Here is a 55957-nt window from a genome sequence, read left to right as displayed (position 1 = left end):
CATCGTCTTCCAACCTGGTGACGCATCTGCGCCGGTTTTGATCAGTGCGGAGTCAGCTGACGAGCGCGCCCGCTTCGTGATCCGCTTTCCACGGGTGATTTGAACACCGCTTCCGCAACCGTGAGTTGCGACCTCGGGGTCGCGATCGCCGCGCGATCGCCACCGCGGAGACTTCCAAAAACCCGCCACGAGGGCGCGGTCTTTCGAAAATCGTTCCAGTGGTCGCGAGTCGGGCTCACTCCTACTTACTTGGTCTGACTTCCTTGCAGGACGTGCTGTGCACGACCGGTGTACTTGCTCATTTCGACTTTTCCGGCTTGGTCTTCTTGTTTCTGTCGGTCGTGTAGAAGTGACCTAAGCCAGCCATCGAAATCATGGGATTTTCGCGCTTCGATGCCGTGGTTCGGTCCTCCTCAAACCTTTTCCTCCACGTGCGCGCAGATCAGCGAGCACGGCGTCGATGCCGTTCTTGTCGATGGTGCGCATTTGGTCGAGACCTTGGGCTTCAATTCCATGGTTTTTCGGAGGCGACCCAGAAAGCGGCGGCTCGTGCAGGTTCGGCAACCAGCGACGACGGGTCTTGTTGTTCGGCGTGAAATTGTTTTGTCGCAAGCACGCCTCCGGTGACGGCGAACCCGCCATTGCAGGCCTCTATTCTGGCATCACATGCCCAGACTATTGGACGATATCGGCCTTCGAACTGCAACGCAGTGGCACGGTTTCGAAAGGTTGGTGACGCCGGGCGGCCCCGTGCGGCACGCCTGCCGGGAACGCCGGCACCAAAGGGGGCGCTTTATACCGGAGCCTGCCGGCAAAGCGCCGGACAAGGGTTTAGCGTTCGACCGCGGCCGAATGCTGGCAAGCCAGGCGGCGAAACGGTCCTGGTCGATGTCGCCGACAAGTTCAGCATCGTCACACCGCCGCTTGCATCACCTCCGCGATAGGAGTATCCGTAGGCGCAGGAACAATCGAGCCAGCACCCAGGCGGTGCGCTTGTTGCCGTCGATGAAGGGATGGTTGCGCGCCACGCCGAAGGGCATAGGCGGCCAGATCGAACACGTCGGCTCGCCGTAGGCCTGCGAGCTGCTGCGGCTTTGCCAAGCGCCGATGCGAGCAGTCCGGCATCGCGAATGCCCGATCCGCCGCCATGCTGCGCCAATTGTTCGTCGTGGATGGCGAGCGCGACGGATTCGCTGATCCAGCGGAAGCGCGCGCTCACTTCGCTAATTCGCGCAGGATGTTGCGGTCCTCGCATGATCTCGCGCCAGAATCCATCTGCTCGGCGAAGTCTTCGTCATAGGCTTCAAAGCGCGATGCCATCCGGCGTACGCGACGAACAGCTTGTCGCCCTGCTTCACGTTCAGCAGTTCCAGCAATCTCCTTGGGCAGCACCACACCACTGGAATTGCCGATGGCGCGCGGATGGGAGGCGTCGATGACGGTCATGGCGGACTCCTGTCATAACTTTCGTGGCTAGCCTACGCGCAGTCACACGCCGAGCCGAATGCCTGACCCGGCTGAACTCAACCTGCCGCGGTGGCGCGTTCCAGCTCAGTCAGGACCGCTAGCGCCGCATCGCGATGATCACCGCACACCTCTCGGTTGCCGGACGCAGGCTGGCGCAGACCTTCGGTCGCTCTGGCCGGCCGAACAGGGCGCAGCGCAAGTCCGGCAGCAGGTTCATGCAAGCGACGCCTGCAGGCTTGCCGTGCGGATGGCCGGGCATCGGCGTCGAAATCGAGGGTGCGATGCAACAGGCGGCGCACGCGGCACGCCAATGCCAGCCCCCACGACCATCGGCTGCAGCGGCTCGGCCACCGTATTCGGCGGCGGTCGGCTCGAACAACTCGACCGAGATCACGGCATTCATCGGAATCGGGCCGTAGATGCGGGTAGTCGTCGCCGCTGGCCTCGCTCCATTCATAACGCAACCAGGGTTCGAGCCGGGTCGTCGAGCGTGAGCCGCACAGATTGGAGCGACCTTGCAGATGGCGCTGAATCACGCCGGGAATCTGCGCCCGCGTTGCGCAATGAATGAAGCCCTCGGTCGCCAGCGACGGCGCCCGGTATTCCTCGGTCGCCTGCGCGTCGGCCCAGTCGCTGCGCGCGGCAAAGTGGAACAGGATCGACGGCCGTTCGTTCATCCGCGCGACTCGCGATGCAGCTGCATACACCGGATCGGTTTCGGGCGGGTGCCATGCCAGAGTTCGAAGGCCGCGGCCGCCTGCTCGACCAGCATGCCCAGTCCATCGAGCGCGTAGGCACAACCCGTCGTCTCGCCCACGCCAGGAAACCCGTGGCGCCTTGCCGCAACTCAGGTCGTAGGCCAGCGTGCGCGGATTCGCGATCGCGAACGGCAAGTCGACGGTTCGCCATGCTGGCCGGCGGCAGGCATTGAACACGCATCGAAATCGCCGGCGCGCCGCAAGTCATCGAGGTACCAGGTCTGACGCGCGCCGGATCACCGATCCAGTCGCACAACTGGTCGGCGCGTTCGGGGTGCGATTGGTGATCGTGATCTGGCGACGCCGGCATGAGCAGGGCCGGCAACACGCCCCTGCCGCGCCGCCGCCGGCACCGAGCAGCAACGCGCCGACCGCGCAGGTCGATGCGATGACGCTCGCCGAGATCGCGGATCAGGCCTTCACCGTCGGTGTTGTCGGCGTACCAGTGATCGCCGCGCCAGGCCAACGTGTTCGCGACGCCAAGCCGCCCGCGCCCGCGCGTTGTGCGCGTGCCGCGGCAAACGCCTCGGCCTTCAGCGGCAGGGTGATAGGCGCCGACGCCGCCCTCCGCCGCGAAGCGCGACAGCGTGGCCGCCAAAGGTACCGGGGGCCGCATCGATGGCGTCGTAGCGGAGCGCGATCGCGAGCTGGTGCGCGAAGGCGCGATGGATCTGTGGCGACTTTGTGTAAAAAAATGCCCGACCGGATGGCCGAATACCGCGTAGCGGGCCAGCGTGACATCGAGATCATCGACCAGCTTGGTGCTGAACATGGGCCGCTCCATCCGGAAGATGGACGGAGCATGGACCCGGCGATGGCAGGCTGCGAAGTCAGGGATGGTCGGCTGCGATCCGGTAACCGCCCGCGACCGGCCGCCTGGCGGCATAGAGCGCGCCGTCGGCGCGATGCAGCCAGGCATCCGCGCCTTCATCGACCGCATTCGCAAGGGCGATGCCGATGCTGGTGCCGACGGCGATGTCGACATCCAGATACGTCACGGCCGGGCCCATGGCGGCAAGAATGGCATCGGCCACGAACGGCATCGGCTGGATTGCGCACATCTTCGAGCAGCACGACGAACTCGTCGTCGGCCAGGCGCGCCACCGTGTCCGTGGTGGCGCGCACCGACGCCTTGAGACGGCGCGCGAACTCCATTAGCACGGCATCGCGCCGCCAGCATGGCCATGACGGTCGTTGATGGCCTTGAACTTGTCGAGGGTCGAGATAGAGCAGCGCCCGTCCGGCCCCGAAGCCGCTGCGCACGCGCCGACGACATCGCGATCACGTCGTACAGGCGGTAGCGGTTCTCGCGAGCTTGGTCAGTGCGTCGAACTCGGCCATGACGCGCAGCTGGTCTTCGGCTCAGCTTCAACTCGGTTCTGATCGAGGATCATCCCGAACACACCGACGACCGCGCCGTCGTCACGCTTCGGCTGATAGCTGCCGCGCAGGAAACGCGGACCCTCGGGCCGCTCCTGGCGCAGTTCGAACTGGGTGCGATGCCCGTCCAGCGCGCGCGAGATGCGGCTCGATCTGCACATCGCTGCGCCGAGCACTTCCGCGACGTGCTGTCCGGTGATACTCCGACAACGGCCGACCGGTGGCGCTCATAGGCCGCATTGTTGGAAGCGATAGACATGATCGCGATCGATGATCGACACCGCGGCGGGGATATTGTCGGCGATCAGCTGCAAAGCGTCGTTCGGCCGTGCGCGCGTTGATCTCGGGCCTGCTTCTGCGCAGTGATGCTCGAACGTCAATGCGAACACGCCCCGTACCCGATCGTCGCCATTGATCGGGCACGTGGTGGGTGCGGAAGTGATAGAAGCCGTCGCGCACACGCCGGCTGCCCTCGAACGAGACGATCTCGCCGCCAGCGCCCCGTGCCAGGGGCGCCTGGATTTCCATACAGCCTGCGCTGCTGCGAATCTCGGCAAAGCCGCGTCCGACCAGCAGCTCCGCGTCGACGCCGAAACGCCGGACCGACATCGGCATTCGCGAAACGAACGTTCTCGTCTTCGCCGTCGAGGTAGAGGACAAGCGCGGGCATCGCATCAGTGATCTCGCGGATGAAATCGCGACTGCGCGCCACCTGACCTCGCTCTCGCTGAGCGCGCGTTGCTGACGCAACGATTCCACCCGCGCGTCGATCAGACGCTCGACGACGGTCGCGAGATGTCGCAACGAGTCGCGCTGTCCACCATCCAGTTCCCTAGCCCGGATATTTCATCACGCGCAGCGACCGGCGGAATTTTGTCGTTGAACGGTCGCGGGCGCGGAAATTTCCAAGATTTCCTCCTACATCTTGTGTTTTTCCGGATTTCGGACGTGATTCCCCCAACCCCCGTTGTTTATGGCGTGCCGGGGTCAGCACTGTTTTGGGGTTATCCGCTGGGCGCGAGACGTTGTGCCGCGAGCGCGAAGCGCGTGCGGTAGACAAGCGCTTGGCAGCAGGAAACGGATACGGCGCACGCTGTGAATGATCACTGCGCCAATCTTGAACAGCTTGAGCCGGATCGTCGTGCACTGGGCTTTGGCCAGTTCGGTGCCGGCGAGCGCGTGACTACGGATGTTCTGCATCAACGTGTAGGCGAGTGATGCGAGCAACAGTCGGAACTGGTTGGGCCACCACGCACTGCAGCTGGTGCGGTCGGCGAACAGACCGAGCTGTTGTTCCTTGATGCGGTTTTCCATCTCGCCTCGCTGACAGTAAATCGCGTCATAGATCGCCGCGGGTTCATCCTGTCGGTTGGTGACGACATAGCGCGGGTTCGATCCTTGCTCGCCGTGCTCGGTACGAACGATGACCCGGCGCTTGCGCGTCCAGGTCTTCGCGGCATAGTGAATCTCGGCGAAGTCGCGATGCTTGAGCTTGTCCTTCTCGAAGCGCGCTTCAGCCGCGTCGATCGCAGGCTGCGCCAGAGCCGCCAAACGATTGTTGCGCGCCAGCCCGATCACGTAATCGACGCCATGGCGCTCGCACCACAGCAGCAGTCGGCGTCGGCAAAATCCCGAGTCGGCGCGGACCGTGATGCGCGCTTCAGGCCATGCCGCGCGCAGCTTCCGCACCAAGAGCTTCACAACCGCCGCCGCGTGATGCGCGCCGTCGATGTTCGCTGGGCGCAGATAGCTCACCAGCAATTCCTCGCCGCAGAACACGTACAGCGGCAGGAAGCAGTAGTTGTCGTAGTAGCCGTGGAAGAAGCGGCCTTCCTGGCGGCCATGCACCCGATCGTCCGTTGCATCGAGATCCAGAATCAACTCGCTCGGTGCCGACGCCTGTCGTGCGATGAATTGATCGATCAGCACTTCGTGCAGGCCGACGGCCACCGCGCGATCCATCGCGTTCTCGAACCGGCACAAGGTCGGCGATGAACTCGCCGCATGTCGCTGCGACATGGCGGTCTTCAACGCCAGGTCATGGCGCAAATGATCGTGGTCGTTCAGGTCTTCGTAGCCCATCGCGATCGCAAACACGCGCTGCGTCAACTGCGCCAGGCGCGTGTGCCGCACCCGACCATCCGCACGATCATCTGGAAGACACTTCGCCGCTGCGGCCAGCAATCCAAAGCGCCGCTCCGTCTGCCGAAGCAGCAACGCACCGCCGCCATCCGAACTGATCTCGCCACCCGAAAATTCCGCCGAGACCTGTGCCCGGCCGACCCGCCCAAACAGCTCAAGTTGCTCGGTACACTCTGTCATGACGGCGTGCTCCGCGGATTTGGTCTCGACAACTCAATCCTAAACGGTTGCACGCCGTCACTGTTTTCTCTTCATGAAATATTCGGGCTAGGCTTGCGGTCGATCACGCACAAGGCGCCGAGCGCGTGGCCTGCGGCAGTCACCAGAGGCATGCCGGCGTAGAAGCGGATATGCGGTGCGCCGTTGACCAGGCGGTTGTCGCGGAATCGCGCGTCCGCGTGCGCATCACTGACCAGCAACGGTTGGGTGTCGAGGATGGTGTAGGTGCAGAAGGCATCCCCGCGCGGGGTTTCAGGGTCGTCGAGACCGACACTGGCCTTGAACCACTGGCGGTCCTGATCGATCAGCGAGATCGCCGCCATCGGCACGCCGCAGATCGACGCCGCGAGCGCCACCACGGCATCGAACACCGCTTCGTGCTCGCTGTCGAGCAATTGTGTTTCAGCCAGCGCAACGAGGCGCTCGGCCTCGTCCGCTGGCAATGGAAATGCGACCACGCCACCCCCCGGTGAACAGGCAGGCCGCGAGTTTATTCGGCCTCACCCGGCCTGACATCTACGTGCCGTGAAGACCACTCAGGCCGCCAACCCGTAACTCCTCAAGAGGGCCGCCGGGTCGGGTTCCCGGCCACGAAAAGCGACGAAACTGTCGAGCGCCGGGCGTGAGCCGCCGACGGCCAGCACCTCGCCGCGGAAGGCGCGACCGGTCTCAGCATTGGTGATGCCTTCGGCCTCGAAGCGCGCGAACGCGTCCGCCGACAGCACTTCCGCCCAGAGATAGCTGTAGTAACCGGCCGAGTAGCCGCCGGAGAAGATGTGCGTGAAGGCATTCGCGAATCGTTGCCAGGCCGGCGGCTGGATCACCGAGACTTCGCCGCGCACCTCGGCCAGCAACTCGTGCACACGGGCACCACGCGCCGGATCGAATTCGAGATGGAGCCGGAAATCGAACAACGCGAATTCCAGCTGGCGGACCAGGAACAGGCCGGCCTGGAAGTGCTTGGCCGCGAGCATGCGCTGGAACAGGGCCTCGGGCAGCGCTTCGCCGCTGCGCCAGTGCGTGGCGATCAGATCGAGCGTCTCGCGATGCCAGCCGAAGTTCTCCATGAACTGGCTCGGCAACTCGACCGCGTCCCATTCCACACCCTCGATGCCGGACAGGCTCGGGTAATCGATCTCGGTCAGCAGATGATGCAAGCCGTGGCCGAACTCGTGGAACAGCGTGAGCACGTCGTCGTGGGTGAGCAAGGACGGCAATTCGGCCGTGGGCGGCGCGAAGTTGCAGGTGAGATAGGCCATCGGCCGTTGCAATGCCGCGATGCGCTTGCGTGAACGCGCCACGTCCATCCAGGCGCCGCCGCGCTTGCCACTGCGCGCGAACAGATCGAGATAGACGACCGCAAACGCCGTACCCTGGGCATCGATCAGGTCGAAGCAGCGGGCGTCCTGTGCCACAGGTCGACGCCCCTGACGCTCGACCAGACGCACCCCGAACACGCGCTCGGTCAATGCATACAGACCGGCCATCACCCGTTCCAGCGGGAAGAACGGCTTGAGTTCCTCTTCGCTCAAGGCGTAGCGCTCGATGCGCAATTTCTCGCTGGCGTAACTCACGTCCCAGGGTTCAAGCGACGCGATGCCGAAACGGGTACGGGCGAATGCCGCGAGTTCGGTGATCTCGCGCGTCGCGACCGGTTTCGCGCGGGCGGCCAGATCGTGCAGGAAATGCAGCACACGCTCTGGTGTCTCCGCCATCTTGGTTGCCAGCGACTCTTCCGCTGCATTGGCGAAGCCGACCAGCTGCGCGGCTTCGTGACGCAATGCGAGGATCCGCTCGATCCGCGGCCCATTGTCGAAACGACCGGCGTTCGGACCCTGATCCGAAGCACGCGTCTGATACGCGGTGTAGACGAGTTCGCGCAGGGCACGATCATCGGCATGCATCATCACGGCTTGATAGACCGGAGGTTGCAGCGTGATGCGCACGCCATCGACCTCGGCCTCGCGTGCCGCCTGCCTCAGCTGCGCCAGCGCGGACTCGGGCAAGCCGCGCAGGCATGCGTCGGTCTCGGGCAGGTCCAGCGTCCAGGCTTCGGTGGCGTCCAGCACGGCCTGTTCGAACTCGGTCGTCAGGCGCGACAGTTCGGTGGCGATCGCGCGGAAGCGCTGCTGCTGGTCGGGCGGCAAGTCGACACCGGCGAGTCGAAAATCGAGCAGCGCGTCGTCGACCAGCTTGCGCGCGGCCATGGGCAATGCATCGAAGTCGGCGCGCGCGCGGATGGCGCGCACCGCCGCGCACAGTCCGGCGTGTTGGCCGATATCGGTGCCGAAATCGGTCAGCAGTTCGATCGCGTCGCCATAGACCGCACGCAATTCCGGCGTGTCGCAGACGTTGTGCAAATGCCCGACCGGCGCGAAGCAGCGGTTCATTGCGTCCTCGCATTCCTCCCAGGCCAGCATCAGGGCGGCGAAGCGATGCTGCGCCGGATCGGCGACCAGCTGCTCGATGCACGCGCGGTAGTCGGCGATGCGTGCCTGCACGGCCGGCAGCACGTGTTCCGGGCGGATCTCGGAATAGGCGACGAATTCGTCGTCGCGCAACAGGGGGTTGGAAACGTTCATGGTTCTTCCTGGCCAAAACGAACCGGCCCCGCGCTGGGCGGGGCCGGAGAGTCGCTCACTTCATCGACGAGAATGCCCTTCGAGCGTAGGCGCCTGCGTCTTTCTTCTGCTGCCTTAGCTGCGCGACCTCGGATTTCTTCAGCCGATCGGAAACCAATGAGGTACCCGGCTTCTTCTGCGGTAAGCGCGCTTGGCTCGATGCCGAACTGCTGGCGGATTTCATCTCCGAACCTCTTCTCGATTTCGTGCAATAGCTTTGCGTTGCAAGCGAGGCTACCAGAGCGGGATGCATCGACCAATGTGACTACGCCGATGACCTTTCCGCCGTTCATTTGAATGTAAGAAGCCAGGTCGGCGATCGTTCCACCCATCGTCACGACGTCGTCGACAATCACGTCAGGCGCCGCCCGAAATGACGTCACCTTCAAACTCTGCCGGTGCGATCAGACGTTCCATCGCATCCGCACCGGTGTGATACCACGATTGGCCTGAACAATTTCGTCGTCGAGCAATGCGGAGCGGTACTCGGCCAGAAAAGCCGACAGAACGATCGGTATCGCGTTGTCTCCCGCCGACTCTTCCGCGTGTGGGGCAACGAAAATGGTTGTTTCGTCAAACAGATCAGCGAGTGCCTTCAGTGGTTCTGCGAGATCCCTGACCAACTGGATTGCGGCATCGATATTTCCTGCCTTTGCATCGGCATACGCCGGATGCGACTTGATCGCTCGATCCTCTCGAAATATCGACAGCGGCGGCTGTATGAGCGCGGGTATCGCGAGGCTTCGATAACGCGTCTTTGCTGTACCCATCACCCGTTCACCCGATCAAAGTCAGTCGGCTGTGCGGACAGAATAGCGATTGTCCGCGACGCTTGCCGTAGCATTCACGCATGAGCAGCGCCTCGCCCGACCGCTACCGATTTGTCGAGCTGTTCGGCCACGTGCCGTGGTTCTCGACCCTGCCCGAACAGGCACGGGTGTTGCTGGCCGCGGGCTGCGAATGGCATCGCGTGGCCGGCGGCGAGCCCCTGTTCTTCGAGGGCGAGGCCTCCGACGCGGTGTATCTGCTGGTCAACGGCAGCCTCGCCGCGTTCCAGCGCGACAGCCACGGCGGTGCACATCTGGTTGGTCACATCATGGCCGGCGAGAGTGTCGGCGAACTCGGCGTGCTGATCTCGCGGCCGCGCTCCGCCACCGTGCGTGCGCTGCGCGATTCCGAGTTGGTGCGACTGCCGGCGACCCACCTCGACGTGCTCGCCGAGACCTTTCCGCAAGCCTTGCTGGGCTTGGCGCGACTGGCCCTTCGGCGCCATGGCGAACTGCAGACGCATGCTGCCGCGCCGCGCGCGCTGGCGGTGCTGCCGCAATCGCCAGGGTCGATCTCGACCTGTTCGCGAATCGCCTCGCCGAGGATCTGGCGCGCTTCGGCTCGGTGCGGACCCTGAGGGCCGATGAAGCCGGTCAAGCCGCCGGGCATTACCACGCGATCGAGGCCGCTTCCAGATTCGTGCTGTATGTCGCCGACGGGAGCGACAATGCCTGGCGACAACAGTGCCGGCGCCAGGCCGATGCACTGTTGTTCGTCGTCCGCGCTTCGGACGCACCGAGCTCGGATGCCGCCTGGCCCGATGCTGCGGACGAAGCGGTCGCGCGCCGCCAATACCTGATCGTGCAGCACCTGTCGAAGCCGCGATTCGGCGCGGCGCGGCGCTGGCACGCGTTCTGTCCGCGCGCCTCGATCCACCATGTGCGTGACGCCCGCGACAATGCCCGCGTGGCACGCCTGATCGGCGGCCAGAGCCTGGCGCTGGTGCTGTCCGGCGGCGGTGCGCGCGGCTTCGCGCACATCGGCGTGGTCAGCGCTGCGCGAAGCGGGCATGGAGATCGACAGCGTCGGCGGTACCTCGATCGGCGCGATCATCGGTGCCGGCGTGGCCGCCGAGTGGTCGATCGAGGAGATGACCGAGCGGTTCCGGCACGCGTTCTACGACACCAATCCCTTGTCCGACTACACGCTGCCCCTGGTCTCGATCGTGTCGGGCCGCAAGGTGTCGCGGCTGCTGCGCGAGACCTATGGCGAGCGCGACATCGAAGACCTGCCGCTGCCGTTCTTCTGTGTTTCCGCGAACCTGACCAAGGGCGATGCGCATGTGCACCGCGATGGCACGTTGTGGCAGTCCCTGCGTGCGTCGGTCGCGATTCCCGGCCTGCTGCCACCCGTGTTCCGCGGCGGTCAGGTGTTCGTCGACGGCGGCGTCGTCAACAACCTGCCGGTGGATCTGATGCGCGCCCAGCACCGCGGCGAGGTGATTGCCGTCGACATCGGTGGCGACTACGCCCTGTCTGCACTCGACGACGAATACGAATTGCCGCCCGGCTGGAAGCTGTGGATGCAGGATCGTGCCGGTTATCGTCGACCGCGGTTGCGCGAGATCCTGCTGCGTGCCGGAATGATCAATTCCGGGGCGCAAGCCGCGAGTGCCCGCGCACAATCGACCCTGCTGATCAAGCCGCCATTGGCCGACATTGGTCTGCTCGAATGGCAGAGTTTCTTCCACGCCATCGATCGCGGCTACCAGCACACCTTGCGCATCGTCGGTGGTCCGAAAGACGCGCTCGCCGATGAGACCCCGGTGTTCTGATCAGGTGTTCTGATCAGTCGAAACCGTCCGCAAACAGTGGCGCGATGCCGGCGGCCTCCGTCAGCACCGCGATGTTCATCTTCAGGATGCCGCCGCCCATTTGCTGTGCGCGGGTGACGTTGCCGGGCAGGTCGGTGGTGCGGTGATAGTGCTGGTAACCCTCGGGTCGCGTGGTGGCGTTGTAGCTGTAGTCGTTCTCGATGGTCAGCAGCGCCGGCGCGCCGCGCGAAATCAGCGGTGCATGGTCGGAACAGCAATAGCTTGTGTCGCTGATCAGACGCAGTTCCGGCGCATAGGTCGCGGCCGCTGCAGTGAAGACCGGGAACAGGGTCGACAGGCCGCTCGATGTCTCCAGCAGCACGTCGAGATCGGCATCGCCGGAATAGCCGATCATGTCCATGATGATCGCAAGCTCGATGTTCGCCATCGTCCCGCTGGCCTGCAGCGACTGCGCGTAGGCCGTGCCGCCATAAAGGCCCTGTTCCTCGCCGGCGAAGCAGACGAAGACCATCGTCCGCTGCGGCGGATAGGCGCTGAACACGCGCGCCGCTTCGAGCACGCCGGCGCATCCGGAGGCGTTGTCTTCGGCGCCCGGACTCTGGCTCGGGTCGTTGATGTTCTGCTGGCGCGAATCGTAATGCCCGCCGACAATCACGAGTTCTTCCGGATGACGACTGCCGGGCAGGCGTGCGATCACGTTCTCGACCTGCGTGGCGGTGCCGCCGAGGGTGAAGGTCTGTGTCGTGACCTGCAGACCCAGCGCGCCGAACTGTCCGATCAGCCAGTCGCGTGCCTGGTCGATGCCGGGATTCGGCGATTGCCCGTAGGACGAGCGATCGAATCCGGCCAGTGTCGTCAGCGCGTCGAACCAGCGCTGGGTGTCGAGTGCATCGACGCGCAATTGCACGTCCGGATCGGGCGCGGCCTTGGCCATCGCCATCAGGCCGCGCGCACGCAGATCCTTCGTAATCGTCGAGTTCGGCTGCAGCGGTCGCCACTCGGAAATGTCGGGCGACTTGTAGGGCAACCAGGTCGCCGGCGTGCGCACCAGGGCGAAGCGTCCGGTATCTGCGATCGCCGGCAACACCGGCCCTTCATCGACACCACAGGCGCGCGTCTGCAGGGCCAGGTCGTCGGGCCGGATCCAGCCGAGATCGGAGAGCACGCGTTCGCCCGCGAGCAGCCCCGGCAATCGCGACGGTGGCGCCGCGACCAGCAGGCGATTCTCCAGTTCGACCCACCAGCCGCCCGCATGCTCGATCTGGCGCGTGTAGCGGTCGAGCTCGAACTGCGGATGCCGATCCAGCGCGACCAGCGCCGCCGGCATCGGCATCGCCGTCGTCAGGCCCATCTGCAACCCAAGCGCGAGCGCGGAGAACATGGTCGGGATCCGAGGGGGTGGACGCACAGTCTAGACCCGGCAACGACAGGACGCGCGGCCGGGTCGGTCACGCTATCGTCCGCGTCGCCGGAACGGAGCGGAACAATGGAACAGCAGTCACATTGGCAGCAGGTGTACGCGACGAAAGCGACGGACGCGGTGAGTTGGTACCGGCCGCATCTCGATCGATCGCTGGCCTTCATCGATGCGCTGGGACTCGACCGCGATGCACCGATCCTCGATGTCGGCGCCGGCGCCTCGACGCTGGTCGACGACCTGCTTGCTCGCGGCTTCCGCGAGCTCACGCTGAACGATCTCGCCGACACCGCGCTTGCGCTTGCGCGGCAACGACTCGCATCGTCGCCACTCGCGTTGAACGTGCGCTATCGCGTCGGCGACATCACCACGCTCGATCTTCCCGATGCCCATGTCGCGCTCTGGCACGACCGCGCCGTGTTCCACTTCCTGACCGAGCCGGCGCAGCGCGCCGCGTATGTCGCGCAGGCCGCGCACACGCTGCGCCCAGGCGGCCATCTGCTGATCGCGACCTTCGCCGCCGACGGCCCCGAACGCTGCAGCGGCCTGCCCGTACAACGCTACGACGCCGACACCCTCGCTGCCGAATTCGCGCCGCACTTCACCCGCATCGGCGATGCCCGCGAGCAGCATCCGACACCGTTCGGCACGACGCAGTCGTTCCAGTACGTGTTGCTGCAGCGCGGGTGCTGACGTCCTGGATCCAGGGCACCGCGCGATCATTGCCTCACCGCTTCAGCTTGCGCTCGAAGAAGTCGACGATGGCGTTGTTGGCGTGTTTCTTCATCCAGGGTGCGGCGATGCCGTGCTTGCCACCGGGGTAGGTCATCAATTCGAAAGGTTTGCCGCGCTGCTGCAATGCGCTCATCAGCTTGGTGCTGTTGGTGAAGAGCACGTTGTCGTCGGCCATGCCGTGGATCAACAGCAGGTCGGAGCGCATGCCATCGAGGTGCGCGAACACGCTGCTCTGGGCGTAGCCGTCGGCGTTGTCCTTCGGCTGATCCATGTAGCGCTCGGTGTAGTGCGTGTCGTACAGCGCCCAGTCCGTGACCGGCGCGCCAGCGACCACGGCCGCGAAATCATCCGAGGCCTGGCCGAGCACCTGCAGCGCCATGTAGCCGCCGTAACTCCAGCCGTAGAAGCCGATCTTGTCGCCGTCGATCCAGGGCTGCGTGCGCAGCCACTTCACGCCCTCGCGCTGGTCGACCACTTCGACCGAACCCATCTTGCGGAACAGGGCCTCCTCGAACGCCTTGCCGCGCCGGTGCATGCCGCGATTGTCGAGCTGGAACACGACGAAACCCTTGCGCGTCAGCACCTGGATGAACCCTTCAGTCCAGCTCTGCGTCACGTACTGCCCATGCGGACCGCCGTAGATGTAGACAATGGCCGGGTATTTCTTTGCCGCATCGAAATGCGCCGGCTTGAACACGCGATAGAGCAGCTTCTGCTGCTCGGCACCGGTGATCTCGCCGAACTCCGGCACCGAGTGTTCGGCGGCGTAGGGCCAGTACGGGTGGCCTTCCTTGAGTTCGTTCGCTTCCAGCACCGCGAGCTCGGCGCCGCTGGCATCGAACAGGCGCACACGCGGTGGCGTCGACGGATCGGAATGGGTCGCGACGAACACGTTGGCTTGTTTCGGGAAGCTGGCATTGTGCGTGCCGGCCTCGTGGGTGATCTGCTGCACTTCCTTTACCGGCAAGGACAGCGGTGTCATGTACACCTGCTTCTGCGTCGGATCGGGACCACCGGAGGCGAAGAACACGCGATCATCGTGCTCGTCCACCGCGAGCAGGCTGTCGACCACCCAGGCTTCCGGCGTCAGCGCATGTTTCGGCGTGCCGTCGCGGCCGTGCAAGTAGAGACGCTTGAAGCCGTCGCGTTCGCTGGCCCAGATGAAATCGCCGCTGTCGAGGAACTGCAGGTCGTCGTGCAGGTTGACCCAGGTGTCACTGGTTTCGCTCAGCAGGGTCGAGATCGCTCCGTCCGTGGCCGACCATGCGCGCAAATCGAGGCGACGCTGGTTGCGCGTCTGGATCTGGAAGCTGAGGGCGCTGCTGTCGGCGACCCAGTCGGCACGCGCGAGGTAGACGTCCGCGTCGCTGCCCAGATCCACCCAGCGGACCTTCGCGGCCGCGGGCAACAGTGCCGCACCCGCGCCGGTGTCGGCCACGGCGGCGGCAGCGGTGTCGCTCATGCGGATGACCCCGAGCGTCACCGTCGCATTCGGCTGACCGGCGGCCGGGTAGCGTTGCTCGACCACCGTGGTGTCCTCGGCATTGATCTCGAAGCGCCGCTGCACCGGCACCGGCGACTCGTCGACCCGCGCAAACGCGATCATCGAATCATCCGGCGACCACCAGTGACCCTCGAAGCGTCCCATCTCCTCCTGCGCGATGAATTCGGCGACGCCATTGCTGATCAGGCCGCCCCCATCCCGGGTCAGCTGGATCGAACGATCGGTGGCCAGTTCGATCGCCCACAGGTTCTGGTTGCGCACGAAGCTGACGTAGCCACCCTTCGGCGACACCCGGGCATCGGTCGCGAAACCGAGTTCCTTGCTGGTGAGCTTGCGCACGCGACTCGCCTGCTGCGTCTCGTCGGCCGCCAGGTCGTACAGGAACAACTCACCGTTCAAGGGGAACAGCAGCTTTACGCCATCCGGCGAGAATCCATAGTCGATGATGCCCTTGAGGCTGGCAGTGCGAGCGCGCTCACGGCGTGCCTTCTCCGCATCCGACAGCTGTTCGTCGTCCGGCATCAGCACCTTCGAATCGACCAGCAATCGGGTCTGCTTCGATGCGATGTCGTATTCCCAGAGGTCGAGCTGGAACTGGTCCGTGTCCTTGCCGCGCAGGAAAGTCACGCGCTTGCCGTCGGGCGACACCTTCAGGTTTTGCGGCGTCTTCCCGGCCAGCGCCGGTGCGTCGAAGAGGCGTTCGATCGTCAATTCTTCGGCATGCAGGTTCGTCATTGGCCACACCATCGCACAGGCCAGCACGGCCGCGGTGAATACGTTACGCATCGGATCGCTCCCCAGGGACGGCGTGTTCTAGCACCGTGCACGCGAAGGCGGAAGCGACGCACCGCGATCCTGGGACGAAGTGGCTACTTCCCGATGCAGAAGCTCGAAAAGATCACCCCGAGCAGATCGTCGGAAGTGAATTCGCCGGTGATGCCGGACAGCGCCTGCTGGGCGAGGCGCAATTCCTCGGCGACGAGTTCGCCGGCGCGATCGTGAACGAGGCGCAGACGTGCGTTGGCCAGCGCATCGCGCACCCGTTGCAGCGCGGCGACATGGCGGGCGCGGGCACTGAAGCTGCCTTCGGTGCCGTCGCCGAAACCGGCGTGGCGGCGGATCGCGGCCCGCAACGCTTCAAGTCCGGCGCCGGTCGTCGCCGACACGTGCAGATGATCGGTCGCGTCGGGCGATGTTCCGCCGCTGCGATCGGCGAGGTCGGACTTGTTGTGCACGACCAGTATGGCCGCTCCTGCGGGCACTTCCGCACGCAATGCATCGATGCGGGATTCGTCATCGGGCGCGAGCACCAGCAGGGCGAGATCGGCACGGGCGAGTTCGCTGCGGGCACGGCGGATGCCTTCGGACTCGATCACATCCGGCGATTCGCGCAGACCGGCGGTATCGACCAGGGTGATCTCGATGCCGTCGATGTTCACCGCTTCGCGCAGCAGGTCGCGGGTGGTCCCGGCGATGTCGGTCACGATGGCGCGGTCGCTGCCTGCCAGTGCGTTCAGCAGACTCGACTTGCCGGCGTTCGGGGCGCCGATGATCACGGCATGCAGGCCATCGCGCAGGCGCTGGCCGCGTTCGGCGTCGCGCAACAAGGTATCGAGCGATCCGGCGATCGTGTCGAGTTTCGCGAGAATCTGGCCGTCGGCGAGAAAGTCGATTTCCTCCTCCGGAAAATCGATCGCGGCCTCGACATGCAGGCGTGCATCGATCAGCGATTTCAGCAGCACCTGCACGCGCGCCGAGAACTCGCCTTGCAGTGATCGCAACGCGGCGCGTGCCTGCGCCTCGGACTGCGCGGCGATCAGGTCGGCGATGGCTTCGGCCTGGGCGAGATCGATCTTGCCGTTGAGGAACGCGCGCTCGGAGAATTCGCCGGCACGGGCCGGGCGTGCCCCCAGTTCGATGCAGCGCGCCAGCAGCCGCGCCAGTACCACCGGCGCGCCGTGGATCTGCAATTCGACGACGTCTTCGCCAGTGAAGGAATGCGGCCCGGGAAACCACAGCACCAGGCCACGGTCGATCAAGTCCGACTCGGCATCGCGCAGCTTGGCGTAATGCGCGTGTCGCGGTTGCACGTCGACGCCGCACAAGCGGCGGGCGATGCCTGCGGCGTCGGCACCGGACAGGCGCACGATGCCGATGCCACCCGCGCCGGGTGCGGTGGCGACCGCCGCGATGGTGTCGCGCGGCGTCATCGCATCACGCGGCCTTCTTTTCGCCGGCCTCGATGCGTCGGGTGATGATCCACTGTTGCAGCAGGCCGAGCGCGCCGTTGATGGTCCAGTACAGCACCAGGCCCGACGGGAAGAAGGCCATGGTGATCGAGAACACCAGCGGCATGTACTGCAGCACCTTCTGCTGGATCGGATCCATGCCGGCCGGCGACGGCGACATCTTCTGGGTGATCCACATGATCGCGGCATTGGCGACCGGCAACACGAAATACGGGTCACGCGCGGACAGATTGGTCAGCCAGCCGATGAAAGGCGCGTGGCGCAATTCCACCGATTCCAGCAGCACCCAGTACAGGGCGATGAACACCGGGAACTGCAGCAGCAGCGGGAAGCAGCCGCCGACCGGGTTGATCTTCTCCTTCGAGTACAGCTCCATCATCGCCTGATTGAACTTCTGGCGATCCTCGCCGTAACGCTGCTTCAGCGCCTCGATGCGTGGCTGCACCTTGCGCATCTTGGCCATCGACCGGTACTGTGTTTCCGACAGCGGATACAGCAGCAACTTCACCAGCAGCGTCGTGAGGATGATCGCGAAACCCCAGTTCTGCACCAGCTTGTGGAGCGCATTGAGCAGCCAGAACACCGGCTTCGCGAAGATCGTGACCTTGCCGTAATCGATGGTCAGGCCCAGTCCCGGGGCAACGGCATCGAGCTTTTCCTGCTGCTTCGGGCCGACGTACAGACGCGACGTGCGCGTGGCGCTGGCGCCGGGCGCGACCTTGAAGGCCGGTCCCATCTGGCGGATCAGATAGCGCGGCGCGCCCTGGTCGGTGATGACCGCGGTGCTGTAGGCCTGGGCTTCGCTGGCCTCGGGAATCCAGGCGGCGAAGAAATAGTGCTGCTGCTGCGCTGCCCAGCCACCGGTGATGGTGCGGTTCAAGGGTTCTTCGACGAAATCGTCGAAGCCGAGCTTCTCGAACTTTTCTTCCGGGCTGTACCAGGCCGCACCGACGAAGCTGTATTGCTCCGGATTGGTGAACGAGAACTTGCGGTTCACGATCGGCGAGGTGCGGGTGAGCTGCGTGTAGGCGCTGGCCGACCACTCCGCGGCGGCACCGTTGTCGACCTTGGTCGCGACATCGATCGTGTAGTCGCCGCGCTTAAGGGTGTAGGTCTTGGTGACGGTGACGCCATCACGGGTCCAGCTCAGCGGGATGTCGACGCGATCCTGACCTTCGCCGAGACGGAACTCGTCTTGCGTCGCGGTGTAGACCGCACGGTGATCGGGTGCGGCCGATGCGCTCGACACCAGGCCGGACTGCGCGACGAAGAAGTGCTCGCCACTGCCGTCGAACAGCTGCACGGTCGGCGTCTGCTCGCCGGCGTTGACCGGATAGTGGCGCAGGTTGGCCTTGCTGACGGTGCCGCCGCGGGTATCGATCTCGAGTTCCAGCACATCGCTGACCACTCGGATGATGCGACCGGCCGGCACCGGTTCAGTCGCCGTGGTGTCGACGGCGCCGGCCGTATCGCCGCCGGCAACGACCGGCGCACCATCGGCCGAGGGCAGGTCGGCAGGACGATCGCCGGACGGACGTTCGACATCGACGGCGTCGGCGATCGCCGGCAAGGGCTGGGCACGGTGGTAATCGTTCTGCCAGGCGTTCCACAGCAGGAAGCCGAGGGCCGCCAGCGCGATCCAGAGAAAACTGCGCGCGTTGTTCATTGGGGGATTCGCTACGAAGGGAAGAAGGATCAGGGCGCGTCGGTCGCAGCCCGAGAAAGGTCGGCGATTGTGCCGGGCGCGGGCGCCGGCTTCAACGCGGCGAGGCGATCGAACAGTTTTTCCACGTCGGCGCGGATGGCCTGGGCATCGGCCTGAGCGATCTCGCCACGTCCGACGACGATGAAGGCGAACGCAGGCAGGCTGGCGCTACGCAGCCGAAAGGCTTCGCGCACGATGCGCTTGATGCGATTGCGGCTGCTGGCCAGAGGCACCGCCCGCTTGGGTACGGTGATGCCGAGTCTGGCCGAACCATCAGCGACGACCAGACCCCGGAAAAGCTTCGAGCCGGCACTGAGGCCGGCTCGAAAGGCGAGATCGAACTCATGCTTGGCCAGGATGCGCGCAGTTCGCGGGAATCCCGCGGCGGACATTCCGACCGGCCTGATTACGGGATCAGGCGAACCCGGCCCTTGGCGCGGCGGGCGTTCAGGATCTTGCGGCCGCCCTTGGTCGCCATGCGGGCGCGGAATCCGTGATCACGGGCTCGCTTGAGATTGCTCGGTTGGAACGTGCGTTTGGTCGCCATGACAACACCGCTGAAAGGGTTTGGAAAAAAGGGCGCGAATCTTATGCAGATCGCGGGCTTGCGTCAAGGTCCATGATGAGCGGCGGCTGTCCGGGAGGCAGAGCCGGCGCTGGTACACTGGCTGGCCCGACGCGGTCAGCGTCGTTTTTCGCGCGCGGCATCAATGCTATCACTCTGGGAACGCCTGCTGGACCGCCTCGAGTCCGAGTACAGCGAGCAGGACATTCTGACCTGGCTGAAACCGCTGCAGGTCGGGGGTGGCAACGGCGTATTGCGCCTGCTGGCGCCGAACGGATTCGTGCTGGACGTCGTGCGAGAGCGTTTCCTGTCGCGCATCGAAGTGGTGGCGCAACATCTCGCCGGTGCCGATCTGCAAGTCCGGCTCGAAGTCGGTTCCAGTCCGCGCGCGATGGAGCCGGTTCGGACCCAGCTCCCGAACAATGGCACCGCGGCGGTGCCGTTCGACCCCGAATTCGAGACCAACCTTGATCCGCATTACACCTTCGACAACTTCGTCGAAGGCAAGTCGAACCAGCTCGGTCGCGCCGCGGCTTACCAAGTCGCGTTGAACCCGGGTCGACGCGAATCGAACCCGTTGCTGCTTTATGGCGGCACCGGCCTCGGCAAGACCCATCTGATGTACGCCGCCGGCAACTTGATGCGCCGCAACAACCCCGGCTTCCGCGTGCTGTACCAGCGCTCGGAGCAGTTCGTGAGCGCGATGATCAAGGCGCTGCAGAGCAAGAACATCGACGAGTTCAAGAACCGCTACCGCTCGGTCGACGCACTGTTGATCGACGACATCCAGTTCTTTGCCGGCAAGGACCGCACCCAGGAAGAGTTCTTCCACACCTTCAATGCGCTGTTCGAGTCGAACCAGCAGATCATCCTGACCTGCGACCGCTACCCCAAGGAAGTGGAGAATCTGGAGCCTCGCCTGACCTCGCGTCTGGGTTGGGGTCTGCCGGTGGCGATCGAGCCGCCGGATTTCGAAACCCGTGCCGCCATCCTGTTGCGCAAGGCCGAGCTGAAGGGCATCGTGCTGTCGGAAGACGTGGCCTTCATGGTCGCGCGGCGCATGCGTTCCCATGTCCGTGACCTCGAGGGCGCACTCAACACGCTGGTCGCACGCGCGCATTTCACCGGCCGCGCCATCACCATCGAATTCGCCCAGGAAGCGCTGCGTGACTTGCTGACCGTGCAGGAACGTACGCTCAGCATTCCCAACATCCAGAAACTGACCGCGGACTATTACCAGTTGCGGGTGGCCGATCTGCTCTCGAAGCGACGTACGCGGCAATTGGCCCGCGCGCGCCAGACGGCGATGGCGCTGACCAAGGAATTGACCTCGCATTCCCTGCCGGAAATCGGTGATGCCTTCGGCGGTCGCGACCACACCACGGTGCTGCATGCGTGCCGTCTGATCGCCGAATTGCGCGAGACCGACGGCAAGACCCGGGAAGACTGGGACAAACTGATCCGCGCGCTAACAGGTTGAGGACAACCCCGGCCAAGCCCTGTGGACAAGTTCTGGAGCAAAGTTGTCCACAAATGATCCACCGGGCTTCCGGGCACTCACACACAAGATTTGCTCCACCGGTGAGCCTACAGCCACAACAGGTTGTGGCTGTGTCTTGCAGTTATCCCCAACGCCTATCATCATCACCATCTTCATATAAACAAAGAACGATAAAGAGGGAGGCCCATGCGCTTCAGCATCCAAAGGGAAGCCCTGCTCAAGCCCTTGACCCAGGTCGTCGGCGTGGTGGAACGACGCCAGACCCTGCCTGTCCTCGCCAATGTCCTGGTGGAAGTGACGAACGGATCGGTCGGGTTCACCGGATCCGATCTTGAGGTCGAACTGTCGGCACGCTGCGCGGTCGAGGACAGCGCCGACGGCGCAACGACCTTGCCGGCGCGAAAGTTGTTCGACATCGTGCGTGCCTTGCCGGATGGCAGTCGCGTCGACCTGAGCCAGACCGGCGAACGCGTGACCCTGAAGGCCGGGCGCAGCCGCTTCACGCTCTCGACCTTGCCGGCAGCGGAATTTCCTACCGTTGATGACATCGATGTGGTCGAACGGGTGACGCTGGCGGAAACCACGCTGAAGGAGCTGATCGACCGCACCGCGTTCGCGATGGCGCATCAGGATGTCCGCTACTACCTCAACGGCATGTTGCTCGATCTGCGCGAAGGCGCCCTGCGCTGCGTCGCCACGGACGGGCATCGTCTTGCGCTGTGCGAGACCAGCACCGATGTTCCGATCAAGGCCAAGCGTCAGATCATCATTCCGCGCAAGGGCGTCAACGAGCTGCAACGCCTGCTCGACGGCGACGGCGCGCTGGAGCTGGAATTCGGCAAGAACCACCTGCGCGTCACCCGTGCCGATTTCGTGTTCACGTCGAAATTGATCGACGGTCGCTTCCCGGACTACGAGGCGGTGATTCCGATCGGCGCCGACAAGATCGTGCAATTGCCGCGCGACGAGTTGCGCATGGCCTTGCAGCGCGTGGCGATCCTGTCGAACGAGAAGTATCGGGGGGTCAAGCTCGATGTCGCGCCGGGTCGGTTGACGATCGTCGCGCACAACCCGGAGCAGGAAGAGGCGACCGAGGTGCTGGAAGTCCAAAGCGTGGTCGATGGGCTCAGCGTCGGCTTCAACGTCAATTATCTGCAGGACGCGCTGTCGTCCCTGCGGGGCGTCAACGTGATGCTGTGTCTGCGTGACGGCAATTCGAGCTGTCTGGTCCGCGATGCCGACAATGATCGCTCGCGCCATGTCGTGATGCCGCTGCGTCTGTGACGACGTCGGTGGGTCAAGTCCCGAACACGCGGCCCCGGTATCCCCGGGGCCGTTGTCTTTGCGGGTCATGAAGATCCTGCGTCTCGACATCGATGGCCTGCGCTGTGTCCAGCATGCGCGCATCGTTTCAACGGGCGGCGTGCAGTTCCTGCTGGGTGCGAATGGCGCCGGCAAGACCACGGTGCTGGAAGCGATGCACTTGCTCGGTTACGGCCGCAGCTTTCGGTCCGGTCAGCGCGATGCCGTGATTCAGCGCGGTGCGTCGGAAAGCATCGTGTTCGCGGAAGTCGAGCGCGAGCAGGGCGGCCGCAGTCGGATCGGGTTGCGGCGCGCTGCGTCGATCTGGTCGGCGCGGGTCGACGAGACCGACGTGTCCGGTTTGGTCGATCTGTTTCGCATCTGTCCTGTGGTCTGTTTCGAACCGGGCTCGCATGCGCTGATTGCGGGCGCATCGGAATTGCGACGCGCCTATCTGGACTGGTCCGTGTTCCACGTGGAACCGGACTTTCTGCCGGCCTGGCGCAGGCACCAGCGGGCACTCAGGCAACGCAATGCTGGTTTGCGTGCCGGCTGGGCAGATCAGTTGCTCGAACCCTGGGAGTTCGAACTGGCCGAGGCCGGCGTGGTGATTGCCGATGCGCGGCGCCGAGTGCTGGACGAGTTGCGTGAACCCGTGGCAGCGAAGGCGGTCGCGTTCCTGCCGGAACTGGGAACGGTGCAGTTGAACCTGGTGTCCGGTTTCGGCGAGCGCGACTGTGCTTCGATCGACGCGATCCGAACGGCGTATGCCGAGGGCAGGGCGCAGGATCGTGACCGCGGCCATACCCGCTTCGGGGCACAGCGCGCCGACTGGTCGATCGCATTTGCCGCGGCGCCGCGCCGGGAGCATCTGTCACGCGGCCAGGAAAAGCTGACCGCGCTGGCGCTGGAACTGGCCCAGGTCGAACACTTCCGCGCCCGCGTCGGCGAATGGCCGGTGCTGCTGCTGGATGATCTCGCCTCCGAATTGGATGCCGAACATCTGATGCGGGTGCTGGACTGGGTATTCGCGGCCGGCCTGCAGGTCTGGATCACCGGTACGGCGATCCCGGAAGCCTTGCGCAGCCGAACCGACTCGTGGCGTCTGTTCCACGTGGAACAGGGTCTTGTCACGCCGGCTTGATATACTTCACACCCATCCCACGCACGTCGACGCCGCCCGCTCCGCGGGTTCCGGATCCGTGCCCCCTACGACGGGAAGCCGAATGACCGAGCAAGAGTACGACAGCAGCAGCATCAAGGTTCTCAAGGGTCTCGACGCCGTCCGCAAGCGCCCCGGCATGTACATCGGCGACACCGATGACGGCACCGGCCTGCACCACATGGTGTTCGAGGTTGTCGACAACGCGATCGACGAATCGTTGGCGGGTCATTGCGACAGCGTGCTGGTCACGATCCATACCGACGGCTCGGTGTCGGTGCTGGACAACGGCCGTGGCATCCCGGTCGGCATGCACGAGGAAGGGCGCTCCACGGCGGAAGTGGTGATGACGGTGCTGCACGCCGGCGGCAAGTTCGACGACAACAGCTACAAGGTCTCCGGCGGCCTGCATGGCGTCGGCGTGTCGGTGGTGAATGCGCTGTCGTCCACGCTGTGGCTCGACATCTGGCGCGAAGGCTTCCATCACCAGCAGGAATACGGCCTCGGTGAGCCGCGATATCCCTTGAAGCGAGTCGAAGCCAGCGCGAAACGCGGCACCCAGGTGCGTTTCCTGCCCAGCACCGAGATCTTTTCGGACGTCGAGTTCCATTACGACATCCTTGCCAAGCGCCTGCGTGAACTGGCCTTCCTGAACTCGGGTGTGCGCATCGAACTGCGCGACGAACGCGGTGAAGGCAAGCACGATGTGTTCGCCTACCAGGGCGGCATCCGCAGCTTCGTCGAGCATCTGTCGCAACTGCGCACGCCACTGCATCCGCAGGTCGTCAGCTTCATCGGTACCCACGAGCAGATTTCGGTCGATGTCGCGCTGCAATGGACCGACGCCTATGAAGAACGCATGTTCTGCTTCACCAACAACATCCCGCAAAAAGACGGCGGTACCCATCTCGCCGGATTCCGGGCAGCGCTGACGCGCACGCTCGGCAACTACATCGAGTCCTCGAACCTGCTCAAGCAGGCCAAGGTGTCGCCGACCGGCGACGACATGCGTGAAGGCATGATCGCGGTGTTGTCGGTGAAGGTGCCGGACCCGAAGTTCAGCTCGCAGACCAAGGACAAGCTCGTCTCCTCGGAAGTGAAGAGTGCGGTCGAATCGGTGATCGGCAACAAGTTCGCCGATTTCCTGCAGGAAAATCCGGCGGTTGCGCGCGCGATCTGCGAAAAGGTGGTCGACGCCGCGCGCGCGCGTGAAGCGGCCCGCAAGGCGCGTGAACTGACCCGTCGCAAGGGCGCGCTCGACATCGCCGGCCTGCCCGGCAAGCTCGCCGACTGCCAGGAAAAGGATCCGGCGCTGTCCGAACTGTTCCTGGTCGAGGGCGACTCCGCCGGCGGTTCCGCCAAGCAGGGGCGCAATCGTCGCACCCAGGCGATCCTGCCGCTCAAGGGCAAGATCCTCAACGTCGAGAAGGCGCGCTTCGACAAGATGCTCGGTTCGGCCGAAGTCGGCACCCTGATCACCGCACTCGGCTGCGGCATCGGCAAGGACGAGTTCGACATCAACAAGCTGCGCTACCACCGCATCATCATCATGACCGACGCGGACGTGGACGGTTCGCACATCCGCACCTTGCTGCTGACGTTCTTCTACCGGCAGATGCCGGAGCTGATCGAGCGCGGCTACATCTATATCGGCCTGCCGCCGCTGTTCAAGCTGAAGCAGGGCAAGCAGGAGATGTACCTGAAGGACGAGGCCGCGCTGGCCGCCTACCTGATCAACAATGCGGTCGAGGACGCGGAACTGCATCCGAGTGCAGGCACGCCGCCGATCCGTGGCGCCGGTCTGGAAAAGCTGCTGCGCGACTACCAGGCCGCGAAGGACCAGATCCATCGCCTGTCGACGCGCGTCGATGCGAACTTCCTTGCCGCCTTGCTGGATGTCGCGCCGATCGACAGCGCCTTGCTGGCCGATGGCGAGAAGCTCGCGGCCTGGGCCCAGCAGGTGACCGGACGCCTGAACACGCGGGGCCTCGGCCGACCGCAGTACGAGATTCACGCCGAAGCGGCGCAGGGCGAGCAGGGCGCGCTGCTGCGCATTCGCAAGCAGCACCACGGCCTCAGCACCGACAGCATCGTGCCGGGCCAGTTCTTCCTCTCTGCCGACTATGCGCCGATCGCTGAAATTACCAGTCAAATCAATGGATTGATTGGTGAAGACGGACGCGTGCAACGCGGTTCCCGGCAGGTCGCGGCAAGCGATTTCCACGCCGTGCAGGCCTGGCTGATGGACGAGGCGAAGAAGGGCCGCACCATCCAGCGCTTCAAGGGCCTCGGCGAAATGAATCCGGAACAGTTGTGGGAAACCACGGTCAATCCGGAAACCCGCCGCATGCTGCAGGTTCGCATCGAGGATGCCGTCGCCGCCGACCTGATCTTCTCGACCCTGATGGGCGACGTGGTCGAGCCGCGGCGCGAATTCATCGAGTCGAACGCGTTGCGCGTCGCCAACCTCGACGTGTAACGGTCACGGGATGCCGCGCTACGCCGTCGTCATCCCGCGGCTACCGGACTATCCGCACAGTCGGGCCTTCGACGAGATCGCACTGGGCCTTGTCGAAGGTCTGGCCACACTCGGGCACGACGCCATCCGCAGCGATCGTGCCGACCATGCCGATCGCCGCGCCATCGTGCTGGCACCGCACTTGCTGCCCTTGTACGGATTGGCCGTGCCGGACGATGCCATCCTCTACAACCTCGAACAGATCGATCGCAGCAGCAGCTGGATCACGCCCGAGCTGCTCGCCTTGTTCCGCGACCACGCGCTCTGGGATTACAGCGAACGCAACCGCGAGGCGCTGGTGCGGCGGCATGGCATCACGCATGCCGAGCTGATGCCGGTTGGACACAGCGCCGGCCTGGAACGCATCGTGGCGGCGTCGCTGCAGGACATCGACGTGCTGTTCTACGGGTCGCCGAACGAACGCCGGATCGCGGTGCTCGAATCCCTGGCGCGTTTCGGCGTGAAGGTGCATCCCTTGTTCGGGGTCTATGGCCGCGAGCGCGACGCCTGGATCGCGCGCTCGAAGATCGTGCTCAACCTGCATTTCTACGATGCCCAGGTGTTCGAGCAGGTGCGTGTTTCCTATCTGCTCGCGAACGCCCGCTTCGTGGTGTCGGAAGGCGGCGACCCGCAGGCCGAAGCCGAATGGCAGGGTGGCCTCGTGTTTTCAGACTATGCGCAGCTGGTCGACACTTGCATGAGCTATCTCGAACGCGAGCGTGCGCGCGACCGCGTCCGCCTGCGCGGTCGCGAACTGATGCGTGCGCGGCCGCAGTCCGGATTCCTTGCGCGCATGCCGGCCGTCGCTGCCCAGTAGCGCGCAGCGCATGGCTATACTGGTGACGACACGGGGATGCCTGCGAAGCGCACGATGAAGAAGACTCAGCTGTACCTGCTTGCCCTCATTCTGGCGGTGCTTGGCGTTGCCGGTTTCTACTACAAGTGGAAAGTGCTGCGTTTTCCGGTCGCACCGCAGAGCGACAGCGAGGTCTGGGAAGTGCAGGCACGCATCGAGTTCAGTGCGCGCAGCGGACCAAACAAGGTCACCCTGCAGATTCCGCACAACCCGCCCGGCTATTCGGTGATCGACGAGAATTTCGTCGCGCGCAATTACGGCATGAACATCGAGCGCAGCCGCGGCGCGCGCGAGGTGCAATGGCAAATCCGTCGCGCCAGCGGCACCCAGGCCCTGTACTACCGAGCGACCATCTACCGCGACGACCATCCGGCGGCCGAGCCGATCGCACCGTCGGCACCGGAAACCAGGGTGCACGAGGAACCGTTCGCGACCGCGCGCGCTAGCCTGCTCGACCAGGTGCGCGAGAAGTCCGTCGATTCCACGACCTTCGCTTCCGAGCTGGTGCGCCAGATCAACGCCCGCCAACCCAGCGAGGAAGTCGCATTGCTGCTTGGCAAGCGCGACAAGCCTGAAGAACGCGCGCTGCTCGCGATCGACCTGCTGGCCGACCGCCAGATTTCGGCGCGACTGATGTACGGGTTCGAGCTCAACGACGGCAGTGTCGAAACCGAATTGAAGCCGTTCCTGCGCATCTGGGACACCGAGCTGAAGCAATGGCGCCCGATCGATGCGCTCTCCGGCGCCGAAGGGCTGCCCGACAACCTGTTTGTCTGGAGCACGGCGCAGAAGCCGGTGCTCACGGTCGACGACAATCCGCGCGCGCATGTCGCGTTCACGCTGCAACGCAGCCTCGCCGATGCGCTCGACACGGCCAAGGAAAACCTGCGCAGTCGCGACGAGAACTTCATCGCCTATTCGCTGCTGAACCTGCCGATCGAAACCCAGCAGACCTTCAAGATCCTGCTGCTGGTGCCGGTCGGCGCCTTCATCATGCTGATCCTGCGCAACCTGGTCGGCATCAAGACCTTCGGCACCTTCATGCCGGTGCTGGTCGCACTCGCATTCAACTGGACCGGGCTGGTCGCCGGGCTGATCCTGTTCGCCGTGATCATCAGCCTCGGTCTGCTCGTGCGCTTCTACATGGAGCGCCTGAAATTGCTGCTGGTGCCGCGATTGACGGCCGTGCTGATCATCGTCGTGCTGCTGATGGCGCTGGTGTCGGTGGTATCGAACAAGCTCGGCTTCAACGTCGGTCTGAACGTGGCGCTGTTCCCGATGATCATCCTGACCATGACCATCGAACGCGTGTCGGTGGCGTGGGAAGAACGCGGCGCCGGCTACGCGATCAAGCAGGCGCTGGGGTCGCTCGCGATCGCCGCGCTCGCCTACATGGCGATGGGCCAGCCGCGGCTGCAGCATCTGATCTTCGTGTTCCCGGAACTGCTGCTGGTGCTGCTCGCGGTCACCTTGCTGCTCGGCCGTTATTCGGGCTACCGCCTGAGCGAGTTGCTGCGCTTCCGCGCACTGGCCCGCGACCCGGACCCGATTGCGCCGCCGCCCGAGAAGCCGGACGCACCGGCCGGAGCCTGACATGGGCCTGTTCAATCCTTTCGAGACCGCGCGGCGCCTGCACAAGATCGGGTTGATGGGCATCGGCCAGCGCAATGCCGAATTCGTGCTCGCCTACAACCAGCGCCGCTTCTATCCGCGTGTCGATGACAAGCTCATCACCAAGAAGATGGCGCTCAAGGCCGGCTTGCCGGTGCCGGCCCTGTACGCGGTGGTGCGCGAGGAACACGAGATCGAGGAAGTGCACGAGAAGATCAAGGATCGCGAGTCTTTCGTCGTGAAACCGGCCCACGGTTCCGGCGGCGACGGCATCCTCGTGATCACCGGTCGGCGTGGCGACAAATATCGCCGCTCGAACGGTTCGTTCATGACGCGCGACGAATTCAACCATCATCTCTCGAACATGCTGTCGGGCCTGTTCTCGCTGGGTGGCCAGCCCGACCACATCCTGATCGAATACTGCGTGCAGTTCGACCCGGTGTTCGAGCACGTCAGTTACAAGGGCGTGCCGGATGTGCGCATCATCAGCTTCCTCGGTTACCCGGTGATGGCGATGATCCGCCTGCCGACGCGGCTGTCGGATGGCAAGGCCAACCTCCATCAGGGCGCGATCGGCGTCGGCATCGACATCCCCACCGGCATCACCCGGCGTGGCGTATGGAATTCGGAAATCATCCGTGAGCATCCGGATACGGAACACTCCATCGCCGGCCTGCAGATTCCGCGCTGGGACGAGTTGCTGATGATCGGCGCCAAGGCCTACGAGTTGTGCGAACTGGGTTATGTCGGCGTCGACGTCGTGCTCGACAAGGACCTCGGACCGTTGGTGCTGGAATTGAATGCGCGCCCCGGTCTCGCCATCCAGATCGCGAATGGCAATGGCGCCCTGCATCGATTGCGCAAGGTCCAGGCGCTGGAGCGCGCCGGTCAATTGTCGAAGAATCCGGCCGAACGGGTCGCATTTGCAAAGGCGAATTTCCCGACCACCTGATCCGCGTCATGGCTTCCGGCACATCCGTGCTGAATGCTGGCGAGCGACCTTCACCGCACCCGGCGCTTCGTAACATTCAAACAACACCGCTTGTGACACCGTCTTGCCACGGCTACGCTCTGCGACCTTTTTGCTGGCAGGACGCCGGCCAGTCTCCTTCTCGAGGGGTGAACCATGAAACGTCTGGCCTTCCCGATGGCTGTTGCGCTGCTTAGTGCCGCTGCATTGGTCGCAGTTCCGTTTTCGACGGCATTGGCCCAGTCCGAGAGCGGCGGTGTCGACAAGCGCGCGTCCAATACCCGCGCGGCGCGTAATGCCGAGAAGAACAAGAGCAAGCAGCAAGTCGCCGAGAATCCGTATCCGAATGCGACCCGCGCGGAACCCGAGGTCAAGGTATCGAGCAAGCTCGGCCGGAAGATCGACAAGGCAGTGAAGGCCCTGTACGACGAAAAGTACGACGAGGCCGAACAGGTGTTCGGCGAAGTGCTGGCCGATGCCAAGGCCAACAACTACGAAAAGGCGACGGCTTACCAAGGTCTCGCGAACATCGCCAGCGAGCGCGACGACGATGTCGCCAAGGTGCTCGAATACACCCGCAAGTCGCTGGATCTCGACGCGCTGCCCAATGCCTCGCACTTCGGTGCGTTGCTGCAGTACGCAAACTCGAGCATGAACGAGGAAAAGTACGAGGACGCGGTCACGACGATCGATCAGTGGCTGAAGTTGACGGGCTCCGAAACCGACACGGCCTACATCATCAAGGGCCAGTCGCTGTACCGCATGGAAAAGCTTGATGAGGCCGCGGCTGCCCTGCGCAAGGCGATCGCGCTCGCCCCGCAGCCGAAAGAAGCCTGGTACCAGTTGCTGATGGCCTGCTACTACGAGCAGGAGAAATTCCCGGAAGCGGTGGCGGAAGGCGAGGCGGCACTGAAAGCCTTGCCGGACAACAAGGCGATCACGCGCCTGCTCGGCAACGTCTACATCCAGGCCGAACAGCAGGACAAGGCGGTGGCCCTGCTGTCCGCGGCCTATGCGAAGGGGATGATGAACAGTGAATCCGAGGTCAAGCAGCTGTATCAGCTGTTCAACTTCGGCGATCGTCCGCTGGAGGCGATCAGGATCATCGAGGACGGATTCGCGAAGGGCACCCTGCCGCGCTCGCTCGAGCATCTGCGCGCACTCGGCGATTCCAACCGTCTGGCCGACAAGCCGCTCGATGCGGCCAAGGCGTTCGGCGAGGCCGCGCAACTGGCCGGTGACGGCGAGATGAAATTCCTGCAGGCCTATACCCTGTACGAAGGCGACAAGAACGTGGAAGCGCTTGCCGCGGTGAAAGAGGCCTTGAAGAAAACGCCGTTCAAGAGCGAGGGTCAGGCCTGGATCCTGCTCGGCAATTGCGAACTCGGCCTGGGCAACAAGGCCGGCGCGGTGGCCGCCTACAAGAAGGCCACCGGCTTCGAGGCGACGCGTGCGAGCGCCGAAAGCTGGTTGAAGAGCGCGGCCAAGATGTGATTCAGTACCCGAATTGCCAACCCCATGGGGCGAAGCGGTTCGTTATGGAGCTGTAACGTGCAGGGAAGATCCTGTGCGGAGGCTGGAATGAAGACAACTGGCCGTGGTTATAATCACGACCCCCTTGCCCGGACCCGTCCGGCGATCGGGCCGAAACCACGGCCTCCGCAGAACCGAGACCCCCATGTCGAGTATTGATAACGACACCGAAACAGGATTCAGCTGGCGCCGCGTCGCCGGGCAATCGTTCGCGTTGGCCCTGCACGCAGGGGCTTTCATGTTCCTGATTGCACCGGTCATGCCTCCGGATGCGATCGAGGAAGAACAGGACCAGGTGATCGACGTCACCTTCATCGAGCCGCCGCCGCCGCCCCCGCCGCCGCCGCCGCCGCCGCCGGAGCCGCCGAAAGAGATCAAGAAGGTCGTCGAGCAGAAGCCGCAGGCAGCACCACCGCCGCCGCCGCCGGTCGACGAACGTCCGGTGTTCGACGAACCCAACGAAATGGCCGAAGAAGCCGAGCCGCCCGCGCCACCTGCGCCGCCGGCCCCGGTCATTCCGGAAACCGTGGGCGCGTCGGAAGATCCGAGCTACCGCAAGATGCGTCCGCCGCGCTATCCCCCGATCGCGATGCGGCGTCGCCTGCAAGGCGAGGTCGTGCTGGTCGTCACGGTCGGTATCGACGGCAGCCCGCTCAAGATCGAGATTCACAAGTCGAGCAGTCATCGCGAACTGGATCAGGAAGCGATGAAGGCGGTTCGCCAGTGGAAGTTCAATCCAGAGAAACGCGACGGTCGCCCGGTCGAAGGCCGCGTCCTCGTTCCCATCAAGTTCACGCTCAACTCCTAAGGGTATTGCCATGCAACAAGACCAGACGACCCAGCCTGCCGATGCCGCGGCTGTTCCTGCCGATGCCGCGACAGCTGCTGCGAGCATGCCCGAAGCGACTTCGCCCGCCGCAGTCGACGCCGCGGCCGATGCCGTGGTGGCCGGCGACACTTCCAATGCCGCTGCGCTCCAGCAGATGGGCTTCGATCACCTGATCCAGAACTTCGACTGGGTGGGCTGGACGGTGTTCGTGACCCTGGTGATCATGTCGATCGTCAGCTGGATCTACACGGTGATGAACGCGATGCGCAACACGTCGATCACCGGCAAGATGGAAAAGGTCATCCGCACGTTCTGGGAAACCCCGTCGGCGGCCGATGCGGTGCGTTTCATGGAAGAGCAGCCGAAGGGCGAACCGTTCTCGAAGATCGCGCTCGACTGCGCCTCGGCCGCTGCCCATCACCAGCGCCACGAAGGTTCGCGTCTGGTCGAAGCCCTGAATCGTTCCGAGTTCATCGACCGCGCCCTGCGCCAGGCCGTGGCCCGTGAGAGCTCGAAGCTGGAAAACGGCCTGACCTGGCTGGCCACCACCGGTTCGTCGGCGCCGTTCGTCGGCCTGCTCGGCACCGTGTGGGGCATCTACCACGCACTGTTGAACATCGGTGCAGCGGGTACGGCCGACATCACCGTCGTCGCGGGTCCGGTCGGCGAAGCGCTGATCATGACCGCGATCGGTCTGTTCGTCGCGATCCCGGCGGTGCTGGCGTACAACTTCTTCTCGCGCAGCAACCGCAAGATCATGGCCCGCTTCGACGAGTTCGCGCATGACCTGCACGACTTCTTCGCCACCGGTTCGCGCGTCGAAGGCGCCGGCCCGAAGCCGATGAAGAAGTGATCGAAGCCGCATCGGGAGCCCGCAATGGGAATGTCAGCAGGTGGTAACGACGGCGGCGTGATGGCGGAAATCAACGTCACGCCACTCGTGGACGTGATGTTGGTGCTGCTGATCATTTTCATGATCACGACGCCGATGATGAACCACAAGGTCAAGGTCGACCTGCCCGTCAAGACGGTCACCGCCGCCGAAGACGAGAAGGCCACGCCCATGACCTTGGCGATCGATGATGCCGGTCAGATGTACCTCGACGATGCGTTGATCGACCAGCGCGGACTGGAAGATCGTTTGCGCCGCGAGGCCTTGCGGACGCCCCAGCCGATGATCGAGCTGCGCGCCGACAAGACCACGCAGTACAAGCAGATCGCCGAGGCGATGGCGACAGTCAAGAATGCCGGCATCCGCAAGCTCGGTTTCATCACCGAGCCGAACAAATAACCGCAGGGGCGCGCAATGGCTTTCTCAAGCAACAACTCCGGCGGGCCGATGGCCGAAATCAACGTCACGCCACTGGTCGACGTGATGTTGGTGCTGCTGATCATCTTCATGATCACGGCGCCGGCCGCGACCAATCGCATCCTGATCGACGTGCCGCAGAAATCGACGCAGCCGCCGCCGAAGGATCCGCCGCCACCGATCGATCTGGGCATTCGCGCCAACGGCGAACTGTTCTGGAACGGTCAGCCGATCTCGCTGGAAATCCTCAAGTTGCAGATCGAGTTCGAGTCCAAGAAGAATCCGCAGCCGGTGCTGCAGATCCAGGCGGACGACCAGACCCAATACCAGGTGCTGGCGGACGTGATGGGCACCGCGAAGAATGTGGGCTACAAGAAGATCGGGTTCGCATCGCCGGAAGGCTGAGCGACGCCCATCCTGAACGACCGAAGGCCGGACGCGAGTCCGGCCTTTTTGTTTGTGCCGACGCGGAAATCAGGCGCTGCCGCAGAGGCTGCGATAACGCTGCACGGTGGTCGCCAATCCGGCATACAGCGCATCGTTGATCAGGGCGTGGCCGATCGACACTTCCGCAATCGGTGCGGCTGCGGCGAGCAACGAGGCCAGATTGTCCTGATCGAGGTCGTGGCCGGCGTTGACCGCCAGCCCGGCGGCGCGCGCATCGGCTGCAGTGTGCGCACAGGCCGCCAATTCCACCTCGTAGCGGCCGCCGGAGAATGCGGACGCATAGGGCCCCGTATAGATCTCGATGCGGTCTGCGCCAAGGGCGCGGAGGGCGCGTCCCGATGTCGAACCGGCGTCCATGAACAGGCTGACCCGAGCGCCGCTGCGCTTCAGGCGGGCGATGACCGGTCGCAGACGTTCGCTGTCCCGGGCGATGTCGAAACCGTGGTCGGAGGTGATCTGGGCATCGTCATCCGGCACCAGAGTGACCTGGGCCGGGCGTACCGCTTCCACCAGTTCGATGAAGCCGGGATAGCCCTGTGCATTAGGGCCTGCAAACGGATTGCCTTCGACGTTGAATTCGACCGTCAGCATGTCGGCGAGCGCGAGCACATCCTGCGGGCGGATATGGCGCAGATCCGGGCGAGGGTGCACGGTGATGCCGTCGGCCCCCGCCGCGATGGCGACGCGAGCCGCAGCCAGAACGTCGGGCAGGGCGCCCCCGCGCGAATTGCGCAGGACGGCGATCTTGTTCAGATTCACGCTGAGCCGGGTCATCGCGGCAGTGTGCCATAGCCCACACTGTCGACCCAATGCTTGGTCAACAATGCTGAATCGGCCGTGCTGGCCGCCAAACCCTGTGGTGAAATGCGGTCATGCCGGTAGCCGCAGCGCGCAAACTGCTCAAATGCCTCGTGGGCCTGGCGATGGCTTGGGGCACAGGCGCATGGGCTGCGCCGGAGACCGGCGACAGTCTCGCCGCGGCCGATGCCAGCGGCGTACCGATGCTGACGCGCTTCAACGCCGAGCATTACAGCGTGATGCCGCAGCACAACGCCATCGCCACCGATGCCAGCGGCCGGGTGTTCGTCGGCAATGTCGAGGGCGTGTTGCTGTACTCGGCCGGTCGCTTCGAGCACCTGCATGCGGAACAGGAAATGTCGGTGCGCTCGGTGGCCTTGAGTGGCGACGGCCGCGTCATCGTCGGTGGCTACGACCAGTTCGGGTCCTTCGGCGAACAACCGGACGGTCATTGGACCTACACCGATATCGACGAACAATTCCGCGACGTGCCCGATGCGCATCCGCTCGGCCAAGTGTGGCTGGTGGCCGAACTCCCGGATGGCCAGTATTTTCTCGGCGAGCGGCGCCTGTTCCATGTCGACCGGGACGGCGCGACCGAAAGCTGGCCGACCCCGAACGACGTGCAGACCGGCTTGCGTGTCGGCGACGAGATCTGGGCGCGGGTTGTCGACCACGGCCTGATGCGTTTCGACGGCAAGGCCTTCGTGCCGGTGCCGGGGGGTGAGGAATTCACCCGTTATGGCGTCCAGAGCGCAGCGCCGCACCCGGACGGCACCCTGTTCAGTTCGCGTGTGAAGGGCTTGTATCTCGGCGACGCCGAACATGGGCTGCGCCACGTCGACACCGCCTACGACGCCTGGATGCAGCGCACCCAGGTCTATGCGGTGGCGGCCCTCGCCGACGGCGACTTCGCGCTGGCCACGCTGTCCGGTGAGGTCGCCATCGTCGATGCCCAATTGGCGCTGAAGAAGCAGTATCGCATCAGCAATTATCCGATCACCGACGTGGTCGCGAATGTCGATGGCGGGTTGTGGTTTTCGACCGAGGGCGATCTGGTGCGGATGGAGTGGCCCTCGCCATGGACCTTCGTCGGCGAAGAAGATGGCCTGTTCGGTGCACTCAATGATGCCGAATGGTTCGAAGGGCGACGTTGGGTCGCGACCTCGCTAGGTCTGTTCCGTTCCGGTCGCGATGACCAGGGCCGCATGCGGTTCCAGTCGCTGCCATGGGCACCGGACGAGGTCTGGGATCTGCAGCGGGTCGGTGACGATCTGCTGGTCGGCGAACGCAAGAGTATCCAGGTCATTCATGCCGACCAGGCAACGCGCCTGATCGACAGCAACGGCGTGTTCGAACTGATTCCATCCGCTTTCGTGCCGGGTCGCGTATTGACGCTGGAAAGCACTTCGATCCTCGAACTGGACCACGCCGCGACCTGGCGCGCCGGAACGCGCCACGATCTTGGCGAGGTCACCATCTCGACCCTGGTCGAACTTGCGGCCGACCGCTGGTTGATCGGCAACTGGCGCGGATATCCGCAACTCGTGACGCGCAGCGTGGACGCGACTGGTCCGCACATCGCGATCCGGCCGCTCGGCCGCGAATCCGGCCTGGGCGATGTTGCGGACGCCGGCAGCAGCGTGTGGCAGATCGGCGGCAAGACCTATGCGACGCTGGGCGATGACCTTTACGAATGGCGGGACGAGCGCTTCATCGCGCAGCCCGGGCATCCGCTGGTCGCGCTGGCCGGACAGCGACTCAACGAGATCGAATTCCGAGGCGGCCCCGGCCATCAGTACGCCTTCACCAGTCGCGATGTCTGGGTCGAACAGGGGGGGCAGTGGCAGCCGTTGCGCATCGAGTCGCGCCGGGTGCTTGGGGTGAGCGAACTGTCGTTGGCCGATGATGGCCGTCTGACCGTCGTGGCCTGGGGTGGGCTGCTGACCTATGACCCGCGCCTCGCCAATGCCGGCGATACGGCATTTCACCTGCGCATGCACCGCGCCCTGCTGACCGATGCGCGCCGTCAGACGCGCCTGCTCGATCGTCGTGGCCTCGCGGTGCTGGCGCTGCCGCCGCTGGAAGGTCTGCGCTTCGAATACGGCATCGATGGCCACGACAGCGCGGTCGAATACCGCAGTCAGCTCGAAGGCAATGACGGCAGCGCCGTCTGGAGCGACTGGTCGACAGCGCAGATGCGCGAATTCAACCGACTGGCGCCGGGCGATTACCACCTGCGGGTGCAGGCGCGCACGCGCGCCGGACGACAGGCCAGCGACACGCTGGATTTCCGGTTCCGGGTGCAGCCCCGCTGGTACCAAACGCGTGCCGCAGCCTGGACGGCGGCCGCCCTGGTGCTGCTGTTCGGTTCCCTGCTGGCCTGGGCCTGGGGCCGCTACCGTTCGCGCAAGCTGCACGAGCGCAACGTCGAACTCGAACGCGAGATCGCGGCCCACACCCGCGACCTCGAAATCGCCAACCAGCGGCTGTCGCGGCTGGCGGTGCAGGACGGCCTGACCGGCATCACCAACCGGCGCGGCTTCGAACAGTTCTACCTGCGCACCTGGAACCGCCTCGCCGAACATCGCCAGACCCTGGCGGTGCTGATGGTCGATGTCGACTTCTTCAAGCAGTACAACGACCAGCACGGCCACTTGCTCGGTGATGAAATGCTGCGTGGCATTGCCCGCCAGTTGGAGCTCGACGTGCATGAACCCGAAGAGCTGCTGGCACGATTCGGTGGCGAAGAGTTCGTCATTGTGCTCCCCGGCATCGACATCGACGAGGCGACCACGCGGGCGCACGCGGTGCGCGCGCGCTGCGAGGCCTTCGGCAAGGACCGGGAAGTGACCGTCAGCGTCGGGGTCGCGGCCTGCGTGCCGCGCGGTGGCCTGAAGTCGGCACAGTTGCTCGACGAGGCCGACGCTGCGCTCTATCGCGCCAAGAAGCTCGGCCGCAATCGCGTCGAACGCGGCCGTTCGATCTGAATCGCGTCAGTCGGTGACGACTTCGCGCCGCTTCGCGGTGTGCAGCAGCCACAGGTTGCGACTGTAGATGAACAGTCCCGAGAACTGGCCGAGCGTGAAGACCAGATCGCGTTTGTGGATCGCATAGACCGTCAGGACCAAGCCCCCGCCCAGGGACAGCCACCAGAACACGGTCGGCACCACGACCCGCTTCGCGCGTTCGCTGAACCACCATTGCACGATGAAGCGCGACGCAAAAACCGCCTGGCCGAGAAAGCCGATCGCGAGCCAGAAATTGAAGTTGTGCGCCCAGGACGCGAAGAAGTCGGACATGTGTTCCCCGAAGCGGAATCCGGAGCCAGGCTCCGAAGCAAGTCGCCCAGCTTAGCGACTCAGTCGTTAGTAATTTCTTGTACTGCGGTGCGCTTGGCACGCCGGATCAACCAGGCCACGCCGCGCAAGTCGGCGATGCCCACCAGGGCGCGATTGAGGTTGTTGTACTTCGAGACGCCGGCGCCGCGCGCACGATGGTTCACCGGCACGCTCAGCGTCTTCCAGCCGGCCCGCTGCATCAGTGCCGGCAGGTAACGATGCATGTGATTGAAATACGGCAGGTCGAGGAAAGCTTCGCGCTCGAACAGCTTGATGCCGCAGCCGGTATCGGGGGTGTCATCGCGCAGCAGGCGGCTGCGGATCGCATTCGCGACCTTCGACGCCCAGCGCTTGCTGCCGCTGTCCTGGCGATTCACCCGCCAACCGGCAAAGAGCTTGGTCTCCGGCAAGGCACCGGCGCGGGCGGCCAGCATTTTCGGAATATCGGCCGGATCGTTCTGGCCGTCGCCATCGAGCGTCGCAATCCACGCGCCGCGCGCAGCCTTCACGCCATTGCGCACCGCCGTGCTCTGGCCGCTCTGGGTGACATGGTGCAGCACCCGCAGCTCCGGCACACGCGCCTGCAGCGACTTCAACACGGCCAGTGAATCGTCGCGACTGTGGTCGTCGACATAGACGATTTCGAAGGTAATGCGACCACGCAATGCAGCGACGATTTCGTCGACCAGCGGGGTGACGTTGTCGCGTTCGTTGAAGACCGGAACGACGACGGAGAGTTCGGGTGCGGACACGTGAAACCTGGATCGATCCGCCGCGAGGGCGGCGACATGGCGCGCACGCTAACCGATGCGGCGCGAGGCCGCCACCGACAATTCGCCTCAGGGCGCGCCCACTGCGCTGCCGATGCCGTGCGCGAAGGCCAGATGAAATTGCGATTCAATCGCATCGAACTCGCGCGCATCGGCGGCGAGCAGGATCAGGGTGCCATCACCGATCGTTGCCTCGCGGCCACGCACGCCGGCGCGATCGAAATCACGCCGTGCCTCGCGCAGCTTGGGCACATACATCGCAGTGACCGGACCGCTGGCGCGTTGCATCACCATGTGCACCGACATGCGGCTGCCGAGCGGACAGTCGTTCAGATAATGCACCGCGCCCGGGCTGTGGGCGATCGGTGCACCGAGCGACGCGAACATCGCGCGCACGTCCGCGCTGGCCACCTCGGCGCGCGCCGACAACGCGAACGGCTCGTGCGCGAGATGGGCCACGGCGAGATCGGTGGTCGCGGCATTCGCCGTGAACACGCGCCAACCCACCGCCGTCGCAAGGCCGATGCCGACGACCAGCCCGGCAGCGATTTGCCAGATGCGCAGCGAGCGCACACGGGGCTCATGCAACGCCGCGGTGGTCTGGTGCAACAGGATGCGTTCGGCGAGCGTGTCCGGCACCGGGATCGCGATCGCTGCGGCCAGCGAGCGTTCGAAAACGAGTGCGCGCTCATGCGCTTCGCTGCAGCGCGGGCATTGCGCCCGATGCGCGAGCGCAGCGGCGTCGAGGCCGCGCGGGTCGGTGCCGATGGCGCGGCGGAACTCAAGGCAGTTCATAGATCTTGCCCTCCTCGCCATAACCGCCGAGCGCCGCCTTGAGTTTCTGGCGGGCGCGGAACACCTGGGTCATCACCGCGCCCGGCGTGCTGCCGAGTTCCGCCGCAATCTCTTCGCAGCTGAAGCCGCCGAGCACCTGCATCAGCAAGGGTTCGCGATACTTCGCGTCGAGCCTGGCCATCGCGCGCCGGACCAGGGCATCGTCACCAAGCTGATCCGGCGACTGCAGGTCGGACTCCGGCAATTCGACCGCATCAATCGGCTCGAAGGCCGGCGTCTTGCGTTCGTAAAGGCGCGCATGTTCACGCCGCAGGATGGTGACCAGCCAGGCCTTCGCGGCCGCGGTCTCGCGCAGATTGTCGAGCGACCGCCAGGCGCGCAGATAGGTTTCCTGGGTCAGGTCATGCGCCAGCGCCTCGTTGCCGCACAGCCAGAACGCGAAACGATACAGGTCTCCGCTGGTCGCGCGCACCAAGGCATCGAACTGGGACTGTTTGCTCACCATGCCCCCAAGACCTGCTCAGGGGATCGATTCTTTCACCGAATCGCGTCAGGCGGCATCGTCGGTTTCGATGGCGCGCATGGCTGCGCGCGCCAGAAACCCGCTGCGGGTCATGTGATGGGTTTCGGCATATCGATCGATACGCTGGACGAGTGCATTGGGCAGCGAGATATTCAGTCGTACGGGCTTTGCATTGACCCGAGCGAGATCAATATCGACCAGCAGCCAGAAGCCATCGCTGAACTCCGGATCGCCCTTCCAGCGAATGATGTCGCTCGGTGCCGGAACTTCCGTGTCCTCCCCCTCGAAATGCGCTTCGACGGCCTCCTGAGCCATGGCCGGGAGATCGTCCAGCATATCTGCCGCCGTGAAGCAGCCCGGGATGTCGGGAAACTGTCCGCCGTAAGCAGACCCGTTTTCTTGATGGACATAGAGTGGATACAGCATGGGTCTCTCCTATCTCCAAATCCCAGCCAGCTTGGCGAAAAATGGCGCGCAACGTCCCGATCGGGAGGTCCTTTTTCGGATGCGGCACAGTCACGTGCCCAGGTCGTGCGGGGTGCTTGAATTTCTGATGTGAGCCGACGACATGCACCCGCTTCCAGCCATCGGATTCGAGGCGACGGATGACTTCGACGCTATTCATGCCCAAATCATACACAAAAGTGTGTAGAAGTCCCGCGTTCAGCAATCAACGAATCCGTTCGAGGATGCCGTCGAGTTCGTCCAGCGAGTGGTAGGCGATCACCAGTTTGCCGCGACCGTTGCGGGCGTGCTGGATGGCGACGCGGGTCGCGAGTTTCTCGGACAGGTCCTGTTCGAGGCGGCTGATGTTCGGGTCGGTGCCGGGTTTCTTCTTGCCGTCGGACTTGCCGTTGGTCTTCGCCGACTGTTCGTTGCGCACGCGTTCTTCGAGTTCGCGCACGCTCCAGCCGCCATCGGCCGCCGCGAGGGCGAGGGCGGTGGCACGGGCCGGATCGAGGGTGATCAGCGCACGGGCATGGCCCATCTCCAGGCGATGCTTTTCGAGCAGGGTGCGTACCGCTTCCGGCAGGTCGAGCAGGCGCAGCAGGTTGCTGACCGCCGCGCGTGAACGGCCGACCGCTTCGGCGGCCTGCTGGTGGGTGAGTTCGAATTCGCGGATCAGGCGGCTGAGCGCGGTCGCCTCTTCGAGCGGGTTCAGGTCTTCGCGCTGGATGTTCTCGATCAGCGCCATCGCGATCGCGGCCTGGTCCGGCACCTCGCGGACCACCGCCGGCACGTCGGCCAACCCAGCCTGTTGCGCGGCGCGCCAGCGACGTTCGCCGGCGATGATCTCGTAGCGGTCGCGACCGATGCCGCGCACCACGATCGGCTGGATCACGCCCTGCGCCTTGATCGATTCGGCCAGTTCGGCCAGGCGTTCCGGATCCATGCCGGTGCGCGGCTGGTAGCGGCCGGGCTGCAACTGGTTCGCGGGCAGGGTGCGCAGCTCGCCGCTGCTGGCGGCGTCATTGCTGTCGCCACCGCTGGTGTCGATGCCGAGCAGGGCGTCGAGGCCGCGGCCGAGGCCGCGCAGTTTCTTGGTCGCCATCACGGGCTCCGTCAGTTCGTCGGGCCGGCAGCGGCCGGCTTGGCAGTGCGTTCGTGGCGCAGCATTTCGCCGGCCAGCCCGAGATACGCGATCGCGCCGCGCGATTCGCGGTCGTACATCGAGATCGGCAAACCATGCGAGGGTGCTTCGGCCAGGCGCACGTTGCGCGGCACCACGGTGCGGAAGACCTTGTCTCCGAAATGCTTCACCAGCTGGTTCGAGACGTCGTTGCCGAGGTTGTTGCGCAGGTCGAACATGGTGCGCAGTATGCCTTCGAGCTCGAGCTTCGGATTCAGGCGCGTCTTCACCGCCTTGACCGTGTTCAGTAGTGCGGTCAGGCCTTCGAGCGCGAAGTATTCGCATTGCATCGGCACCAGCACGCTGTCGGCGGCGGTGAGCGCGTTCAGGGTCAGCAGGCTCAGCGACGGCGGGCAGTCGATCAGGATGAAGTGGTACTTGTCCTTGACCGTGTCGAGGATGCTGCGCAGCCGCGTCTCGCGCGCGATCTCGTCCATCATCCGGATCTCGGCCGCGGTCAGGTCGGCATTGCCGGGCAGCAGGTCGAAGCCGCCGGGCGTGGCCACGATCGCGCGCTCCGCCGGCACTTCGTCGAGCAGCACTTCACAACCGTTCGGCTTGGCGGTGGCCTTGTCGATGCCGCTGGCCATGGTCGCATTGCCTTGCGGATCGAGGTCGATCAGCAACACCTTGCGCCGCGCCTCCGACAAGGCCGCCGCGAGGTTCACGCTCGTCGTGGTCTTGCCGACGCCACCTTTCTGGTTCGCGACAGCGATGATGCGGGTCATGGGCGGACAGGGCCTACGCGCCGAAAGGCGCCGGGCCGCGGATGATACCCGCTTCTGTAGGAGCGAGCCCCGGCTCGCGACCGCCGACCGCCTGAGCGGTCGGCGGTCGCGAGCCGGGGCTCGCTCCTACAGGGCTGCGCTGCGGGTCAGCTCCACCACCACCCGTTCCCCATCCAGGCCCGGCACGGTCAGCGGGTGGATGGCGACGAGGGTGTAGCCGGTCGGGATCGCAGCCAGTTCCTCGGCATGGCCGGGACCTTTCATGGCGAGCAGGCGGCCGCCGGGGGCGAGCCAGTCGCGGCACCAGCCGGCGAGTTCGGAAATCGGTGCGACCGCGCGTGCGGTCGCCGCAGCCAGTGGTGCCGGCGGTCGGTACGCCTCGGCGCGCGCTTCGACCACCTCGACGTGGTCCAGCCCCAGCGAACGCTTCACCTCGCGCATGAAGCGCGTCTTCTTGCCGTTCGATTCGATCAGCACCACGCGTCGTTCGGGATGCAGGATGGCCAGCGGCAAGCCGGGCAGGCCGGCGCCGGCGCCCATGTCGGCAAGTTCGGTGTCGGTCCACAGCGGCGCCATCGCCAGCGAGTCGAGCAGATGCCGGGTCAGCATCTCGGCCGGATCGCGGATGGCCGTCAGGTTGTAGGCCTGGTTCCACTTCGCCAGCAGTTCCAGGTAACCGAGCCAGCGGCCGACGCGAACGTCGTCGTGCGGCAACGCCATCGTCGCCAGCGCCTCGATCAGTTTCGGCCGCAGCGCGGCGATCACGGGAGACAATTCCATCGCGGCAGTATGGCGAGAGAATCCGGCAGGCGCACGCCGGCTGAATGCATCGGATCGGGGCCGGAAAAGTTCAGGATGAATTCACCCCGGTGCGCCACACTCAGGACGTTGACCACGGGGATTGCCATGAAACGCCTTGCCGCCCTTGCCCTGACCGCCGCCGCCAGCCTGCTGTCCGGTTGCGCGACCTACGACGACTATTCGTACTACGACCGCGACGGTTATTACGAAGACGATTACTACGGCGATCGTTACGACTCGCGGCGCTACTACTACGACCGCTACGGCAATCGCGTCTACATCAACGATTACGATGTCGCCAACCGCTATGGCGTCGACTATGGCAACGCGTCGTGGGGCTATCCCGACTACGTCCGTTACAACTACTACTACTCGGCGCTGTGGCCGACCTACCGCTATTACTACGACCCCTACTGGAGCCCCGGCTTCTACTACGGCGTCACCTATTTCCCGCGCACGTATTTCGGCCTGAATCTCAGCTGGTACAGCTGGCCGTACTACCAGGCGTATTCGCCGTATCGCAACAGCTACGCCGACCACTATTACGACTGGCGCGACGAGCGCAGCCGTGGTCGTGCCGGACGCATGGAGCAATACGGCTACACGCCGCGCTACGGCAGCGCCCGCAACGAAGCCCAGTATCTCGCGCGCACCACCGGTGCCCGCGGCGCGGCGCAGCAGACCTACTACGGCGCATCGACGCAGCCGGGCGGCATCGTCGATCCGGTCCAGGCGCGCCAGACCCGTGCCCGCGGCGGTTCGCTGCCGTTCGAACGCAGCGGTCGCGACTGGAACATCGACCCCTATGGCCCGGACGGGCGCGGCTATGGCGGCTTCACCGGCCATGGTTCACCGACCGGCCCTTCCTCGCGCGAGCAGCTGGGTCGTGGCGGCGCCATCGGCAATCCCCGCAACGCCGATCCCGGTTATCAGGGCACGGCGCCGGTGACGCGCTCGCCGCGCGGCTATGACCGTGATCGCAACGATGGGCGTGATCTGGAACGCAACGACGGCTATGTCGCGCCGGCCCCGAACCGCGTCTATCGCAGCCGTACCCAACCGGGGTCGGCGGAAGCCGCATCGGGCGAGTTCATGCCGCGGCAGACCCGCGAGCCGTACAACCCCGTCTTCGAGCGCCATGTCGATCAAGCGTCGCAGCCGCGTTCGCAGCCGCGCGAGATCTACCGTGGTCGCGAGATCCAGGAACGCCAGTTCGAACCGCAGCGCGAACCGATGGAGCGCCGCGAGCCGGTGTTCCAGCGCAGCGAACCGCGACCCGCCCCGAGTTACGAGCGCAGCGAGCCGCGCGAGCAACCGCGCTACGAACGACCGCAGCCGAGTTTCGAGTCACGCAGCGAATCCCGTAGCGAATCGCGCAGCGAATCCTCCGGCAGCGACCGTGGCGGCCGTGCCGCACATGGCCAGCTGGAACGCATCGTTCGCGACGACGACGATTGATCGACCGCCGCGTCCGTAGGAGCGATTCCCGGGTCGCGATTCTTTTGACCGACGTTTGCGAAAAGCTCTTGCCCGACGAACGCGAAAAGAAGAAGCATCGCGACGCGTGGGGTCGCTCCTACGAGGTCTCGCGAAGTCGACCGTCTTCGAGCTTCAGCACCCGGTCGGCAAGCGCAAGGCTTGCCGGGCGGTGCGTGATCAGCAACACCGTACGTTCGCGCAGCAGCGCATGGCATTCGGCGATGAAGTCGCGTTCGCCGTCGGGATCAAACATCGCCGTCGCCTCGTCCAGAATCAACACAGCCGGATCTTTCAACAAGGCGCGTGCCAGCGCGATACGTTGCTTCTGACCGCCGGACAGGCGCACACCTTCGTCGCCGATCACGGTGTCGTAACCCTGCGGCAGTTGCTCGATGAAGGCATGCGCGTGCGCCGCGCGCGCCGCGCGTTCGATCGCCGTCCGGTCTGCGCCGGCCAGTCCGAAGCCGATGTTGTGTGCCACCGAGTCGTGGAGCATCAGCACGTGCTGGCTCACGAGTCCGACATGGCGGCGCAGATTGCGCAGCGACAATTCGCGCAGGTCAACGCCATCGAGGGTGATGCGACCCGCGCTCGGATCGGCGAAACGCATCAGCAGATGGGCGAGCGTGCTCTTGCCGGCGCCATTGGCGCCAGTGATCGCGACGGTCTCTCCGGCGCCGATGTGCAGCATCAGAGCCGAATACAACGGCGTCCGGCCGGGATAGGCGAACGCCACCGCCTCGAACGCGAGTTCGCCCCGGACTTTCGACAATTCGCGCCGACCGCCGTCCGGCTCCGGGGCTTCCGCAAACAAGGCGTCCAGGCGCTGCGTCGAGGCCCGCACCGCTTGGACTCGCCCGTACAGACCGGCGAATTGCGACACCGGTTGCGTCAACAGCAGTCCGTACAGCAACAAGCCGACGAGGTCGTCCGCAGCGAGTTCGCCTGCGGCCACCGATCGTGCGCCGAACCCGAGCAGCGCGACGACCGCGCTGGCCGCGAGCCAGCGCACGATTGGCGCCAGCAACAATTCCTGTCCTTGCTGGCGTTCGCCGAGGGCGCGCACGCGTTCGCTCTGCAACGCAAAGCGACGAGCATGATCGGCCTCGCGGGTGTAGGCCTTGGTCAGCGCCAGCAGCGACAAGTGCTGTTCGGCGAGCGCGAATTTCGCGCTGTCCTCGCGAATATGGGCGTCGACGGTCGGACGAATGCGTCGCCCAGCAAGCTTCAATGCCAGCAGGTAGACCGGCACCAGCAGGGCGATCAGCACGCCGAGAGTCGGTGCAATGCGCGCCAGCATGAACAGGGCGCCGGCGCCGGTCAGCAGCATCGGTGTGACGGCAGGCAGTGTGCTTGCGACGAATCCGGCGACCCGCCAGACATCCTGGCCCAGCAAGGACAGGATCTCGCCGCGCTTGCGTGCCTGATGCCAGGCCAGCGGCAGGGACTGCAGGTGGTCATGCACGCGCACGCCGAGTTCGGCCACCAGACGCGCACCGAGCCGGCCCCCGAGCCAGCCGTTGGCCATCGTCAATGCGGTCTGAACGGTGAGCACGGCGACCCAAGCCCATAACAGTCCCGACGGAATTTCCCGGCGCATCAGCGCCGCCACCGCCTCGCCGGCAAACCACGGCGCAGACAACCACGCCAGCGCCTCCAGCGCCGACAGCAGCGCACCACGCAGCAAGCACCAGCGTTCGGTACGCAACAAATCGGCGAAGAGGGAAGCGCGTGAGGACATCGAACGGCGGCAATGCGGAAGACGCGGGATAAGATCGCGGCAAGCCGGACCACGGCGTCGTTCCCTGACCGTCATGACCCAACCCGCGACTGCCGCAACGCTAACACAGGCTCACGCCAAGCCCGATCGGGCACCGCATGGCTAGCACTCGCTGTCGTTGGCGATCCTGGTGTGCGCTGCCGTGGCGAGAACGTGTGCGACTGCTGCATCTGGCCTTGCTGCTGGCGCTGGTGCAGGCCTGTCTGAAGGTTGCAGGTTATGCCCGGACGCGGCGCTGGTGCGAACAACTGGGCGACGCGCCGCAGCGTCGTATCGCGACCGCGCCGGACATCGCGGACGCGCGACGCCTGGCCGAACTCACCGACATCGCCGGCCGCCACGGCCTCGTGCGCGCCACCTGCCTGCGTCAGGCGCTGGTCGTCACCACCTTGTTGCGCCGGCGCGGATTCGACGCGCAGCTTCGCATCGGCGTGCAACGCGACGGCGAACCGTTCGGGGCGCATGCGTGGGTGGAGGTCGGCGGTACGGCATTGGGTCGGCCTGACTCGTCTGGTCAAGGCCCAACGCTTCAGCGTTGATGCGAATTCGCGTCAGTGCCGCCGCCCGATTCCTGTAGTCAAGTCGACGAGGCGCCGGATCCAGGCCCAAGGCAATTGGCCGCGATGCTTCAGCTTGAAGTGAGCCTGCATGTAGCGCCAGTCCGGGAACACCCGGCGCAGCAGCCACGGCACGCGCTCCGACCAAGGCAGCTCCCGGAATGCCCAATAGCTGCGATATCCAAGATGGCGCGCGTGATCCATGCGGAACGCCTCGTGGAGAGCCACTTCGGTCAACAATTGCATTGTCGAATGAGGAATCGCTATGTCGAATAGCGAATACACCGCTGCGAACGTATGCCGACAAGGCTCGGCGGTTCGTGATGTCATGGCCAATCTGGCCAGCAATGTCCAGTCTGAATCGGACAGGCGCGGCACCAACAGCGCGATGTCGTACAACCAGATCAACCGATCACCGGCGACCTCAGTCAGGTTGCAGGCACGGTGCAGGCAGGCGTGAATCAAGGCGTGAACCGGTCCCAGAGCCCAACCGCCGGGAAGTCCCGTCAACGACTGTCGTTCCACCCACAGGTCGTTGAACGAAAAACAGTGGGCAAAAGCAGGGTGATTCGAGAGTCGCCAATGCACGTCGACGCTGTGTTCTCCCTTGCCGATGGGCTTGCGATACGCGCGCTCATAAGTAGGGGGGAGCAAAGGCAGGTCGAGATCTTCGTATCCCAACGCCAAGAGCGCATCGCGACATCGCACCACGTCAGCTTCCGAGCGGAGCAAGAGATCGATGTCGCTGCGTGTGCGCAGATATGGCTCGGGATACAACCAACGCGCCAAGGCAGCACCTTTCAGAACCAGAACGTCGATATCTGCAGCACGCAGCGCGGAGAGTGCGTCCCGCTCATGCGCCTGCAGGAACAATTCGCGCGCGTGGGCGCGTTGCAACGTCGCAGTGCACGATGCCCTGTCAGCGACACCGAGGTCAACGGAAGACTGCCATCTTGCAGCGAGCAACGTGTCAATACCCTCGACGCGACCGGCATCGAGCCAAGGCTGCAGAGACGCCGGTCGAGAGGTGGATCCGGCCACCAGCTCGCGAGCAAGTTGTTCGCGAGAGATCATGGCGGCGGTTGGCGTTTGCGGATGCCAAATCGCCAAACATCCCAGAGGAAGCGAGGTGTCGAGACGAAGGTTCGGCGCCACAACCGTCGTGGTTCCTGCAGCAGTCGTGGCAGCCACTCCAGACCAAGTCGCTGGAACAGCGGGTGCGAACGCTTGATGCGCCCGGCATAGAAATCAAATACGGCGCCAATCGCACCAGCGACGCGAACCTCAAGTTGCGGCCATTGTGCGTGCAGCCACTGCTCCTGCTTCGGCGCGGTCATGCCCACCCACAACACATCGGCGCGCGCGGCGTTCACGGCAGCAGTCATCGCCATGTTCTCGGCGTCGGAGAACTGCGTTGCAAAGGGTGGCGAGTAAGTACCGACTACTTCCAGCGACGGCCAGTCGCGCTGCATGCGAACCGCGATTTCCGCAAGCACCTCCGGTGTCGAGCCAAGAAAGAACACCCTCCCGCCACCGCGGAGCGCGAGCGCATCATGTAGACCGGTGAACAGGTCGAAGCCCGTGACCCTTTCCCGAATGTCACCACCACAAAAGCGCGACGCGAGCACGATGCCGATGCCGTCTGGCACCAGGATGTCGGCTGCTTTCAGGGCTCTCGAGAATTCCTTGCGATCGCAGGCCACGACATAGGAATGCGGATTCATGCAAGCTGCCCAGATACGGCCATCGTGCCTGATCGCATCCATCATGCGACTGACGCTCGCACTTTTCCCGCCAGAAAAAACGCGGTAGCCCAACACGTCCTCGTTCATTGAGCGGTGCCCCGGTCACGATATTCGCGCTGAGCCGCTTCGTAGATGTGCATCAACCTGTCGTGATTCGCCGATTCGGTGTAGTGCATCTGAAAAGCAGCGTGCGCTTCCATCGACATCGCCGCGAGCCGATCCGGCTGCTCCCACAAATCCGAAGCTCGCCGACGCAACTCTTCATCGTCACTGGCGCGAAAGGTGGTGCCGCCAGCATCACGAACCAATGCAGGCAACGGCCCGAGATCAGAGACCAGGGTCGGAGTCCCAAGTGCGAAACATTCCCGCAAAACCATCGGGAACCCCTCGATACATGTCGACGGCACCAGTACCAGCTTGGCATCGCCGATGAGATACTGCGTTTCCTCGGCACTGCACTGTCCGAGGAATCGGATGCGGGCCGAATTTTGCCGGACTTCGTCCTCCAGGCGCGCACGCAACGGGCCATCTCCGATGATCAGCAATTCAGGTGCCTTCGCACCCCAGCGCGACCATGCGCGAACCAGAACATCGACGCCCTTCTCGCCACTCAAGCGCCCTGCATAGACCACGCTACCGGATCGCTCATGCCAGGGTCGGCAGGTTGGCGTGCCGGGATAGAAGTTCGGCTTGACGTATGTGCGCGCCGATGGAAGGCCGGCCGCAACGAGCCGATTTCGCTGGTCCTCTGTCAGTGCGATGAAGGCTTCGACATCGCGACGCCAGGTACCACGGGCGCGATGCAATGCGATGCCCGCAGCGATCGGAAATGTGGCAATTCGGCTGCCGCGATAACAGCCGTGGAGAAGCGCAGGCGTGACACTGTGCCGGTCGAGGCAAAGCGTGCAGGTGTGACCGTCGCGAAGCGGGATGGCTGCGGCACAGAACAAGCGGTAGTTGTGCAGGCTGAGAACCCGTGCCGCACCATTTGCGGCGGGAAAGACGGCTGGAGACAGCAAGGGAAACGTGTTGTGTGCGTGCACAACGTCCGGCTTGAAGCGTTGGACCTCCTCACGAACGGCGTTTGCAGCGAATACATTCCACGGAGTCGACAACGCGCCGAGCATTGCGCCATACGAGCCGGTTTCGCGCAAGGAGTCGCTGTGTCGGGTAATGGTTCGGACGTCGTGACCACGTCCTTCAAGCAGCACTCGTTCTGCCTCGAACACCTGGTTTTCGCCGGATGGCGCGGCTGAACCGTAATGATTGTGCAGCAGCAGGATTTTCAAGATCTCGCCGCCATTTGCAATTCCGTCGCACGCAATTGGTGCGCGATCGAATATCCGAGCCCCAGCAGTGCGAACTGCAGATTCCCGAACCACGCCACGTAAAGAATCACGTTGTCGCTGAGCATGAAGATCGCCATCGGCAGGAAGGCCGAGACGGCGACGTACAAGTAGATGTTGAGCGGATTGGGCAAGCGTCGTGCCGAACGCCACCCATGCCAGACCTGCAGGAGCATGGTTGCAGCGAACAGCAAGGTACCGATCAGGCCGTACTCGTAGCGCAGGCGCAGCCAGTCGTTGTGTGGGTGCGCCACGTGCGTGATGCGCAACGAAATTGCCTCGGTGGTATTGGCACCATGTCCGAAGAAATATTCGTCCTTGAGTCCGCGACGCAAGGCATCATTGAGCACCGAGCGTCCGGACGTCGCGAAATTCGCCTCGACATGCTCCTCGCCCGTGAACATGTTGTACACCGCCGTCACTGCTTCATCGACGGTGCCGCGCCCGGAGTAGAACATCTTCTTCTGGATGCGTTCGGTCTGGAACAGCGCCAACCCGATCACGGGCAATGCCGCAAGGAGCAGAAGTCGGCGCAGCACCGACCAAGGCGCGAGGACCAGTGGCAAGGTGATGGCCACGGCAATCATCCCGGTACGCGTATTCGCCAGCACCGGCACCGCGGTCATGATCTGCCACAGCAGCAAGTCGCGATTTCGGCGCATCAGCACATATCGCGTGGCAAACCAGCACGCGAGAAGCGATGCGGTGATGCTACCCGCCGCAAAGTTGGTGGTGTCGTACAACGTGCCCGAGGACAGTAGACCGGTAGCGATGCCTGCTGCAGCCAAAAAAACCCAAAGAAACCAGGTAATCCAGCGGTCGATGCGGTCGAGCAGCTCGGGCGTCGTGCGCAATGTCGAAAATGCAGCACCGACCACCAGGGGCGTCAGCAGCATGATGCCGCGCTGCAATGCATTGGCCGCTTCCGCCATGACCGTGTAGCCGATGACCCAGGCGATCCAGGGAACCCAGAGCATGATCGGAAATGTCATTCGGCCGATGTTCGTGAGCAAGTGCACCAAGGCAACGGCCAGCGGCAGCATCCAGCCGAGAAAGGACGCACCCATTGCGGCAGGCAGAATCATGGGCAGATAACTTGCCAACAGGCCGCCGGCAAGCGCGAGCATCGGTATGGGTACGCCCTGGCGGCGCAACGATATCCGGGCGGCTCGGGAATCGACGTTGACGCTGTACTTCATTCGGACGCAGTGGTCGAGGGCGGGGAGCGCATGATGCGCGCGCGCGCGCCGCGAATCCAAGTGTCGAGATTGCGGCGTAAGGCCGCCGGCAATCGACACAAGAACCAAAGGTATCCGGAGCGGGGGTTCCATGGTGACAAGCGGAGTGCCTTTCCGGCCTCACTTCGGGCTTGACCCGTCTGATCGAAGCGCAGCCACATCGCTGCACGCATGCGGTGCCATGCCGCACGATAGGCGGCGAGACCCGGAGTGTCGGGATGCTCGTGTTGCAAGGTGGCGAGCGCCCGACCTACGGCGTCGTCCGGATCAGGTCGGCGTTCGATCCCCGAGACACGGAAGACCGCCAATGCGCGGCGGTCGTAGGCCAGCGGGTAGGCGAGTGCAAGTCGCGCCCAGGTCAACAAGTCTTCACCACTGGCAATACCTTGGGGAAATCCGCCCAAAGCAAGTATCGCTGATCGGTCGATGGCGACCGCTGAACTGAACACCGGCGGGTCGGATCGCGCTGCGATGGTGAAATAGTTCGACCAGAGACTCTGGTCTTCGGTCGACCGGGCTGCTTCCACTCGGGCGACGCGCCCCACGGCCCCCTCCCGTTGCAATGCATATCCCGTTGCCCACCAACGCGCAGTCGGATACCGCTCGCGCAGTGCCATGACTGCAGCCAGGAATCCGGGTTGCCACACGTCGTCGGCATCAAGGAAAGCGACGACATCGGCGGCGGCGTGGTGCAGGCCGGCATTGCGCGCGACTGAAACACCCTGGTTGGCTTGCGTCACCACTCGAATTCGGGCGTCCTGCATGGCCGCAGCGAGCACCTGCTCCGGACCGGCATCAACCGAACCGTCGTCGACGACAACGAGTTCCCAGTCGGTCATCTCCTGTGCCTGCACTGACGCGATGGCCTCGATCACCAGATCGGCCTTGTTGTAGAGCGGCATCACGACGCTCACGGCTGGCGTTGCAGTGGCGTTCACCAGATCACCACACGACCGGTCCATGCACGCGCGAGAAGTCCGGCGACGAACCACGGTCGAGGTCGTGGTGGCAGATCGAGCAGATGCAGTGCGCTATCGACATGACGTTCAAGCGAATAACGCCGTGCCAGGTCGTGACCAATCTCGATCCAGTGCTGACGCTCGGCGTCATCGATGGACGCCACACGCCGCAACAATGCCGCCCAAGCGTCTGCATCGCCGACTGCTGGCAACATGGTCCATGTCAAGGATGCAGGCAATGCGGCACGCAGGGCGCCCACGGTCGTCGAACCAAGCACCGGCAGGCCACTCTGCCATGCCTCGTTGATGACCAAACCCCACTGTTCGTAACTGCTGGGCACCACCAACACTCGGGCATGGCGCATCCAATTCCGTGCCTCGGCATTGCTTTGTCGGCCGAGCCAGACGACGCATCCGGAGATACCGAGATCGATCGCCAGTTGCTGCAACCCGGCTCGTTCCGGGCCATCGCCGATCACCACGAGCCGTGGCGATTCCGGCAACAGCTGCGCCATGGCGCGAAGCACGCTGTCCAAGCCTTTGCGGGCGATCAAGCGACCGACGAACAACAAGTCGGTGCGTTCGTGGTCGCTCGAAGGTCCGGCCTCGTCTGCATCAGCGACCGCATCGACTGCATAGGCTTGCCGGTCGGCCGGAATGTTCAGCGTCTCGAAATAGCGGCCGTGCAGCTTGTCCGGCAGGAATCCGCCATCGACGTAGCCGTTGAACCAACGCTTGACGATTCGGGTCAAGCGCCCTCGATGGTCAGTGGCCGACCACGCATCGTCCATCTGGAACAACGTTCCGCCGCGATCCACCTTGTGATGCAGTGCACCGGCTCCTTCCGCAAATGCCGGCGCTGGCGCGAACACCGATACGGCGCCAAGCGCATGCAAGGCTTGGCGCACGCTGCGCGCCACATGGGGCGCGGACAGTTTCAAGTAGTCGATATTCGGAAATAGCGTGACCACATGCGCACCGGCAGGCAGCGGCGTGTCGGCAAATTCACCGTAGCTGGAGTCGGCGTTGGTCACTTCCAGAGCAACGCATGGCCGGCCACGTGCTGCCAATGCTGCAGCAAGCGCCAGAAAACGCGCGCGGTGATAAGGCAGCATGCGTTGATAGACAAAGACGACAGGGCGTACCGACACGGGAATGGCAGGCTTGGACAAGGAGATCGCGCCTGCCAGCAGATTTCGCGCCATCACATCGGCGGTCAGCGCTGCCGCGGTAGTCCTCGCCTGCTCACCCAGGCGATCGGCCAGCGTTCGATCTGCGATGAGGGTGAGGCAGGCAGCCGCCAGAGCTGCGGGATCGTCTTCGGCCCAGCGCCCGTTGACATCATGGCGGACGTAGATCGCCTCGGGGCTGTGATCGGCGCGACGCGGCAACACCACCGGGAGCCCCATCGTCATGGCATCCAGCACATTGAGACCGGCGACGCCCGTGATGCACAGGCAGTGGCAGGCGGACAGGGCAACGAATTTGTCGCGGCCGTGTAGCGGTCCAGTCAACACCAGCCAGGACGGCGCGGCTGCGCGCAGGGTGGCGAGGCCATCGCCGCCACCGATCACGACAACTCGCGCGTCCGGGACGCCGCGACGGATCTGCTCGCCGATGAGAATGATCCACTCCGGCCGTTTGTCGCTGTACCAGCTGCCCAGAAAGGCGATGCATGGGGCTTCACCCAGTGTCCATTGCGAGCGGAACGCGCGCACGAGGTCGTGTCTCGGGTACAGCCCTTCCGAACCGCGGGTGTCGGGCGCGTTCTCGACGACACGAAGTCGGGCCAGAGCGACGCCTTCGGCCAGCATCGCCGCGCGGCACTGTTCGGTATAGAGAAGATGGCCGTGTGCGAACGCCATCAGTCGAAATCGCAGGATTGCAATGCCCGGCTCAGCACGTTCGGCTGAAAGTTGCGGCCATGACCCCAGGTCAGCACCGGCTTGCCGGCGAGTCGACGCAGCAACATCGCGGCAATATTGCTGAGCGTCCGCAGCTGATCGGGAAGGATCAGTACGTCGCATTCGAGCACCTCGCGCCAGGCCAGGCGCTGCCATTCAATGCCACCAAGCAGCGTCCAGACCGGGAATCGCGTGGCCCAGGCGACCGCACCATGCGTACCGCGCCGGGTGAATCCCTCGGGCGGATCGGACGTCCACAGTTCGAACGTGTCACCTGCCGCCTCGCACTGCGCGCGCATCCGGTCGAACACGACTTCGCGATACGTCGGCACCAGGCGCTGAATCAACACAATCTTCATGGATTGCCACGTCGCAAGGTGGTCATGCCCAGCGAAGCGCACAAGCGGCCGAGCGAATGCAACAGCGCAGCCCGACCGAAGTGTCGCTCGACATGACGAGTGCCAGCGGCAGCGATTCGCGCGCACAATGCAGGATCGTCCAGCAACAGCGCCATGCCCTCCGCGAGGGCCCCCGGCGATTCCGGTGCCACCAGCACGCCAGCCTGGCCCAGAGCCATCAGTTCCGGCAGCGCACCCACCCGAGTGGCAACCGTGGCGACGCCCGCCGCCATGGCCTCGGCCGCACTGAGTCCGAAGCCTTCCTCGCGGCTCGGCACCACCGCAAGATCGAAGCCGCCCAGGGCAGAGAACACCTGCGCACGTGGCCGCGGCCCGGCAAAATACACGAGGTCGGCAATACCAAGTTGGGCCGCCTGGTCGCGCAGCGCTTGCTCCTGTGCGCCGGCGCCGACGAGCACCAGGCGCAATTTCGCACGACGTTGCGCCAACTGCGCGAACGCGTCGATCAACAGATCGGGCCCCTTGATCTCGGCGAAACGGCCGACATAGCCGACCACCCGGGCGCCCTGTGGCCAGCCGGCCAACGCTCGCCAACGCGTGGGTTCGGCGTTCCGTGCTGCATCGGTATCGACGGCGTTGGCAATGACCGTCACGCACCCGCGCCCGGAAGTCGCGACATCGCCTCCGAACAGTCCTGCCGCCGTCGTCTCCGAAACGCACACGACACGATTGCACCAGCGCCGCGCGAGCCAGCGCAGGCGCCGTCTCGCCCCGATGTCGAAATGTTCAGCGGACACATGCACGGCGGCGACCAGGCGCCGCGCAAATGGCTTGGCCACGAGCAGTGGCAACAGCGTCGGCGTCAGGTACTGCAACCACACCAGTGCCGGGCGTGACCCATGCCACAGGGCGCGCGCCAATGCCGAGGCCAAGCGCAGGTGCGCAATCACACCGGGGCCACGTCGCAGTCCAAGTCGGGACACCAGCACGCCCGATGACTCGAACGCCAGCAACATGTCCGCATCGACCTCGTCGAAATACACGATCACCTCGACTTGCAGCCCCAGCGACTGCATCGCCACGGCCGTTTCAAGCGTCGCCACTTCCGTGCCGCCTGTCAGCAGGCAGGGGAGCAGGATGACCAGACGCTTGCTGGGTGGGAATGCAGTCATGTCTGGTGATCGATGAACGCGTTCAAATGTCGAAGACGTTGTTCCGCCAATAAGAAATCGTCGTGCATTCTTTGGCGACTCCTGAGGAGCAAGCCTGAAAACGAGATTTCGAAGCCATGCGACGCCATCAGCGTCTTGACCTCCGGCTTGTTGGGACCATCGGTGTTGTCCCAGACGACGACGCCATTGTCCACGAGGAACGGTAACCCGGCTTTCGCGCCGTCTATCCAACTTGCCAAGGCATCGACGATGATCACCTCGAAGGCCGAATCTCCAGACAAGTCTTCGGCGACAAGATCCCGGGAAATCGCCTTCGCGACAACTATGGCGTTTGCCGGCCGGAACGATCGAACGACGGCAGCCCATTGCGGATCGTTCTCGACCGCCACGACACGTTTGAACGCGCGTGTACCAAATTAATGAGAGAATTTTGATGGCGTTATACCGGAAACGAAGACGTGGTTATTAGATTTGCTGAATGATTTGACGAAGCCATTTTCATTCAGCAGCCGGACTACCGACTTCTCTTCGGCGTACGGCGCGTCCTCAAAAGACTCCGCAACAATCAGTCTTGGAAAGAACTCTCTGGGCGTATCGCTGAAGAACTTGCTCAGTACGGAGTGCTCGTGG

The 55957-nt window shown here is 64.4% G+C and carries 50 protein-coding genes and 7 pseudogenes; 18 read left to right on the top strand and 39 right to left on the bottom strand.

The window, feature by feature from the left end:
* Positions 1-372: 372 nt before the first annotated feature.
* From IPP28_04480 to IPP28_04420, 13 genes and pseudogenes are all read right to left on the bottom strand, one after another.
* Positions 373-642 (bottom strand): hypothetical protein, encoded by a 270-nt coding sequence (locus IPP28_04480; GenBank protein ID MBL0040302.1) that lies wholly within the window; start codon positions 640-642, stop codon positions 373-375.
* 287 nt (positions 643-929) lie between these two features.
* Positions 930-1255, bottom strand: a pseudogene (locus IPP28_04475) (Fic family protein).
* Positions 1216-1446, bottom strand: a complete 231-nt coding sequence (locus tag IPP28_04470) for an AbrB/MazE/SpoVT family DNA-binding domain-containing protein (protein ID MBL0040301.1) — start codon at positions 1444-1446, stop codon at positions 1216-1218. Before IPP28_04470 ends, IPP28_04475 begins: the two are co-directional and overlap by 40 nt.
* 77 nt (positions 1447-1523) lie before the next feature.
* A pseudogene (locus IPP28_04465) lies at positions 1524-1750 on the bottom strand (YkgJ family cysteine cluster protein).
* A 133-nt stretch (positions 1751-1883) separates the two neighbouring features.
* Positions 1884-2144: pseudogene (locus IPP28_04460) on the bottom strand (DUF952 domain-containing protein).
* Positions 2141-2997: pseudogene (locus IPP28_04455) on the bottom strand (shikimate dehydrogenase). The pseudogenes IPP28_04460 and IPP28_04455 overlap by 4 nt, the downstream one beginning before the upstream one ends.
* Before the next feature lie 155 nt (positions 2998-3152).
* Positions 3153-3488: pseudogene (locus IPP28_04450) on the bottom strand (GGDEF domain-containing protein).
* A gap of 56 nt (positions 3489-3544) precedes the next feature.
* Positions 3545-3766 (bottom strand): hypothetical protein, encoded by a 222-nt coding sequence (locus IPP28_04445; protein MBL0040300.1) that lies wholly within the window; start codon positions 3764-3766, stop codon positions 3545-3547.
* Positions 3767-4667: 901 nt separating this feature from the next.
* A pseudogene (locus IPP28_04440) lies at positions 4668-5927 on the bottom strand (IS1380 family transposase).
* Between the two features lie 71 nt (positions 5928-5998).
* Positions 5999-6424 (bottom strand): GAF domain-containing protein, encoded by a 426-nt coding sequence (locus tag IPP28_04435; GenBank protein MBL0040299.1) that lies wholly within the window; start codon positions 6422-6424, stop codon positions 5999-6001.
* 78 nt (positions 6425-6502) lie between these two features.
* Positions 6503-8548, bottom strand: a complete 2046-nt coding sequence (locus IPP28_04430) for a M3 family metallopeptidase (GenBank protein MBL0040298.1) — start codon at positions 8546-8548, stop codon at positions 6503-6505.
* On the bottom strand, positions 8545-8943 hold the full coding sequence (locus IPP28_04425; protein ID MBL0040297.1) for a phosphoribosyltransferase: 399 nt from the start codon (positions 8941-8943) through the stop codon (positions 8545-8547). The genes IPP28_04430 and IPP28_04425 overlap by 4 nt, the downstream gene beginning before the upstream one ends.
* 48 nt (positions 8944-8991) lie before the next feature.
* Positions 8992-9357 carry a hypothetical protein gene (locus IPP28_04420; protein MBL0040296.1) on the bottom strand — a complete coding sequence of 122 codons (366 nt, stop codon included), beginning with the start codon at positions 9355-9357 and terminating at the stop codon, positions 8992-8994.
* A gap of 80 nt (positions 9358-9437) precedes the next feature.
* Between IPP28_04420 and IPP28_04415 the strand changes: the two genes are divergently transcribed.
* Both IPP28_04415 and IPP28_04410 read left to right on the top strand, forming a co-directional pair.
* Positions 9438-9992, top strand: coding sequence for a cyclic nucleotide-binding domain-containing protein (locus tag IPP28_04415; protein ID MBL0040295.1), 555 nt, complete (start codon positions 9438-9440; stop codon positions 9990-9992).
* Positions 9993-10373: 381 nt separating this feature from the next.
* Positions 10374-11189 carry a patatin-like phospholipase family protein gene (locus IPP28_04410; protein ID MBL0040294.1) on the top strand — a complete coding sequence of 272 codons (816 nt, stop codon included), beginning with the start codon at positions 10374-10376 and terminating at the stop codon, positions 11187-11189.
* A gap of 13 nt (positions 11190-11202) precedes the next feature.
* On the opposite strand, the gene IPP28_04405 is transcribed toward IPP28_04410, so the two are convergent.
* The gene (locus IPP28_04405) at positions 11203-12570 is read right to left on the bottom strand and encodes a Zn-dependent exopeptidase M28 (protein MBL0040293.1); all 1368 of its coding nucleotides are present in this window, start codon (positions 12568-12570) and stop codon (positions 11203-11205) included.
* A 105-nt stretch (positions 12571-12675) separates the two neighbouring features.
* Here IPP28_04405 and IPP28_04400 point away from each other — a divergent pair, with 105 nt between their 5' ends.
* Positions 12676-13299 (top strand): class I SAM-dependent methyltransferase, encoded by a 624-nt coding sequence (locus tag IPP28_04400; GenBank protein MBL0040292.1) that lies wholly within the window; start codon positions 12676-12678, stop codon positions 13297-13299.
* Between the two features lie 34 nt (positions 13300-13333).
* On the opposite strand, the gene IPP28_04395 is transcribed toward IPP28_04400, so the two are convergent.
* From IPP28_04395 to rpmH, 5 genes are all read right to left on the bottom strand, one after another.
* On the bottom strand, positions 13334-15592 hold the full coding sequence (locus IPP28_04395; GenBank protein ID MBL0040291.1) for a S9 family peptidase: 2259 nt from the start codon (positions 15590-15592) through the stop codon (positions 13334-13336).
* Between the two features lie 122 nt (positions 15593-15714).
* Positions 15715-17055, bottom strand: a complete 1341-nt coding sequence (gene mnmE / locus IPP28_04390) for a tRNA uridine-5-carboxymethylaminomethyl(34) synthesis GTPase MnmE (protein MBL0040290.1) — start codon at positions 17053-17055, stop codon at positions 15715-15717.
* Between the two features lie 4 nt (positions 17056-17059).
* A complete protein-coding gene (gene yidC / locus IPP28_04385) occupies positions 17060-18760 on the bottom strand; it encodes a membrane protein insertase YidC (protein MBL0040289.1) in 1701 nt (566 codons plus the stop codon).
* A gap of 29 nt (positions 18761-18789) precedes the next feature.
* Positions 18790-19191, bottom strand: coding sequence for a ribonuclease P protein component (gene rnpA, locus IPP28_04380; GenBank protein ID MBL0040288.1), 402 nt, complete (start codon positions 19189-19191; stop codon positions 18790-18792).
* A 14-nt stretch (positions 19192-19205) separates the two neighbouring features.
* Complete coding sequence (gene rpmH, locus IPP28_04375) at positions 19206-19346, bottom strand: 50S ribosomal protein L34 (protein MBL0040287.1); 141 nt, start codon at positions 19344-19346, stop codon at positions 19206-19208.
* Between the two features lie 163 nt (positions 19347-19509).
* Between rpmH and dnaA the strand changes: the two genes are divergently transcribed.
* From dnaA to IPP28_04315, 12 genes are all read left to right on the top strand, one after another.
* A complete protein-coding gene (gene dnaA / locus IPP28_04370) occupies positions 19510-20844 on the top strand; it encodes a chromosomal replication initiator protein DnaA (protein ID MBL0040286.1) in 1335 nt (444 codons plus the stop codon).
* Positions 20845-21051: 207 nt separating this feature from the next.
* Positions 21052-22149, top strand: a complete 1098-nt coding sequence (dnaN, locus tag IPP28_04365; GenBank protein ID MBL0040285.1) for a DNA polymerase III subunit beta — start codon at positions 21052-21054, stop codon at positions 22147-22149.
* 67 nt (positions 22150-22216) lie between these two features.
* Positions 22217-23311 carry a DNA replication/repair protein RecF gene (recF, locus tag IPP28_04360; GenBank protein ID MBL0040284.1) on the top strand — a complete coding sequence of 365 codons (1095 nt, stop codon included), beginning with the start codon at positions 22217-22219 and terminating at the stop codon, positions 23309-23311.
* Between the two features lie 82 nt (positions 23312-23393).
* Complete coding sequence (gene gyrB, locus IPP28_04355; GenBank protein MBL0040283.1) at positions 23394-25808, top strand: DNA topoisomerase (ATP-hydrolyzing) subunit B; 2415 nt, start codon at positions 23394-23396, stop codon at positions 25806-25808.
* A gap of 10 nt (positions 25809-25818) precedes the next feature.
* Positions 25819-26664 (top strand): hypothetical protein, encoded by an 846-nt coding sequence (locus IPP28_04350; protein ID MBL0040282.1) that lies wholly within the window; start codon positions 25819-25821, stop codon positions 26662-26664.
* 54 nt (positions 26665-26718) lie between these two features.
* Positions 26719-28296: an inactive transglutaminase family protein gene (locus IPP28_04345; protein MBL0040281.1), complete on the top strand. Its 1578-nt coding sequence runs from the start codon at positions 26719-26721 to the stop codon at positions 28294-28296.
* Position 28297: 1 nt separating this feature from the next.
* Positions 28298-29266, top strand: a complete 969-nt coding sequence (locus IPP28_04340; protein MBL0040280.1) for an alpha-L-glutamate ligase-like protein — start codon at positions 28298-28300, stop codon at positions 29264-29266.
* A gap of 174 nt (positions 29267-29440) precedes the next feature.
* Positions 29441-30778 (top strand): tetratricopeptide repeat protein, encoded by a 1338-nt coding sequence (locus IPP28_04335; GenBank protein MBL0040279.1) that lies wholly within the window; start codon positions 29441-29443, stop codon positions 30776-30778.
* Positions 30779-30962: 184 nt separating this feature from the next.
* Complete coding sequence (locus IPP28_04330) at positions 30963-31625, top strand: energy transducer TonB (GenBank protein ID MBL0040278.1); 663 nt, start codon at positions 30963-30965, stop codon at positions 31623-31625.
* An 85-nt stretch (positions 31626-31710) separates the two neighbouring features.
* Complete coding sequence (locus tag IPP28_04325) at positions 31711-32499, top strand: MotA/TolQ/ExbB proton channel family protein (GenBank protein MBL0040277.1); 789 nt, start codon at positions 31711-31713, stop codon at positions 32497-32499.
* Positions 32500-32529: 30 nt separating this feature from the next.
* Positions 32530-32937 (top strand): biopolymer transporter ExbD, encoded by a 408-nt coding sequence (locus IPP28_04320; protein ID MBL0040276.1) that lies wholly within the window; start codon positions 32530-32532, stop codon positions 32935-32937.
* A gap of 15 nt (positions 32938-32952) precedes the next feature.
* Positions 32953-33360 carry a biopolymer transporter ExbD gene (locus tag IPP28_04315; protein MBL0040275.1) on the top strand — a complete coding sequence of 136 codons (408 nt, stop codon included), beginning with the start codon at positions 32953-32955 and terminating at the stop codon, positions 33358-33360.
* A 69-nt stretch (positions 33361-33429) separates the two neighbouring features.
* On the opposite strand, the gene IPP28_04310 is transcribed toward IPP28_04315, so the two are convergent.
* Positions 33430-34176, bottom strand: a complete 747-nt coding sequence (locus IPP28_04310; GenBank protein ID MBL0040274.1) for a pyridoxine 5'-phosphate synthase — start codon at positions 34174-34176, stop codon at positions 33430-33432.
* A 98-nt stretch (positions 34177-34274) separates the two neighbouring features.
* Between IPP28_04310 and IPP28_04305 the strand changes: the two genes are divergently transcribed.
* On the top strand, positions 34275-37190 hold the full coding sequence (locus IPP28_04305; protein MBL0040273.1) for a diguanylate cyclase: 2916 nt from the start codon (positions 34275-34277) through the stop codon (positions 37188-37190).
* Positions 37191-37196: 6 nt separating this feature from the next.
* On the opposite strand, the gene IPP28_04300 is transcribed toward IPP28_04305, so the two are convergent.
* From IPP28_04300 to rsmG, 9 genes and pseudogenes are all read right to left on the bottom strand, one after another.
* Entirely contained in the window at positions 37197-37502 is a 306-nt protein-coding gene (locus IPP28_04300; protein ID MBL0040272.1) for a lipid-A-disaccharide synthase N-terminal domain-containing protein, read from the bottom strand.
* Between the two features lie 59 nt (positions 37503-37561).
* The gene (locus IPP28_04295; GenBank protein MBL0040271.1) at positions 37562-38293 is read right to left on the bottom strand and encodes a glycosyltransferase family 2 protein; all 732 of its coding nucleotides are present in this window, start codon (positions 38291-38293) and stop codon (positions 37562-37564) included.
* An 87-nt stretch (positions 38294-38380) separates the two neighbouring features.
* Positions 38381-39106: a DUF3379 family protein gene (locus tag IPP28_04290; GenBank protein MBL0040270.1), complete on the bottom strand. Its 726-nt coding sequence runs from the start codon at positions 39104-39106 to the stop codon at positions 38381-38383.
* Positions 39093-39611, bottom strand: a complete 519-nt coding sequence (locus IPP28_04285; protein MBL0040269.1) for a sigma-70 family RNA polymerase sigma factor — start codon at positions 39609-39611, stop codon at positions 39093-39095. Before IPP28_04285 ends, IPP28_04290 begins: the two co-directional genes overlap by 14 nt.
* A 45-nt stretch (positions 39612-39656) precedes the next feature.
* A complete protein-coding gene (locus IPP28_04280; GenBank protein ID MBL0040268.1) occupies positions 39657-40055 on the bottom strand; it encodes a type II toxin-antitoxin system HicB family antitoxin in 399 nt (132 codons plus the stop codon).
* Between the two features lie 19 nt (positions 40056-40074).
* A pseudogene (locus IPP28_04275) lies at positions 40075-40254 on the bottom strand (type II toxin-antitoxin system HicA family toxin).
* Between the two features lie 45 nt (positions 40255-40299).
* A complete protein-coding gene (locus tag IPP28_04270; protein ID MBL0040267.1) occupies positions 40300-41196 on the bottom strand; it encodes a ParB/RepB/Spo0J family partition protein in 897 nt (298 codons plus the stop codon).
* Positions 41193-41987, bottom strand: a complete 795-nt coding sequence (locus IPP28_04265) for a ParA family protein (GenBank protein MBL0040266.1) — start codon at positions 41985-41987, stop codon at positions 41193-41195. The genes IPP28_04270 and IPP28_04265 overlap by 4 nt, the downstream gene beginning before the upstream one ends.
* Positions 41988-42113: 126 nt before the next feature.
* Positions 42114-42767, bottom strand: a complete 654-nt coding sequence (gene rsmG / locus IPP28_04260; GenBank protein MBL0040265.1) for a 16S rRNA (guanine(527)-N(7))-methyltransferase RsmG — start codon at positions 42765-42767, stop codon at positions 42114-42116.
* Between the two features lie 126 nt (positions 42768-42893).
* Here rsmG and IPP28_04255 point away from each other — a divergent pair, with 126 nt between their 5' ends.
* A complete protein-coding gene (locus IPP28_04255; protein ID MBL0040264.1) occupies positions 42894-44246 on the top strand; it encodes a hypothetical protein in 1353 nt (450 codons plus the stop codon).
* 118 nt (positions 44247-44364) lie between these two features.
* On the opposite strand, the gene IPP28_04250 is transcribed toward IPP28_04255, so the two are convergent.
* On the bottom strand, positions 44365-46008 hold the full coding sequence (locus IPP28_04250; protein MBL0040263.1) for an ABC transporter ATP-binding protein: 1644 nt from the start codon (positions 46006-46008) through the stop codon (positions 44365-44367).
* Positions 46009-46145: 137 nt separating this feature from the next.
* On the opposite strand from IPP28_04250, the gene IPP28_04245 reads away from it, so the two are divergent.
* Positions 46146-46586: a lasso peptide biosynthesis B2 protein gene (locus tag IPP28_04245; protein MBL0040262.1), complete on the top strand. Its 441-nt coding sequence runs from the start codon at positions 46146-46148 to the stop codon at positions 46584-46586.
* 12 nt (positions 46587-46598) lie between these two features.
* Here IPP28_04245 and IPP28_04240 read toward each other — a convergent pair whose 3' ends face one another.
* The 9 genes from IPP28_04240 to IPP28_04200 form a co-directional block, all read right to left on the bottom strand.
* On the bottom strand, positions 46599-47678 hold the full coding sequence (locus tag IPP28_04240; protein ID MBL0040261.1) for a nucleotidyltransferase family protein: 1080 nt from the start codon (positions 47676-47678) through the stop codon (positions 46599-46601).
* Entirely contained in the window at positions 47675-48436 is a 762-nt protein-coding gene (locus IPP28_04235) for a WecB/TagA/CpsF family glycosyltransferase (protein MBL0040260.1), read from the bottom strand. The genes IPP28_04240 and IPP28_04235 overlap by 4 nt, the downstream gene beginning before the upstream one ends.
* A complete protein-coding gene (locus IPP28_04230; GenBank protein ID MBL0040259.1) occupies positions 48433-49638 on the bottom strand; it encodes a glycosyltransferase family 4 protein in 1206 nt (401 codons plus the stop codon). Before IPP28_04230 ends, IPP28_04235 begins: the two co-directional genes overlap by 4 nt.
* Positions 49635-50780 (bottom strand): O-antigen ligase family protein, encoded by a 1146-nt coding sequence (locus IPP28_04225; protein MBL0040258.1) that lies wholly within the window; start codon positions 50778-50780, stop codon positions 49635-49637. Before IPP28_04225 ends, IPP28_04230 begins: the two co-directional genes overlap by 4 nt.
* Before the next feature lie 110 nt (positions 50781-50890).
* On the bottom strand, positions 50891-51871 hold the full coding sequence (locus IPP28_04220) for a glycosyltransferase family 2 protein (protein MBL0040257.1): 981 nt from the start codon (positions 51869-51871) through the stop codon (positions 50891-50893).
* Positions 51868-53757: a glycosyltransferase gene (locus tag IPP28_04215; protein ID MBL0040256.1), complete on the bottom strand. Its 1890-nt coding sequence runs from the start codon at positions 53755-53757 to the stop codon at positions 51868-51870. Before IPP28_04215 ends, IPP28_04220 begins: the two co-directional genes overlap by 4 nt.
* Positions 53757-54155, bottom strand: coding sequence for a hypothetical protein (locus IPP28_04210; protein MBL0040255.1), 399 nt, complete (start codon positions 54153-54155; stop codon positions 53757-53759). The genes IPP28_04215 and IPP28_04210 overlap by 1 nt, the downstream gene beginning before the upstream one ends.
* Positions 54152-55327 (bottom strand): glycosyltransferase family 4 protein, encoded by a 1176-nt coding sequence (locus tag IPP28_04205; GenBank protein MBL0040254.1) that lies wholly within the window; start codon positions 55325-55327, stop codon positions 54152-54154. Before IPP28_04205 ends, IPP28_04210 begins: the two co-directional genes overlap by 4 nt.
* Positions 55324-55716, bottom strand: coding sequence for a hypothetical protein (locus IPP28_04200; GenBank protein MBL0040253.1), 393 nt, complete (start codon positions 55714-55716; stop codon positions 55324-55326). Before IPP28_04200 ends, IPP28_04205 begins: the two co-directional genes overlap by 4 nt.
* Between the last annotated feature and the right edge of the window lie 241 nt (positions 55717-55957).

The organism is Lysobacterales bacterium (assembly GCA_016721845.1).
GTDB lineage: Bacteria > Pseudomonadota > Gammaproteobacteria > Xanthomonadales > Ahniellaceae > JADKHK01.
Note: the sequence above shows the minus strand (reverse complement) of the source record. Positions and strands in the feature narration are given on the sequence as shown.

Coding starts and splice junctions, on each gene's coding strand:
- IPP28_04340 (MBL0040280.1), top strand. CDS start 28,298: ATGGGCCTGTTCAATCCTTTCGAGACCGCGCGGCGCCTGCACAAGATC.
- IPP28_04235 (MBL0040260.1), bottom strand. CDS start 48,436: ATGAACGAGGACGTGTTGGGCTACCGCGTTTTTTCTGGCGGGAAAAGT.
- IPP28_04225 (MBL0040258.1), bottom strand. CDS start 50,780: ATGATTCTGCCTGCCGCAATGGGTGCGTCCTTTCTCGGCTGGATGCTG.
- IPP28_04405 (MBL0040293.1), bottom strand. CDS start 12,570: ATGTTCTCCGCGCTCGCGCTTGGGTTGCAGATGGGCCTGACGACGGCG.
- IPP28_04310 (MBL0040274.1), bottom strand. CDS start 34,176: ATGACCCGGCTCAGCGTGAATCTGAACAAGATCGCCGTCCTGCGCAAT.
- IPP28_04325 (MBL0040277.1), top strand. CDS start 31,711: ATGCCCGAAGCGACTTCGCCCGCCGCAGTCGACGCCGCGGCCGATGCC.
- IPP28_04345 (MBL0040281.1), top strand. CDS start 26,719: ATGAAGAAGACTCAGCTGTACCTGCTTGCCCTCATTCTGGCGGTGCTT.
- IPP28_04445 (MBL0040300.1), bottom strand. CDS start 3,766: ATGTGCAGATCGAGCCGCATCTCGCGCGCGCTGGACGGGCATCGCACC.
- IPP28_04350 (MBL0040282.1), top strand. CDS start 25,819: ATGCCGCGCTACGCCGTCGTCATCCCGCGGCTACCGGACTATCCGCAC.
- IPP28_04285 (MBL0040269.1), bottom strand. CDS start 39,611: ATGGTGAGCAAACAGTCCCAGTTCGATGCCTTGGTGCGCGCGACCAGC.
- IPP28_04280 (MBL0040268.1), bottom strand. CDS start 40,055: ATGCTGTATCCACTCTATGTCCATCAAGAAAACGGGTCTGCTTACGGC.
- IPP28_04430 (MBL0040298.1), bottom strand. CDS start 8,548: ATGAACGTTTCCAACCCCCTGTTGCGCGACGACGAATTCGTCGCCTAT.
- IPP28_04210 (MBL0040255.1), bottom strand. CDS start 54,155: ATGAAGATTGTGTTGATTCAGCGCCTGGTGCCGACGTATCGCGAAGTC.
- IPP28_04335 (MBL0040279.1), top strand. CDS start 29,441: ATGAAACGTCTGGCCTTCCCGATGGCTGTTGCGCTGCTTAGTGCCGCT.
- IPP28_04215 (MBL0040256.1), bottom strand. CDS start 53,757: ATGGCGTTCGCACACGGCCATCTTCTCTATACCGAACAGTGCCGCGCG.
- IPP28_04420 (MBL0040296.1), bottom strand. CDS start 9,357: ATGGGTACAGCAAAGACGCGTTATCGAAGCCTCGCGATACCCGCGCTC.
- recF (MBL0040284.1), top strand. CDS start 22,217: ATGAAGATCCTGCGTCTCGACATCGATGGCCTGCGCTGTGTCCAGCAT.
- dnaA (MBL0040286.1), top strand. CDS start 19,510: ATGCTATCACTCTGGGAACGCCTGCTGGACCGCCTCGAGTCCGAGTAC.
- IPP28_04290 (MBL0040270.1), bottom strand. CDS start 39,106: ATGAACTGCCTTGAGTTCCGCCGCGCCATCGGCACCGACCCGCGCGGC.
- IPP28_04320 (MBL0040276.1), top strand. CDS start 32,530: ATGTCAGCAGGTGGTAACGACGGCGGCGTGATGGCGGAAATCAACGTC.
- IPP28_04395 (MBL0040291.1), bottom strand. CDS start 15,592: ATGGTGTGGCCAATGACGAACCTGCATGCCGAAGAATTGACGATCGAA.
- IPP28_04415 (MBL0040295.1), top strand. CDS start 9,438: ATGAGCAGCGCCTCGCCCGACCGCTACCGATTTGTCGAGCTGTTCGGC.
- gyrB (MBL0040283.1), top strand. CDS start 23,394: ATGACCGAGCAAGAGTACGACAGCAGCAGCATCAAGGTTCTCAAGGGT.
- rnpA (MBL0040288.1), bottom strand. CDS start 19,191: ATGTCCGCCGCGGGATTCCCGCGAACTGCGCGCATCCTGGCCAAGCAT.
- IPP28_04250 (MBL0040263.1), bottom strand. CDS start 46,008: ATGTCCTCACGCGCTTCCCTCTTCGCCGATTTGTTGCGTACCGAACGC.
- IPP28_04245 (MBL0040262.1), top strand. CDS start 46,146: ATGGCTAGCACTCGCTGTCGTTGGCGATCCTGGTGTGCGCTGCCGTGG.
- mnmE (MBL0040290.1), bottom strand. CDS start 17,055: ATGACGCCGCGCGACACCATCGCGGCGGTCGCCACCGCACCCGGCGCG.
- IPP28_04330 (MBL0040278.1), top strand. CDS start 30,963: ATGTCGAGTATTGATAACGACACCGAAACAGGATTCAGCTGGCGCCGC.
- IPP28_04400 (MBL0040292.1), top strand. CDS start 12,676: ATGGAACAGCAGTCACATTGGCAGCAGGTGTACGCGACGAAAGCGACG.
- rpmH (MBL0040287.1), bottom strand. CDS start 19,346: ATGGCGACCAAACGCACGTTCCAACCGAGCAATCTCAAGCGAGCCCGT.
- IPP28_04315 (MBL0040275.1), top strand. CDS start 32,953: ATGGCTTTCTCAAGCAACAACTCCGGCGGGCCGATGGCCGAAATCAAC.
- dnaN (MBL0040285.1), top strand. CDS start 21,052: ATGCGCTTCAGCATCCAAAGGGAAGCCCTGCTCAAGCCCTTGACCCAG.
- yidC (MBL0040289.1), bottom strand. CDS start 18,760: ATGAACAACGCGCGCAGTTTTCTCTGGATCGCGCTGGCGGCCCTCGGC.
- IPP28_04265 (MBL0040266.1), bottom strand. CDS start 41,987: ATGACCCGCATCATCGCTGTCGCGAACCAGAAAGGTGGCGTCGGCAAG.
- IPP28_04300 (MBL0040272.1), bottom strand. CDS start 37,502: ATGTCCGACTTCTTCGCGTCCTGGGCGCACAACTTCAATTTCTGGCTC.
- IPP28_04255 (MBL0040264.1), top strand. CDS start 42,894: ATGAAACGCCTTGCCGCCCTTGCCCTGACCGCCGCCGCCAGCCTGCTG.
- IPP28_04480 (MBL0040302.1), bottom strand. CDS start 642: ATGGCGGGTTCGCCGTCACCGGAGGCGTGCTTGCGACAAAACAATTTC.
- IPP28_04205 (MBL0040254.1), bottom strand. CDS start 55,327: ATGACTGCATTCCCACCCAGCAAGCGTCTGGTCATCCTGCTCCCCTGC.
- rsmG (MBL0040265.1), bottom strand. CDS start 42,767: ATGGAATTGTCTCCCGTGATCGCCGCGCTGCGGCCGAAACTGATCGAG.
- IPP28_04305 (MBL0040273.1), top strand. CDS start 34,275: ATGCCGGTAGCCGCAGCGCGCAAACTGCTCAAATGCCTCGTGGGCCTG.
- IPP28_04240 (MBL0040261.1), bottom strand. CDS start 47,678: ATGATCTCTCGCGAACAACTTGCTCGCGAGCTGGTGGCCGGATCCACC.
- IPP28_04470 (MBL0040301.1), bottom strand. CDS start 1,446: ATGACCGTCATCGACGCCTCCCATCCGCGCGCCATCGGCAATTCCAGT.